This window comes from Sphingobium sp. 3R8 (genome assembly GCF_020166615.1).
In the GTDB taxonomy this organism is placed as follows: domain Bacteria; phylum Pseudomonadota; class Alphaproteobacteria; order Sphingomonadales; family Sphingomonadaceae; genus Sphingobium; species Sphingobium bisphenolicum.
The window spans coordinates 167,425-221,736 of the sequence record NZ_JAIQXR010000005.1; the positions used below are offsets into that span (position 1 = coordinate 167,425).

Below are 54,312 nucleotides of genomic sequence, written 5' to 3' on the forward strand. Positions count from 1 at the left end.
CAGATCGCCTGCAAAAGCCGTCAATGTCCGTTCCATGTCGAATCTCCTTCGACATAGCTATTATTACCCGGAATAAATTGAGTCAATATTACCCGGATAATTATTCCGGACGCAGCGCCACCCAGGTCGGCGCATGGTCGCTGGCCTTTTCCCGGCCGCGAAATGCCTTGTCGACCTGCGCATCGACCAGGCGGTCGGCGGCAGCCGGACTGAGCAGCAGATGATCGATGCGGAAACCGGCGTCGCGCGGCCAGCTGTTCGCCTGATAGTCCCAGAAGGTCCACACGCCGCCGGCGGGATGGCGGGCGAGAATCGCGTCGGTCCAGCCGTCGCCCAGCAGGCGGCGATAGGCCTCGCGGCTTTCGGGCTGCATCAGCGCATCGTCCTGCATCGCCTTGACCGAAAAAGTGTCTACATCGCGCGGGATGACATTATAGTCGCCAGCCAGGATGGCGGGGATTTCCTCCGCCCATATTTCGGTCGCGCGGTCGCGCAGGCGCTTCATCCAGCGCAGCTTGTAATCGAATTTCGGACCGGGCTGCGGATTGCCGTTAGGCAGGTAGATGGATGCGACGCGCACGCCCTTCACATCGGCCTCCAGATAGCGGCTATGCTCATCCTCCGGCTCGCCCGCGAGGCCGCGGCGCACCTCCACAGGGGTTTCGCCACGCGCGAGGATGGCGACGCCGTTGAACCCCTTTTGCCCGTGCCAGATCACGCCATAGCCAGCCGCCTCGATATCCTTGACCGGGAAGGTTTCGTCGCTGGTCTTGATTTCCTGCAGGCAGGCGATGTCGGGCTGGGTTTCGTCCAGCCATTCCAGCAGGCGCGGCAGCCGCGCCTTGATGCCATTGATGTTGAAGGTGGCGATGCGCATGGCTGGCAATCCGTTCAATCTATGTGTGCTCCTGCGCAGGCAGGAGCCCAGTTCCAAGGTTCGGTCTGGGTTCCTGCCTACGCAGGAGCACGCGGATTTTCAAACGGAAGGATTCAGACCGAGAAGCTGGTCCCGCAACCGCAGCCGGCGGTCGCGTTGGGATTGGTCACCTTGAAGGCGGCGCCGCCGAGGTCGGAGACGAAATCGACCGCCGAACCGCGCACCAGATCCAGACTGACATCATCGACCACCAGGGTCACGCCATCGCGCTCGACCGACAGATCGTCCGCTTCCACGCCATCGGCCAAGCCGAAGCGATATTGGAAGCCGGAACAGCCGCCACCCTCCACGGCCAGCCGCAGGATCGCAGGCTTGCCCTGCTTGGCGGCGATCGCAGCGACACGCGCGGCAGCGGAAGGAGTGAGATCAATGTCGGCCATGCTGCCTAGATAGGGTCAAGCAAAAGGCCCGACAAGCCATAGGGTGCCGGGCCTTTGGCGAATTTCCGGGAAACCGGCCTTAGTCGGCGGCTTTTTCTTCCGCCTTGGTCGGGCCGCCCATGGCGAGTGGCGGCTTGGTGTTCATCGCGACCAGATAGTCGGGGCCGGCGACGAAGGGCAGCGGGTTGATCGCGGCGCCATCGACACGGACTTCATAATGGAGGTGGCTGCCGGTGGAACGGCCGGTCGAACCCATCAGGCCGATGATCTGGCCGCGCTTCACATAGCTATTTTCGGCGACCAGCAGCTTCGACATATGGCCGTAGCGCGTTTCCATGCCGCTGCCGTGCGAGATCTGGACGAGGTTGCCATAGCCGCTGGCCCAGCCGGCGCGGCTGATGATGCCGTCGGCGGTCGCGTGGATCGGGGTGCCGATCGGGCCGGGAATGTCGATGCCCTTGTGCATCCGGGCAGCGCGGTTGAACGGATCTGAACGGACGCCGAAGTTCGAGGTCAGGGTCAGCTTTTCGACCGGGCGGCCCGAGGGGATATAGGCCGCGGTCTTGGCATTGCCGTCCAGGCGCTGCAGGCTGGAGAAGAGGTTGGAGAAGCCGACGTCGGATGGCCCAAGCGGACTGGTGTTGATTTCCGACGCATCGCCATAGGGATCGTCGCTTTCGGTGGCGTGGACCGGGGCGGTCGCGCAGAGCGCGCCGACAATCCCGATGCTGGCTAAAATCGTCTTAACCTTGCTCGTCTGGAACAAACGCGACCCGCGAGCATTTACCGTGTGAAGAACCGACATGCAGACCCCGACTATGTCACCGGAGGCTTGATGCCCCTCGGCGCTTCCCGTGTTTAACTTATTGGCGACCTGGATCGCCCCCGCCGGATGCAGACTGCAAATCGCGGCTCATGTTGCAAGCGCGACGTAGAATTCTTCCGTCAGACCGGCCTGCCGACGCGCCGAGTCGTTGAACGGAGGCTTAACGCTGCCCCTAAAGTGGCGTTTCACAAGCATTTGGTAATGATTGGCGGCGTCTACGCCCAATCGGTTCGTCGCCACGACGAACCATTTCGTCCCTGCCGCGACATGGCGAATTTCGTCGGCCATGATGCGTCGCAGCATACGGCCGGATGCTACGTCACCCACCGCCTCGAACCGTTCGATCGTGGCCGGCGTGATGTCCAGCGCCCGCGCCTCCAGCACCATCGGCACGATGGCGAGCCGGGCGAGCGCATCGCCCGCCGTTTCCTCCGCCGCCTGCCACAGGCCGTCATGGGCGGGGAGCGCGCCATAATGGCTGCCCATCTGGCGCAGCCGGCGTTCGAGCAAAGCGAAATGCATCGCCTCCTCCGCCCCGACCTGCATCCATTCGTCGGTGAAGGCGGCGGGGAATTGCCCACCGAACCGGCCGATCAGGTCGAAGGCGAGATCGATCGCGACGCGTTCGATATGGGCGATCGCATGGAGCATGGCGATCCGCGCCCGATCCGAGCCGATCCTGCCGCGTCGGGGCATCTGGCCGGGCGGCAGCAATATAGGCGTGGCGGGCCGCGCCGGACGATCCGGCAGGACGACGTCGAACCGATGCGCCAGCCGCCCCTTTCGCCAGGCCCGCGCGACCGCGCGCGCCGCCATCAGCTTGGCGCGCGGATCGGGGGTCAGCAGGACATGGGCGCAACCCGCGCCCACGCTGGTTACGGCTGCCGGCAGGGTCAAAGCGCCTGCACCGCCTCCAGCACCTCTGCGGCGTGGCCCTTGACCTTCACCTTGGGCCAGACCCGCAGGATCGCGCCTTCCGCACCGACCAGAAAGGTGGCGCGTTCGATCCCCATATATTTGCGACCATAGAGCGACTTTTCGACCCAGGTGCCGAACGCCTCGCACGCCGCACCCGATTCGTCGGAGGCGAGGATGACGCGCAGGCCATATTTGTCGGCGAATTTCTTGAGCTTGCCCGGCTTGTCCTTGGAAATGCCCACGATCGGCACGCCAGCAGCGGCGAAATCATCGGCCAGCGCGGTGAAATCCTTCGCCTCGTTGGTGCAGCCGGGCGTGTCCGCCTTGGGATAGAAATAGACGACCAGCGGTTTGCCCTGATAGGCGTCCAGCGTAAAATCCACGCCGTCGGCGTCGGTCAGCGTCACGGCGGGGACGGACATACCCTGTTCCAGCATCATGCTTTCTCCTGATAGGGCGCGGCAAGCGCGGCCCAGGCTTCGCCCACGCATTGCCGCGCCTTGGCGTAGCTTGCAAGCAGCCCGTCCCAATCGGCCGCGCCACAGGCCCGCGCGACCAGCGACCGGGTGGCCTCCGCCGGCTCGGTGGATTTGGGCGACACCAGCCGCGACACCACCAGATAGCGGGTGATGAGGTCATGCGCCGCGATCAACTCCTCGGGCAGGTGGCCGGCCGCGACCAGTTCGGCGAGCGCCTGGCCCAGATCGGGGTCGAAGGCCATGCCGTGGCGGAACTGGTTCACATGGATCAGGAATTCCAGGTCCACGAGGCCGCCTGGCACCAGCTTGACGTCCAGATCGCTGGCCGGCGGCTTATGCCGGGCGATGTCCGCGCGCATCTTCACCGCCTGGCGCGCGAGATCGTCGAAATCGCGCGGGCGCCGGAGCGTTTCTGCCAGGATCTCGTCAAGCGCGGCCCGCGCCTGCGGCGAACCGAACACCGGCCGGGCGCGGGTGAGCGCCAGATGCTCCCACGTCCAGGCTTCTTCCCGCTGATATTTGGCGAAACTGTCGAGGCTGACCGCCAACAATCCTTGCGCGCCGGACGGGCGCAGCCGCGTATCGACCTCGTAGAGCGGGCCGGACGCGGTATGGACCGACAGGGCGTTGGTGATGCGCTGGCCAAGGCGGTTGAAATATTGGGTCGCGCCCAGCGGTCGCGGCCCATCCGATTCGGTCGAGAAATCGCCGGTAAAAAGATAGACGAGGTCGAGGTCCGAGGCATGGGTCAACACCCCGCCGCCCATGCGGCCCAACGCCAGGATAAGCATGTCGCCGCCCGGCACCTTGCCATGGGCGGTTTCGAATTCGGCCACGGTGGCGGCGGCCAGCGCCTCGATCGCGGCTTCGGCGACGCGGCCATAGCCCCTTCCCGCCTCCAGCGGATCGCCGCCACGAATGATCTGCGCACCCAGCGCGAAGCGTCGGTCGCCCACACGCTGGCGCACCCGGTCGAGCAATGCCTGATAATCCTCGCCCGGTTCCAATGCGCCCAGTTGCCGGGCCAGTTGCGGCACGGACGGCGGCGGATCGAAGGCGGAGGCGTCGATGAGGCCGTCGATCAGTTCGGCGCGGCGCCCCAGCGCGTCAGCCAGGGTCGGGGCGTGGCTCAATATCTCGGCCAGCAGTTCGACCAGCGCGGGACGTGCGGCGAGCAGCTTGAAGAAGTTGATCGCGCTCGGCAGCCGGCCGATCATGTCGTCGAGGCGATTGAGCGCGCGACTGGGGTCGGGCGCCTTGGCCAATGTGCGCATCAGGCCGGGCAGCAGCGCTTCGAGCGCCTCGCGCGAGGGCGCGCTGCGCAGCGCCCGGATCGTGCCGCCACGCCAGCGCGTGATGCGGGCGAGCGGGGTTTCCGCGTCGGCAAAGCCGATCTCGACCAGTTGCGCCTTCAGCCGCTCCTCGTCCTGGGACAGCGCGGCATCATCCTTTTCGGGACTGAGCCGGTCATAGTTGCGGCCGACCCATTCGACATGCGGGCGCAACAGGTCGAGCAGCGCCGTCGCGTCGGGCAGGCCGTGCAGTTGCGCGACATTGTCGAGGCTGGCCGCCGCCTTGGGCAGTTCGTGGGTCTGGCGGTCCTCCACCATCTGGAGCCGATGCTCGATCGTGCGGAACAGAATATAGGCCTCGTCCAGCCGCGCGGCGACGTCGGTCTCGATCACATTCGCCGCGGCCAGCGCGGCCAGCGCCTCGCGGGTATTGCCCGATCGCAGCGACGGGTCGCGACCACCATGGATGAGTTGGTGGACCTGGGCGAAGAATTCGACTTCGCGAATGCCGCCGCGTCCGCGCTTGAGGTCATAGCCCGGCCCGAACGCCTGCCCCTGCGCATAATGGTCGCGAATGCGGCGGCTGATGTCGACGATCGCGTCGATCGCGCCGAAATCCAGACTGCGCCGCCAGACGAAGGGGCGAATCTGGCGCATGAAATAATCGCCGAGCGGGATATCGCCGGCGGCGGGGCGCGCGCGGATGAAGGCGGCCTGTTCCCAGCCCATCGCGGTCGATTCATAATAGCCGATCGCCGCCTCCACCGGCAGGGCGATCGGCGTCGCTTCGGGCGAAGGCCGCAGGCGCAGGTCGACACGGAAGACATAGCCGTCGCCGTCGCGGGCGGTGAGCAGTTCGCTCATCCGGCGGCCGATGCGGACAGCCGCGTCGGCGACATCCTCCCGCTCGCCATGCGGCAGGGTGGCGGGATCGTAGAGCAGGATCGGATCTATATCCGACGAATAGTTCAGCTCCCGGCTGCCATGCTTGCCCAGCGCGAGGACGACGAAGCCGCGATGGTCGGCGTCTGGATAGCGTTCCTGGATCGCGGCCGCGAGCGCTTCTTCCAGCGCCTGGTCGGCAAAGTCGGACAGGGTGCGGGTGACGCGATCCATGTCCCAGGCGCCCGCCAGGTCGGCGGCGGCCACCGCCAGCGCGATCGCCCCGCGACGGCGGCGAAGCGACCGGGCGACACTGTCTTCCGGGCTGCCCGCCGCCTGTGCCGCAGCGAGCGCGCCGTCATGGTCGCCGGCCGCCAGCCGCTCGGTCACGGCCGGGAAACGGTCCAGCGCGCGCGCCAGAAAGGGCGAATGGCCCCTGATGCGGGCTTCGGTTTGCAGCCAGTCGGTCACATTGCTCTCCCTTATCTTCGGGCGCTATCGCTTGGGCTTGCGACGAATGCCAGAAACTTTTGGGTTACAAAGCCGTTCAGTCCTTATGGACATCCAGCACAAATCTTCAGGCCGATCGGCAGCGGGGCGCGAAAGCGGCAGCGGTCGAATCGTGACCGTCGATGTGCCGGAACCATATGAAGGCGTCGGCAATGCCCTGCGCGCGACCTATGCGCCCGGCCGTGACGGGGTGCCCGACGACATGATGGCGCTGCTGGCGAAGCTGGACCGGCACTGACCGGCCACGCCTTCGCCAAATGATAGCAGGGCTTTATTTACCCATTTTGGATAGAAGTCGGGGCTTGTCATTCCAGAAAAGTCGCACGTCCATGCTCTATCGCAATTTCGCCATCGCTACGCTGCTGGCCGCCCCCCTGATCGTGATGGCCACCCAAGCCCTTTTGCCCAAGCACGAACCCGCGCCGCAGGGCCAGTCCGCCATCATAGCCGACGTGCCGCCGCCGCCCGTGCCCGTACCGGTTGCGCCGGTCGTGACGCCCGGCGCGCCGACGGTCGATGCCGCCTCGTCCTTCGGCCAGCCCATGGCCGGGGCGGACCAGCCCGCGCTGGCCCCCGGCGCCGGTCTGCCCGACACGTCCGCGCCGCCGATCAGCGGTGGCATGGCCCCCGGCTTTTCGCCGCAGGATGCCCCCGCCGGATCGCCAAACGCGGAATAAGGGTCAGATTGCACCCTGGAACGTGTCGCACTGGGCAGGATCGCCGGTCGACAGCCCCTTGCGCAGCCATTCCATGCGCTGCGCGCTGGTGCCATGGGTGAAACTTTCGGGCACCGGTCGCCGGCCGGCCGATTTCTGGAGCGTGTCGTCGCCGATCGCTTCGGCCGCACGCATCCCTTCCTCCAGGTCGCCCGCCTCCATCAAATTGGTGTCGCGCGCGGCCCATACGCCGGCATAGCAGTCGGCCTGCAATTCCATCTTCACCTGAAGCGCATTGCCTTCGGCTTCGGATGCCCCCTGCTGCGCCTTGCGGATCTTGTCCGCCTCACCAGTGATGGTCTGGATATGATGGCCGACCTCATGCGCGATGATATAGCCGATCGGGAAATCGCCGGGCGCGTTGAAGCGGGTTTCCATCTCGTTGAAGAAATCGGTGTCGAGATAGATGCGCTGGTCCGCCGGGCAATAGAAAGGCCCCATGGCCGATTGCGCCGCGCCGCAGCCCGACTGGCCGTTCTGGCTGTAGAAGACCAAAGTCGGCGGGGGATATTGCTGCCCTTCCGCCTTGAAGATGTCAGTCCAGCGGCGTTCGGTCGATCCCAGCACCTTGAGCGAGGTGCGCTGGACGTCGGTGAGCTGGCCGGCCGCGGGTCGCTCGGTCTGGACCTGCTGTCCTCCACCGCCGCCGCCGCCGCCGCCGCCGATCAGGCTGAGCGGGTTGATCCCCATCACCAACATGATGATCAGCACCACGACGATCCCGCCGCAGCCGAAACGGCTGCCGATCAGCGGCAGCAACATGCCCAGTCCGCCACCCAATCCACCGCCGCCCAGGCCGCCGCCGCTACGGCCGTCCTGCACCTCGTAATGACTGCTTTCCTGTTCGTCGTCGAGCCGCATGGCGCCCTCCCTTTCTCTTGATCGTTGCCTACGCGATTCAATGCGTTCGGGGAACAGTCCGCCGACGCGAAGGTTGCGGCGGGCCGTGATTTGTTACGAGACATTAAGTTGGAATAGCGGCGTCAAAGACTATATTGCACTGCGACATGGCTGATACCGAACCCTTTGGCACCGAGGCGAAACCGCTTCGTCGCGCCCGCACACCCCTCCCCCTCCCCCGCGAAGTCGCGTTGCTGCTGCAGGGCGGCGGGGCATTGGGATCCTTTCAGTCCGGCGTCTATGAACGGCTGGACGAACTGGGTGTCGACGTCAGTTGGGTCGCGGGCATATCGATCGGCGCGATCAACGCGGCGATCATCGCGGGCAATCTGCCGCATCGGCGGCTCAGCCGGCTCAAGAAATTCTGGTACACCGTGTCGGGCGGGATGCCCAACATGATCCTGCCGGAAATCGACCATATTCGCGAAGCGATGCATCTGGGCGCGGCGAGCGTGGTCGCCGGATTCGGCGTGCCGGGCATGTTCCGTCCGCGCCTCTGGCCCGCCACCCTGATGCCCGAAGGCACGCCGGGTGCGATCAGCTTCTACGACAGCGCGCCATTGAAGGACACGCTGGACGCCTGCGTCGACTGGGATTTGCTGAACGACGGCCCCGTCCGCCTGTCGGTGGGCGCTGTCGACGTGGAAACGGGCAATTTCGCCTATTGGGACACGCGCGGCCCCGGCGGCAATACCCGGATCGACGCGCGCCACATCATGGCGTCGGGCGCCCTGCCCCCCGGCCTGCCTCCGATCGAGATTGACGGGCGCTGGTATTGGGACGGCGGCATCGTGTCCAATACCCCGCTGGCCCATGTCCTCAATCACCAGACCGAGGATATGCTGGTATTCCAGGTCGACCTCTTCCCCGCCGAAGGGCCGATGCCGCGGCAGATGACCGACGTCTATTCGCGCATGAAGGACATCCAGTATAGCAGCCGCACCCGGCAGGTGACGGATCAGTATCTGCGCCTGCGCCGCGAGCATGGCGCGATCAAGGCGCTACTCGACAAGCTGCCGCCCGAATTGCAGGGCGAAACGGAAGCCCAGCGCCTGCGCGAGATGCTGGATGGCGGATCGGTCAACATCGTCCACCTCATCTACCGATCGCGCGCCTGGGAAAGCGGCGCAAAGGATTTCGAATTTTCCCGCGCGACCATGCTCGACCATTGGAGCCAGGGCCGCGACGCGGTGGAGGAAGTGATGCACAAGGGCGACCTGATCGCGCGCAATATCCTCGACGGCAAGAGCGCGACATTCGACCTCGACGAACCGGATCATCTCAAGGAGAAAAAGGCATGAGCAAGTCGGAGTCTGGAAAGTCCTTGGCGGGCAAGACCGCGCTGATCACCGGGTCCACATCCGGCATCGGCCTGGCCTATGCCAAGGCGCTGGCCGGCGAAGGCGCCAATGTCGTCATCAACGGGTTCGGCGACGCCGATGGAATCGAGAAGGAGCGCGTCGGGCTGGAGGCGCTGAGCGGCGCCAAGGCGCTCTATTCGGGCCACGACCTGACCAAGGTGGACCAGATCGAGGCGATGATGAAGGACGCCGCCGACACATTCGGCGGGGTCGACATCCTGATCAACAATGCCGGAATGCAGCATGTCGCACCGGTGGAGGATTTCCCGGTCGACAAGTGGAACCTCATCATCGCGCTGAACCTCAACAGCGCCTTCCACACCAGCCGGCTCGCCATCCCCTATATGAAATCGAAGAAATGGGGACGCATCATCCAGACCGCATCGGCCCATTCGCTGACCGCATCGCCGTTCAAAAGCGCCTATGTGACAGCGAAACACGGGCTGGCGGGCTTCACCAAGACGGTGGCGCTGGAAGTGGCGACCGACGGCATCACCGCCAATTGCATCTCGCCCGGCTATGTCTGGACGCCGCTGGTGGAAAACCAGATCCCCGATACGATGAAAGCGCGGAACATGACGCGCGAGCAAGTCATGAACGACGTGCTGCTGGCCGGCCAGCCGACCAAGCAGTTCGTGACGGTCGAGCAGGTCGCCGCCATGGCGCTGTTCCTGTGCAGCGATGCCGCGGCCAATATCACCGGTGCCAATATGAGCATCGATGGCGGCTGGACCGCACAATAGGATAGAAACGCCCATCGGCCGTTGACCGGCCGATGGGCGATTTTGTCATATCGAGGTCGGATTCAGCAGGCGCAGCACCGATTGCAGCCCGTCCTCGCTGGTTGTCGCCAGAGCGAGCGGGCGATCGGCCAGGCCGTCATGCTGGCTGTTGAGGAACAGGATCGCGTCGGATGCGCCCAGCGCATCGATCGCCATGCGGGTGATGCGGCCCTGCCGCTCGGCGGCGTCGGGGGCCAGGCGGACGGCGTTGCGCGGGGTGAAGCGCCGCCCGGACATGCTGCGGCCGCCATTGGGCGAAGGCTGGGCCGGATCTGCCGGCGTATCGATCGCCATGATCAGCTTTTCAACGTCACGATGCCAACCACGCCCGGCTTGGTCGAGGGGTTGGAAGCATTACCCTTGGGCGGCTTCTCCGCCTTCGGCTTGCGCACTTCGCGATTTGATTTCTTCTGGCTCTTGGCCATGGTCAGTCCTTCCTGAAGATCGGCAGATAAGAGCGATTTTTCATCCTATGGAATCATCTGCCGCCTCGGAGCCGCAGACCATGAGAGGCAAATCGCATAAATATTACAACGCGGCGCGCGCCGCCTCGTCTTCGGCGCGGAATTCGGCGACGATCGCCTCATCTTCGGACAGGACCGCGCGCGTGGCGCGGCGACGCTCGGCGCCCGCGGCCAGTTCCGCCTCGCGGCCCCAGGCATTGGCCGCCCGCTGCGCGATCTGGCGCGCATTGGGCAGGGTTTCGGACGATGCGCGCGCCTGGTGCAACGATTGCTGCGCAAGGCAGAATGCGGATGTCTGGGCCATGGGACAGGCTCCTTTTTTTCGAGCGAAAGAATGGAAACGGAGCAGCGGCAAGAGGCGCATGAAAATCAGCGCAGACGCGGCCGCGCCGCAACAGGTCGGACGATCATAAGGACGCATGACGCGCCGAATCGTTCCTTTCACTTGTGAAATGGTGTCGCGGCATGCCGATTTCAAGCACGCGCCCGACGACAGGAGAAACTCCCCCTTTAACAGTCGTAAAATCCCCTTATGCTCGCGTCCAGCAAGGGAGATTATCAACATGCGCCATGCGCTCACGGCCGTTCTGGCCGCAGCCAGCCTTTCGTCCATCGCCACCGCCCAGACCGTGCCGACCCCGCCGCCCGCTCCGCCCGCGCAGAGCGCCATCGGCGCGGCGGTGGCCAAGGACATGGACGGGCTGATGACGCTCTATCGCGACCTGCACGCCAATCCCGAACTGTCGTTGCAGGAAGTCAACACCGCGGCCAAGCTCGCCAAGCGCCTGAAGGCGCTCAAGTTCGACGTCACCGAAAAGGTCGGCGGCACCGGCGTCGTTGGGGTGATGAAAAACGGCTCCGGCCCGACGCTGCTGATCCGCGCCGACATGGACGGGCTGCCCGTGGTCGAGCAGACGGGGCTTGAGTTCGCGTCCAAGGTCCGCACCAAGACGCCCGAAGGGGTCGAGACCGGCGTCATGCACGCCTGCGGCCACGATACCCATATGACCGCCTTCATCGAGACGGCCAAGCTGCTCGCCGCCCGCAAGGACGCGTGGAAAGGCACACTGGTCATGATCCTGCAACCGGCCGAGGAAGTGGGCAAGGGCGCGCGGATGATGCTGGAGGACGGGCTCTACACCCGCTTCCCCAAGCCGACCCATGCCATCGCCTTTCACGACGCGGCCAATATGGCGGCGGGCCAGATCGGCTATACGCCCGGCTATGCGCTGGCCAATGTCGACAGCGTCGATATCTTGGTGAAGGGATTGGGCGGTCATGGCGCCTATCCGCAGACGACCCGCGACCCGATCGTGCTGGCGTCGCGCATCGTCACTTCGCTCCAGACTCTGGTCAGCCGCGAACAAGACCCGCAAGACCCCGCCGTCGTGACCGTCGGCAGCTTCCAGGCCGGGGCCAAGCATAATATCATCCCCGACGAAGCGAAGCTGCTGCTGACCATCCGCAGCTATTCGGACGAGACGCGCGCCAAGCTGATCGAAGGGATCAAGCGGATCAGTCGCGGCGAGGCGATCGCGGCGGGCGTGCCGGAGGACCGGATGCCGGTGGTGAGCGTGAAGGACGAGTTCACCCCCTCCACCTTCAACCCGCCGGAATTCGCTGAACAGATGGCCGGCCTGCTCAAAGGCCATTTCCCCGACGGCCGTGTAGTCAAGACGAGCGCGGTGATGGGCGGCGAGGATTTCAGCCGCTTCTACCGCGCCGACAAGAGCATCAACAGCTTCATATTCTGGGTCGGCGGCGTCCCGGCCGACAAGCTGGCGGCGGCGCAGGCAGGGCAGACCAGCCTGCCCTCGCTGCACAGCCCCTTCTGGGCGCCGGAATCCGACAAGGTGATCGCGACCGCCAGTGAAGCCATGACCGTGCTGGCGCTCGACATATTGAAGAAACAGTGAATTATGGAAAAACGATCGCGGAATGCATTTTCCGCGATCGTTTCGTTAAAGTCGTTTGCTAACGAAACTTACCAAGCACTATATTCGCGAGATGATTGCTTGCGAACTGGACGATCCGGACGGAATCATCTTCGTGCACGCGACGGGCGTGTGGACGATCGCAGATGTCGATCGCCATTATGGCCATCTCGGGCTCATCATCGCAGACCGGCGGCGCAACGGATTGCCGATCCGCATCCTGTCCGACGTGACCGAAGCGGAGCGACAGGCGCCCGATATCGAGGCACGCATCCTGTGGCATATGGATCGTACCTACCTGCCCACCGACCGGGTTGCGATCCTGGTCGCCAATGTCGCGGACAAGCTTTACGTCCGCGCTCGTCTGGGCGAGGCGATCGTCGCCGCCTTTTCGTCGCAACTGCCGGCGGAGATGTGGCTGATGTCCGACGACCTGCAGCCGCCGGGCATCGTCGCCGCCTGACGCGCGATGTTCAGGCGCCGAAGCCGCCGTCGATCGTATGCATCGCGCCGGTGATGATGCCGGCTTCCGGTCCCGCCAGATAGGCCGCCAGGCCGGCAATCTCTTCCCCCGTGGCATGACGCTTGATCGCCATGAAGCCATGCATCAGGCTGGCCATCGGGCCATCGGCCGGATTCATGTCGGTATTGGTCGGGCCGGGCTGGATGACGTTGACGGTGATGCCGCGTGCGCCGAAATCGCGGGCGAGTCCACGGGCCATGCCCTGCAGCGCCGATTTGGTCAGCGCATAGGCCGCCCCGCCCTCGAACGGCATCCGGTCGCCATTGACCGATCCGATCACGATGATGCGCCCGCCGTCGGGCATGCGCCGCGCCGCTTCGACCGCGGCGTGGTAAGGCGCGCGGACGTTGAGGTCGATCATCCGGTCGATCGCGTCGGCATCCTGTTCCAGCGGATCGCCCAGGATGGCGGCGCCGGCATTGACCACCAATATGTCGAGCGGCCCCTGCGCTGCGACGACATCGATCACCGCCGTGCGATCTGCCGCGTCGGAGCGGATCGCGCTGGCCCCGGATTCTGCGGCCAGCGCCTGCGCGGCGTCATGCGACCCGGCATAGGTGAAGGCTACCTGCGCACCGTCGGCCGCGAAACGCCGTACGATGGCGGCGCCGATGCCGCGGCTGCCGCCGAGAACGAGGGTCTTCTTCGAGGTGAAATCAGTCATGTCGGTCTTCCTTGTATTTTTATAATGATCGCTATATAAATTGAAGATCGATCGGGTCAAGGAATTTTGTAGTGACTGTTAAAGAAAAATCGAAAGGCCGCGGCCGCCCCCGCGCCTTCGACCGGGAAGCCGCGCTGGATCAGGCGCAGGCGCTGTTCCACGCGCAGGGCTATGACGGGGTCGGCGTGGCCGCGCTGGCGCAGGCGATGGGCGTCAATCCGCCCAGCCTCTATGCCGCCTTCGGCAGCAAGGCCGCCTTGTTCGACGAGGTGCTGGGCCGTTACGCCCGCAACGGCCTGCCGATCGACATGTTGCTGGCGCCCGGCGCGCCACCCACCGCCGCACTCGGCGCACTGCTGCACGAAGCCGCACGCATCTATGCCGCCGACCCGCAAACGGCCGGCTGCATGGTGCTGGAGGGCGCGCGCGGCGCGGATGCCGAAGCGGCCTGCTGCGCCCGCAACTGGAAGGTGGCGAGCGCGCAGCGAATGCGTGACTTCCTCACCCCGACCCATGCCGACAAGGCGGAAGTCGTGGCGGATTACATGGTGACGGTCATGTCCGGCCTGTCTGCAGATGCGCGCGCGGGAACGCCCGTTGATCGGCTGGTCGCGGTCGCCCACATGGCGGGACTGGCGATCGCCGCCGTGCTGGCCGAACGTTAGTCGCCGGCGATATCGCTGGCGACCAGCGCGGTGTCCTTGCGATCGACCGACCAGAGGCGGCCGCGAACGACCGGATCCCAGTCGATCGCCTGCCCCGGCGACGCGATGCCGATGGTGCGCCGCCATTCCAGCACCGATCCGGCATCGGGCAGCGCCAGTTCGTACATTTCGGGCCGGTCGTGGCCGGTGACGTAGAAACGTCCGTCCGCGCTCCAGCTCGCGCCCGAGCAACTGAAAGGGGCGAAGCGGGCCAGCACCTGTTGAGGGAAGGTCCAGGCCGCCTCCTGCCGGAAGGCGTCGTCCATCTGCACCAGCAGCGTGTAGCGATAGTCGCGGTTCGGCTCTCCGCCCTTGCCGGCATAGTTGGCGTAGACCGCCCACCATTTGCCGGCATGACGATCGAGCACGGTCAGCGATCCGGGACCGAAGCCCAGGCTGACCGTGCGCAGATGGCGCAGCGTGCGGGTGTCGAAAATCTCGACCGCGCTGGTCTGCGGCACGGCGGGATAGTTGGATGCGGCGCAGACCAGTTCGCGCCCCGCCACGGTGCAACTGTTCATATGGGGGAAGAGGCGGCGCTCCCCTTGCCAAGAGGCGACCCGCTGGCCGGTGGATATGCGATATTTGCCGATCCGGTCATTGTCGATCGCGTAGACATGCACCCCGTCCGACGCCACCCCCTGCCGTGCTTCGGGGGCAGGCAGACGATGCACGACGGGCGCGGGCGACGGGGACGGCGCATCGGCGTCCTGCGCCCTGCCCGCGCTTGCGGCCAGCAGCCCCGTCATCGCCAGCATGATCGTCGCGTAGCGCATCGTTCATCTCGGAAATGCGTGCGGATAGGCGGGGAATGCTACAGAAAAATGGCGGCGCTACAAACGCAGCGCCGCAGTGAACATCAGTGCGCGCGCCTGATCGGCGGCCCGCACCGGCCCGGATTGCGGCTGGTCGGCGAGGCGCGTGACCGCCAGCCGGTCGGGATCGGCCAGATGCAGGCCCAGCCGCACGCCGAACAGATCGTCCGGCATATAGTCAATGCCGCCCTCGATCCGCAGTCGATGGCCCGGCTCCGCCCAGAAGGGCGCGCTGGTCCGAGCCGCAGACAGCGCGCCGCGCCACGGCCCGCGCCGCCATTCGCCCCGCACCGCCAGGCGCGTTTCGGTGCGGCGCTCCCCATGCTCCACATCCATCCGCGCAAGGTCGTAGCGCAGGCGCCATTGCAGCGTCGGGGACAGGCTGTGCACGGCCTCGATCGCCACGCCATGCGCCTGCGCCGACCCCATGGTCCGCGGCAGATAGCCATGGTCGACGAAGGACAGCCGGTTGCGCACCTGCCCGTCATAAGCGTCGATCGCGAGACGCAGGGCGGGGACTGCCGCCCAACGCAGCCCGATCCGACTGAGGCTGTCGCGTTCGGGCCGCAATGCCGCCCGCAACGCCCGAAAGCCGGGCTGGTCCAGTCCCAGCGCGCCGATCGTGCCGCTGTCGGCATAGGCGCGGATGGTTTCGCGATAGTCGGCGCGCAGATCCAGTCTCGACGTCGCCGCCAGCGCCAGTCGGGCCGAGGGCAGGAAGCCGTCGCGCGCGCGCAGATCGTCGCGGGTGTAGGGCGACGTCGCATTGACCGCCCGGTTGCTGATCTTCACCGCTTGCCACCCCAGGGTCGCGGACAGACGATCGCCCCATGGCAGCATCTCCGACGGCAGGTCGACCCGCGCATCCGCCAGCATCACGCTGCTGCGCGGCTGCATATCCGCGCCGGGCGACTGGGCGGCGCGCACCAGGGGCAGTCCGCCAAAACGCTGGCGCCGCCGTTGCAGGGCCAGCCGCAGGTCGGCCGGATCGGCAGGTGATGGGGCCAGTTCGATGGCGTAGATGCGGGCCTGCCGCTGCGGCGGCGCAGGCGGCGCGGGCTGGACCCGCAGGATGAGGCGGGGCTTGAGCGCGAAACGGGCATGGTCGGGCCAAAAGGGCTCTGCCAAGGAATCGGCCGCTGCCGGAGTCGCAAGAGAGGCCAGCAGCAGCGCCAGCGACGGCGTACGGGCGCGCATCAGCGGCCTCCTGCGTCGGCGAAGCGCACGGCCTGCCCGGCGGCCGGCGCATAGCTGATCGCATAGCCGACATGATCGGACAGCCGCGCCTGCGCTTCCCCGCCGAAGGGGACATGCGCGCGGGCGACCCGCATCGGCGCGCCGTCGCCATCGCGGGCGAACAACCAATCCTTGCCCCGCGCCACCGCTTCGGACAGGTCGCGCCGCTGGGCGGGATCAACGACCGACGCACCGGCCAGCGCCCGTCGCCCGCCGCCCATCGCGGCCGCGACGAAGCCCAGACCGGCGCTGCGCCAGCGGGCGAAGAAAGCCTCGACCCGCCGGGGATCGCGCCCGATATTGAGATCGCCGCCCAGGATCATCATCCGGTCCCGCGGCACATGGGCGGCCACGAAGCCGCTCAACAATTGCGCCTGCCGGTCGAACGCGGCGAGCGACCGGGCGACCGGCACGCCCGCCGCCTTGCGCGCGTTGAGATGGGTGTTGACCACCGCGACCGGCGCGGCGACGCCCGGCACGCGCAGATGGGCGATCAAGGCACCCTTGTTGGCGAGGCAGTCGAAGCCCGCGCAGGCGAAGGCCGGATAGGCCAGCCGGTCGATCCCGATGATCGGATAGTCGGACAGGATCAGCAGACCGCTGCCCAGTTGCTTCGACAGGGTTTCGCCCCGGTCCCAGCGCGCACCGCGCAGAAAATCGGCGTCGGCGGCGGTGCGGGCGATCGGCGTACGGACCAGCGCATCCGGCCCGGCCGCGACATGGGCATAGCCGGCGCGACGGGCGAACTGCGCCGGATCGGCGATGAAGGCTTCCTGCAACAGGACGACATGCGGCTGCCGCGCCTCCCCGCGCAGCACGGCCAGCCGGTCGGCGATGCGGCCCAGCGCCTCGTCCCGACCGAAGGCGACCGGCCAGGGCAGGCCCATCACATTATAGGTCATGATCGACAGAGGCAGTGTTGCGCCCTGCGGTCGGGCGGATGCAGCATCGGGCGCGGCCGACGAACTGACGCTGGACGAACTGGCGGCAAGTAATGCCGTCAGGCTCGCAAAGAACAAGGCGCGCGCTGGCTTTGACATGATGAAGACCCCCGCCCCGCTCTAGCCGGGCCGTGGGTCATGGCCATGTCCGGACCATGGCGGTACGGTTAAAGTTGCAAGTCAGCGTTCGTCATCACCTTGACCCGCTTCTGTCATTATTGCGAAGGTCTATTGCGCCCCTATTGGGGGCGGTGCCCCTTGCGCCATTTGGTGAACAGGTGCCGCGCCAGCATCAGCGGCGGCATCCGCAGCCAGTGCGATCGCACGAAGAAGGCGAAGACCAGCAGCTTGCGGCTTTCGCGGCCCCAGCCGTCGCGCGCCAGCAAGCGCGCGCGCACCAGCCGGTCCCACAGGGTGAGGCGCGCGCCCGCCCCATAGATCGCCCCCGCCAGTCGCCGCGCCTGCCGGACATGGAGGGCAAGACCGTGGCGCGTCGCGCGCGCCTCCAGCGTTGCACGATCGGCATCGGGCAGAAGGCAATATATGTCCCACAGGTTGCGCAGGCCGCCCTGCATGTCCCCATCGGCCAGCATATGGGCCACCGAATGGACGATGCGGTCCTCGACCGAGAGAATATATAATCCATCGGTTATATGAACCGCATCGGCAATCATCGCCGCCGCATCCGGCGTCTGGCGCGCAGTCAGCGGCAATATGGTGTGGTGCACGTCGATCATCCGGTCGCGCTCGACATGGATCATCGGCGGCAGTTCGTGCATCCACTGGCGATAATAGGCGTCGTCATACGGGTCTTCCTTGACCCATTCCCATCCCGCCGCAATCAGCGCGCGCTCCACGGCGGGCATGGCGTCGCGCGGCACCAATATGTCGAGATCGCCGATGAAACGCCCCTGCCCCGCGCGCAGGCCCGCCGCCACATAGGCCGCGCCCTTGAGCAGCACGAGCCTGACATCCAGGCCGCGCAACGCCTGCACCGCCCGGTCCGCCTCCCACAGCGCCTGCTGCGCCTCCCGCCCGCTGTCGCGCCGGGCGTCATCCAGGATCGGCCATACCGCGTCCGGCAGGGCGGCACCCTCCAGCCGATAGGCGAGCGTACCGATCAGCCGCTCCGCCCGCGCTGCGGCGAGCAGGCGGTTCCAGCCATCCGCGTCGAGCGCCCCGGCCGACGCCGGATCGCGCAGCGTGCGCACCAGCAGCGCCGCGCTCATGCCAGTTGCTCCCATAGCTGATCGACCATGGCGATGGCATCGTCGCCGGAGGGGAAATCGATCGCCCGCGCCGGGACATGGGCGACGAAGCGGGTGAGCGCGGTGAAGGCCGGCTCGCCCAGCGCGACATAATTGGTCGATGCCTGGGTCAGGCGCATGAAGATTTCGCCCTGCCCCAGCGGTCGCACCGCCGCATCATGGCCGAAACGGGGAAAGAGCAGCAAAGCGGGCATTCCCCCCTCGCCCATGCGCGCCACGGCATCGGTGCGCGGCACCATGTGGCGGATGTCGCCCTTCGCCGTTGCGGCCAGCAGCGGCCCCATGCGCGCTACGCCGACCGCCTGCGTCACGACGTCTATCGCCCGGTTCTTGAGGCTGACGAGTCGCGGGAAAGGCAGGATCGCGCCGCTATCCATGTCGAGCAGCGCGAACTCGTCGCCCATGAAGCGCCAGCCGCGCTCGCCCAGCAAGGCCGCCAGCGTCGATTTGCCGGACCCAGATTCGCCGGTCATCACCAGCGCGCGCCCGTCCTTCTCCACGCTCGACGCATGAAGCAGCAGGTGACGCCGCCAGCCCAACGCCATTTGCAGGTTCATCCCCATTTCGGCGGCGAGAAGCCCATGCGCCAGGCTCATCGGCGCGGCGTCGGCCAGGCCATGATCGCCGGTGATGAAGATGGACGGCCGCACCCAGCGCCGCGCCAGGCTGATGGGCTGGAGCCGGACGGTGAAGTCGGCGATCGCGCCGCGGACGTCGGGATAGGCGGTATAGAGCCGGGCCAGTTCCGCGATCGGCTGCGGCCAGGCGGAGCCGATGCGGAAGGTCGCCGGGCCGATGCGCAGGGTGATGGCGTGCCTCATGCCGGGCGCACTAGGCCTAGCGCGACCAGCGCGTCGAGATGCGCGCCGATCTCCGCCACGGCGTCGGCTACCGGACCCAGATCATAGTCGCGCGCCAGCCGGTCGTGCATCGCCTGCGCGCTCACCGGCGCGCCGTCGGCCATGCGCGCCAATATCTCCGGCACCGGGCTGATGACCATATGGGTCTGGCCCGACCGATGATGGTAGAGCAGGACGAGATCGTCGAGGACGCAGGTCGCCACCGCGTCCGCCTCGTCCCGGCGATAGGCTGTCGCTCCGTCCAAATTCGGCATCCCATACTACTGTCCATGTCGCTGTAGCGCGAAAGACGTAGCCAAGTGCCTAACGCATCAGGACATCGCTGGCGACCGGACGGATTGCGGCGCAGGCGCCCCGGCCAGACCCTCGAACGCGCGCAGATAGCGGTCGAGCGCGCGCTGGACGCCATGGTCGCGCGTCGCCGCCGCCAGCAGCGCGGGCGACGCCGAATGCGCCAAAGCGCGTTCGATGGCCTGTGCAAAAGCGGCCGCATCGCCTACGCGCACCGCCGGATGCTGGCCGGCCTCCACCAGAAGCGAGCGGATATTGGGCGTGCTGTCAGTCGCCACCACGCCCGCGCCGCAGGCCAGCGCCTCGATCAGCGTGGCGCACAGCCCCTCCCAGCGCGACGGCTGGAGCAGCAGGTCAGTGCGGGCCATCAACGCCGCAAGGGCGCCGGCATCACCGATATAGCCCGCGAAATCCACCCGATCGGCAATGCCCAACGCCGCGCATTGCTGCTCCAGACTCGCACGAAGCGGCCCCTGTCCGGCGATGGTCAGTCGCCAGTCGATATGGCGCAGGCGCGCCAGCGCGGCTAGCGCCGTCGCCTGATCCTTTTGCCGAGTCAGTCGCCCGACCATCAGCAATCGCCAGGGATCGCCGGACCCGCGCGGCGCCCGGGCAGCGCGGGCCTGTTCCATCGCGCGCGTCACCGTCGGGCGGGGCAGCAGGCGAACGTCGCCGCTTTGCGCCAGCAGGGTGCGGTCATGCTCGCCCATGACGATGGTGAGGTCGCTCAGGCGCGCGATACCGCGGAAACGCATCAGCCGGGCCCAGGCGCCGGGACCGCGCTGGCCGGGTCGCACGATGGGGTTGGAGATGCGGCCGACTGCCTTGGTGTCGGTCCCCAGCGCCGCCAGCGCGACCAGCATATTGCTCTGGTTGCCGGCCGAATAAAGAATGTCGGGCCGATAACGCCGCACCATCCCGGCCAGCGCCGGGAATTGCGCGATCATCGAGAGGCGGCGGATGCCACCGGGCGCGGGAACGCGGCGCACGGTCAGCGCGGGGTCGATCAGATGGGCCGCCGGACCATCGGTTCGCGCCATCCACAGTTCCACCGGGACGCCGCGCTGCAGCAGATGATTGGCGAGCAATATGGCGACGCGATCAAGGCCACCGTCGCCGGGCTGGTAGAGATAGACCGCCACTGAAAATGCACGCCCTGTAGGGCGGCGGGTGTGAAACATGAAACGCCTCGCCGAACGTCGAACCATATCAGGTTCGACGCCGTCAACGCGGATAACCCGTATCCGTTCAAATCGTTACGGTTGCGACGATCGGTTCAGCGCGGCATCTGCAGTGAGGCGTAGCAGGTGAAACCGCTCGTCCCGCGCTGCAAGCGGCGGATATAGTTGAGATAGGCCTGGTTCTGTTCATAGCCGGTGCCGGGCAGCGGCCGGCCGCGCAACGCCTGCTTGACCTGCTCACCGGTGAAGCTGCGACCGGTGCCGGGATAGGCGCCTGGCGTGCCGGCCGGGACCAGTTGGCCGTTGGGGGCGATGAAATTGCCCGCCCGGCCTTGGTCCGGCACCGGGATGGTGCAGTTGAGCACCGACGCGGCGGTGTTGGCCAGCGCAGGGCGGATCGACACGATCGCCGATGCCGCCGCAGCGCCGCCCATCAACAACTGCCGACGCGACGGGACGGCCAGCGAAGGCGCGTCATCGCCGGTTTCGGGGCTATCCTGTCCGGGCTTCGGGTCGCTCATATCGTCCTGATCCGCTCGTCACGCTTGCCAAAGCGTAAAGATTGCACGCTATTGGGATAAGCCATCGCAGCAATTGCGCGACAAATCCAGCGCGGTAACCATGAATCGACTGACAATTTCGCAGATTACCGCCTCCCTCGCCATGCTGTTGCTTGGCACCGGGGGCGCTTTATTGCTGGGCGCATCGCCCATCGCCATCGCCCTGCCGATATTGGGCGGCCTGCTCGTCCTGCTGATCTGCGCCGAGGGCGTATCGACGCGGCAGCCTGCGCCCGCTCCGCTGGATGCGCCCGACCTGTTAGGCCATCCCGATTTCGCCAGCCTGCTGGAAGGGATTTCCGATCCGCTGATGCTGGTCGAGCGCAGCCGCATCGTCCGCGCCAACCGGGCCGCGCAACGCCTGCTGGGCACGCATATCGAGGGCGAGGATGCACGCATTGCAATCCGCCACCCCGCCGCCGCCGAACGGCTGGCGAGCACTGCCCCGCTCGCCGAACCTGTGATGGTCGAACTGGTCGGCCTGGGTAGCCGCGACCAGCGCTGGCAGATGCGGATCGCGCCGGTGGGGCAGGTCGCCGACATGCGGCGGCTGGTCCATCTGGTCGATCATAGCGGCACTCATGCCGCCGAGCGGATGCGCGTCGATTTCGTCGCCAATGCCAGCCATGAATTGCGCACGCCGCTGGCCGGCATATTGGGCTTCATCGAGACGCTGGCCGATCCCGAACTGGGCAAGGATACAGAAACCCGCCAGCGCTTCCTGAAAATCATGGACGGCGAAGCGCGGCGGATGCAGCGGTTGATCGACGATCTCATCTCCTTGAGCCGGATCGAGGCGGAGAAATATCGCGCACCCGACACGCTGGTCGATCTGTCGGAACTGGCCGCCGAGGTTGTCGGCGTCTTCCGCTCCAGCCATGGCGACCGCGGTCGCGAAGTGGAAATGGAGATCGCACCGCAATTGCCCAGCGTTCAGGGCGACCGGGCGCAGCTCTCGCAGTTGCTCCACAATTTGATCGGCAATTCGATCAAATATGGCCGCCCCGGCACGCCGATTCGCGTCACGCTGAACGAAGGGCCGAGCAGCATGACACGGCTGACGGTCGCCGATGAAGGGGAAGGGATCGGCCCCGATCACCTGCCCCGCCTGACCGAGCGATTCTACCGCGTCGATTCGGGGCGCAGCCGGGCGATGGGCGGCACGGGCCTGGGCCTCGCCATCGTCAAGCATATCGTCGAGCGGCATCGCGGGCGCTTCGACATCGCCAGCACATTGGGCAAAGGCACCACCATCACCGTGCTGCTGCCCCCGCCGATGGAAGAGGCGCCAAATAAAAGCGACGAGAAAAGGCGCCCGTCGGCGCTTTCCGGAACGATGTCATGAAAATGAAACCTGACTGTCACAAAGGCGCGATGGTCCGCGACTAGGGCGCTTCCCGAGGGGGCGGCGACAAGCGAATCGCGGCTCTATTGTTTGGAGGTTCCCGTGAAGACATTCGCCTTGCTCGCCGCGACGACCGTGAGCGTTCTCAGCCTTGCCGCCTGCGGCGACCAGTCCGGCGGCGGCGCAGGCCAGACGCGCGACCAGATCCGTGCGGTCGGGTCTTCCACCGTCTATCCGTTCGCAACGGCGGTCGCCGAACTGTTCGTGCAGGGCAATGCCGGCATGAAGTCGCCGATCATCGAATCGACCGGCACCGGCGGCGGCATGAAGCTGTTCTGCGCGGGCGTGGGCGCCCAGCATCCCGACATCGCCGACGCATCGCGCCGCATGAAGAAGGCGGAGTTCGAGCAGTGCGCCGCCAATGGCGTGAAGGACATCGTCGAGATCCAGGTCGGCGTCGATGGCCTCGCCTTCGCCGAATCGAACAAGGGTCCGGGCCTGAAGCTCACCCCCAAGATCGTCTATGAAGCGCTCGCCGCCAATCCGTACGGCAAGGGTCCGAACAAGGCCCAGACCTGGAAAGATGTGGACCCCAGCCTGCCCGCGATCGCCATTTCCGTCTTCGGCCCGCCGTCCACCAGCGGCACACGCGATTCGCTGGCCGAACTGATCCTGGAAAAGGGCTGCCAGTCGGACGAAGCAATGAAGGCGCTCAAGGAAAAGAACGAAGACGAATATAAGGCGACCTGCACCCGCATTCGCGAAGACGGCAAATATGTCGATTCGGGCGAGAACGATAATCTGATCGTGCAGAAGCTGGGCGCCAATCCCAATGCGGTCGGCGTGTTCGGCTACAGCTTCCTTGAGGAAAACAAGGACACGCTGAAGGACGTGCCGATCAACGGCGTCGAAGCCACATACGAAACCGTGTCGACCGGCCAGTATCCCGGCGCGCGTCCGCTCTACATCTATGTGAAGAAGGCGCACATGACGGCCATCCCCGGCCTTCAGGGCTTCCTGAACACCTTCGCCGCCAACTGGAACCCCGACGGTGCGCTGACCAAGCGCGGCATGGTCGCGGCGCCCGAAGACGTGCGCAAGAAGAGCGCCGAAACCGTCAAGGCGCTGACCGTCCTCGACGGTTCGCAGCTGAAGTAAGGGCGACATGACCGGTCCTGCAATCCTCCTGCTGCTGGCGGGCCTGGGCGCGATCGCCTGGGTCAGCGCCCGCGCCCGCGCGCTGCGGCTCCAGACCGCGGCGCGGGCGACGGGGCGGCGCGACGCCGTCCACTCGCTACCCGGCTATCATGGCTGGTATGTCGCGCTGTGGACGCTGATCCCGGCCGCCATCTTCCTGGCGGTCTGGGCCAATGTCGCGCCGGGCCTGGTCACGCAAAGCGTGCTGGCCGACCCGGCGGCGCAGAGCCTGCCGCTCGACGGCTTCTCCCGCTCCGCCATCCTCGGCGAAGCGCGGGCGATCGCCAACGGCGATCAGGCGGGGGCGTTCAATCCGCTGTCCCAGGGACTGGTCGAACCCTACGCACACGCGCTCAACAAATATGGCGTGGCCGGCGCGGTATTGGCGCTGGTGCTGGCCTTCGCCGGGGGGGCCTATGCCTTCACCCGCGTGCGCCCCGATTTCCGGGCGCGCACGCGGGTCGAGCGGCTGGTCATGGCGTCGCTGCTGATCGCATCCCTGATCGCGATCGTCACGACGGTCGGTATCGTGGCGTCGCTGCTGTGGGAAAGCTTCCGCTTCTTCTCGATGGTCAATCCCATCGATTTCCTGTTCGGCACCAAATGGTCGCCGCAGTCGGCCGCCATGGGCTACGGCAATGACGATGCGTTCGGCGCGGTGCCGCTGTTCTGGGGCACCATCTTCATCGGCGCGATCATCGCCATGATCGTCGCCATCCCGCTGGGCCTGATGAGCGCCATCTACCTGACCCAATATGCCAGCCCGACCGTCCGCAAATGGATGAAGCCGACGCTGGAGATGCTCGCAGGCGTGCCGACGGTGGTCTATGGCTATTTCGCCGCGCTCACCATCGCCCCGGCGCTCCGCGACTTCGCGGTCGCGATCGGCATCCATGGCGCATCCTCCGAAAGCGCGCTGGCCGCCGGCCTTGTCATGGGGGTCATGATCATCCCCTTCGTGTCCTCCATGGCCGACGACAGCATTGCCGCCGTGCCGCAATCGATGCGCGACGGCAGCCTGGCGATGGGCGCGACCACCAGCGAGACGATTCGCAAGGTGCTGATCCCCGCCGCGCTACCCGGCGTCGTCGGCGGCGTGCTGCTGGCCGTCAGCCGCGCCATCGGTGAAACGATGATCGTGGTCATGGCCGCGGGCCTCGCCGCGAACCTGACCGTCAATCCCTTCGCCAGCGTGACCACAGTGACGACACAGATCGTCCAGTTGCTGACCGGCGACCAGGAATTCGACAGCGCCAAGACGCTCGCCGCCTTCGCGCTGGGCCTGGTGCTGTTCATCGTCACCCTGCTGCTCAACATCGTGGCCCTGCGGGTCGTGAAGAAATATCGCGAGGCTTACGAATGACTGCTGCTCGCAACCCCACCGACTGGAAGTCGGAGGCCATGCGCAAGCGGATTGCGGGGCGCTATGCCGCCGAACGCCGCTTCAAATTCGCCGGCCTGTTCGCCGTACTGCTGTCCGCGTCCTTCCTGGCTTTCCTGCTCGTCACCATGATGGGCAACGGCCTGCGTGGCTTCACCCGGACCGAGATTGCGCTCAAGATCGATTTCCCGGCCTCCCCGCTGCTGCTCGATCCCGCCGCCATCACCGACGAATCGCTGAGCCAGGCCAATCTGCCGATGGTGACCGACGCGGTCGCGAAGAAGTTGTTGGGCGCAGATGCCGACGCGCTGCTATCGCCGACCGCCTGGATCAGCATCCGGGACGCGATCAAGGCGGACCCCAAGATATTGAGCCGGAGCGAGACGATCAGCGTGCCGGCCTCGACCGGGCTTGACCTGGCCGCCAAGAGCAAGGGATCGCCGGAAATGGAGGCCGCGGTCACGCGGCTGAAACAGCAGGGCCTGTTGTCGACCGGCTTCAACCTGAGCTTCCTGACCGCCAGCGACGGCACCGATCCGACCCAGGTCGGCATTTGGGGGGCGTTCAAGGGATCGTTGCTGACGATGCTGGTGACGCTGATCCTCAGCTTCCCGATCGGCGTCGCCACGGCGCTCTATCTGGAGGAATATGCCCGCAAGAGCTGGTGGACCGATATCATCGAAGTGTCGATCAACAATCTGGCGGCGGTGCCTTCCATCATATTCGGCCTGCTGGGCCTGTCTATCTTCCTGAACCTCGCGCATCTGCCGCGATCCGCGGCGCTGGTGGGCGGCATGACACTGGCGCTGATGACGATGCCGGTCATCGTCATCGCCGGCCGCAACGCGATCAAGTCCGTCCCGCCCAGCATCCGCGACGCCGCGCTCGGCATCGGCGCAAGCCCGGTACAGGTGGTGTTCCAGCATGTGCTGCCGCTGGCCCTGCCCGGCATCCTGACCGGCACGATCATCGGCATGGCCCGCGCGCTGGGCGAAACCGCGCCGCTGCTGATGATCGGCATGCGCGCCTTCATCGCCACCCCGCCGGGCGGGATCACCGATCCGGCGACCGTCCTGCCGGTGCAGATATTCCTGTGGTCCGACGAAGTCTCCAAGGGCTTCGTCGAAAAGACATCCGCCGCGATCATCGTCCTGCTGGCCTTCCTGCTCGCGATGAACGGCCTCGCCATCTACCTGCGCAACAAGTTTGAAACACGGTGGTAATGACACCCATGACAGAAGACCAAATCAACCTGACCATCGACAATCCCAAGATGTCGGCCCGCGACGTCAAGGTTTTCTATGGCGAGAAGCAGGCCATCAAGGGCGTGTCGATCGACGTCGGCATGGACCATGTCACCGCCTTCATCGGCCCGTCGGGCTGCGGCAAGTCGACCTTCCTGCGGACGCTCAATCGCATGAACGACACCGTCGCGTCGGCGCGGGTCGAGGGCGAGATCACGCTGGACGGCGAGAATATCTACGCGGCGTCGATGGACGTGGTGCAGCTGCGCGCACGGGTGGGCATGGTGTTCCAGAAGCCCAACCCCTTCCCCAAGTCGATCTACGAAAATATCGCCTATGGCCCGCGCATCCACGGCCTGGCCGCGGGCAAGGCGGACATAGACGTGATCGTCGAAAAGTCGCTGCGCCGCGCTGGCCTGTGGGACGAGGTGAAGGACCGGTTGCATGACAGCGGCACGGCGCTGTCGGGCGGGCAGCAGCAGCGGCTGTGCATCGGCCGGGCGATCGCGGTCGAACCAGAAGTCATCCTGATGGACGAACCTTGCTCGGCGCTCGATCCGATCGCGACCGCCAAGATCGAGGAGCTGATCCACGAACTGCGCGGCCGCTATGCGATCGTCATCGTGACGCATAACATGCAGCAGGCCGCGCGCGTGTCGCAGCGGACCGCCTTCTTCCACCTGGGCGACCTGGTCGAATATGGCGTGACGTCCGATATCTTCACCAATCCCCGCCAGGAGCGGACCAAGGATTATATCACCGGTCGCTACGGCTGATCCGGGGGAGAGAGATCATGGCAGAACATACGATCAAGGCATTTGACGAGGAAATCGACCGGCTGCGCGGACTGATCGCCGAAATGGGCGGGCGCGCGGAAGCGGCGATCGAAAATGCGATGCTGGCGTTGCAGCGGCAGGACAAAGTGTTGGCCGCCGATGTCGTCGAGGGCGACAAGCGCATCGACGCGATCGAGGCGGAGGTCGAGAAGCTGGTGATCCAGGTGATTGCGCTCCGCGCGCCGATGGCGAACGACCTGCGCGACGTGATCGCCGCGCTCAAAATCGTGAGCGTGGTGGAACGCATCGGCGACTATGCCAAGAATATCGCCAAGCGCGTGCCGCTGATCGCCACCAACACCCGCATCCTCGAACCCATTTCCCTGCTGCCCTCCATGGGGCAGGTCGCGGGCGAGATGGTGCATGATGCGCTCAACGCCTTCGCTGCGCGCGACGCCGACCTGGCGCTGGCGGTGGTCGAGCGCGACACGGTAGTCGACGATTTCTACAATAGCGTGTTCCGCACACTCGTCACCTTCATGGTCGAGAACCCCAAGACGATCAGCGAGTGCGCGCACCTGCTGTTCATCGCCAAGAATATCGAGCGGATCGGCGACCATGCGACCAATGTCGCGGAGATGGTCTATTATGCCGCGACCGGCCAGACATTGCCAGAGCGCGAGCGCGGCGCCGACATGCAGCCGGAGGACTAGACCATGGCAAGAGCGAAAATGCTGCTGGTCGAGGATGACGCAGCACTGGCCGAACTGCTGATCTGGCATTTCAAGCGCGAGGATTTCGAGGTCGCCCATACGGTCGACGGCGAAGAGGCGTTGCTGATGGCGCAGGAAAATGTGCCTGACATCGTGCTGCTCGACTGGATGGTCGAAAGCCTGTCGGGGATCGAGGTGTGCCGCCGGCTGCGCCGCATGAACGGCACCGCCAATATCCCCATCATCATGCTGACCGCGCGCGGTGAGGAAGAGGATCGGGTCCGCGGGCTGGAAACCGGCGCGGACGATTATGTGACCAAGCCGTTCAGCCCCCGCGAGCTGGTAGCGCGCGTCGGCGCGGTGCTGCGCCGCGTGCGCCCGGCGCTGGCCGGCGAGACGCTGACCTTCTCCGACGTGGAGATGGACACGGTCGGCCACAAGGTGCGCCGCAGCGGGCAAGTGATCCCGCTCGGCCCCACCGAGTTCCGCCTGCTCAAGCATTTCCTGGAGCATCCGGGCTGGGTCTTTTCGCGCGAGCGGTTGCTCGACAGTGTCTGGGGCCAGGACAGCGACATCGAACTGCGCACGGTGGACGTCCATATCCGCCGCCTGCGCAAAGCGATCAACGGCGATGGCCAATATCAGGACATCATCCGCACGGTGCGGTCGGCGGGTTACGCGCTGGATACCGAGGGCGTGGGCTGAGGCGCGCAACCCGGCAATTGTGGTTCAAGCAAAAGCCTCTCCAAAGAGATTTGGGGAGGCTTTTTGCGATTGCGGGCCGATCCGTTCAAACGCCGGCGGTCAGAGCACGGTAGACATTCGCGACGCTTTCCGACGCCCTGTCCCAGGAATAGAGCCGGCTGGTGCGGTGCGCCGCCAAGCCCATCGCATGTCGCAAATCCGGACTTTCGATAAGCTTGGCCAGGACCGATGCATAATGTCCGCAACCCGTCGGCCGGCAAAGAAACCCGTCCTGACCGTCGGTCAGGATGCTGCGGGCATTTTGGGCGTCGGCGCTCACGACAGGCAAGCCGCAGGCCATGGCTTCGACGATGACATTGCCGAATGTTTCGGTGGTGCTGGGACTGAGCAACACATCCGCGCTCGCAACCGCCCGAGCCAGATCATCCCCCGCCAGATGTCCTGCGCATATCGTTCGGGGCAGCGTTTTGAACAGGTCGACCGCGGGGCCATGCCCGACGACGAGCGCCCGGACCCGCGGCGATTGCGCCTGGAGTTGCTGCACCACCTGGATGAACCGGTCCACGCCCTTTTCGAGCACTACGCGTCCGAAGAACAATATGGCGATGTCGCCATCGTCCAGCCCCTGTATGCGGCGCCAGTGCATGTCCCGTCGGCCGGGATGGAAGAGCGCGGCGTCTATCCCCCTGCTCCAGACGCTCGCCCGATCGTCGCCACGCGACAGGCGCAATTCCTCGACCAGCGCGCCGGTCGGTGCGAGCACATAATCGCTGCGTCGATAGAAGCGCCGCAGATGTGCATCGAGTGCGGGTCGCGCCCAGTCGATCCCATAATAACGCAGATAGGTTTCGAACCGCGTGTGCATACTCGCAACGATCGGGACACCCAGCCGCTTGGCGAAGGTCTGCGCACGCGTTCCCAATATATCCGGCGTAGACACATGCACCAGGTCGGGCGCAAAATCGCGGATGTCGTTTCGGATATTGCGCGGAAGGCCAAGCGCCAGGCGGAACTCGCTGCGCACCGGCAGAGCGATCGACGGAACCGGCACCAACGTCCCCGCCGGCGCGAATGCCGGCGTGTCCGTGACCGGGGAATAGACGCGCACCGTGAAGCCGCACGCCGTTTCCAGATAGCGCACGAGCATATTCAGCGCCTGGTTCGCGCCTTCGCGCAGATAATTGTAATTACCGGAAAACAGCGCGATCCGCATCGATCAGACCTGCCTGAAGTTCAGGAGCGCATTCAGCAGAAACACGACCAGGCCCGCGAACAGCGAAACGACGGCGCGGGTCACAAGATAATTCACCGACGTCAGATGCAGGAACAGCGCATAGAGGCCCATGGTGATGAGGAGGCCGACAGCGGAATTCGCCAGGAACAGCACATAGCCGGCGCCGACGCCTCTGTCCGTTCCGCGGAAAATCCAGCTCCGCCCGAGGATATAATGCAGGCTGTTGGCGATGATGAAACCGATGCCCGCAGCCATAACCTTGCCGACGCCGAGGTTCACCAGACCCCACAATATACCCAGGCCGATCACGAAAACCGAACAACTGACAACCGTGTTGCGAAACAACATCGCCCCGGCGCGCAGGGAAAATACCCGACTCATGATGCCCGCACTGAACGATTGTACCGGCAACAGGCTGTTACCATCCGCTTCGGCGTCCAAACTCATTCTGCGGCCGATGCCCCATACAGGCCTTCATCCGCTTCGTCGGGCCAATCGTCGCGGGCCCTGGCCCAGGGGTTGAGAAACAGAAAGGGCAGCTTCAGGAAGAGAAGTTCGGCATGTACGACGCCATCTACAATATGTTCCCACCATGTCGGATTGCGTTGCGCATGGGCATCGAGCCAATCCTCATAGGGTGCCCAATGGCTGGGTTCGTCCTTGCGAATGATGCTGAAGATGCGCGTCAGAATCGGGTCCGACAGGATGATCCGGTTGGTGAGTAGGGTTTCCACCTGCACATATCCCCGCCGTTCGGTAAGCGCGATGACCCGGCACAGGCGCGCGAACAGCCTGTCGCTTTCGACGACATCCTGTGTCTTGAGCCGGGCGATAGACGTGCCGAACATGATTTCGACGAAGCGGTCGATGTGGCCAAATGTCGATCCCACGGCAAAGGGCATGATGCCGCGCCGTTCGAACCAGCGGCGGAACATGAGATAATGTTTCCGCTCATCCGCCCGATGCGCCTTGAGCCGCGCGATGAGGACGGCATCGTCGGGAGAGCGCTTCACGACCGATTCGATCACCCGATCGATCGCGGTATAGCCGCGATGTTCGTTATAGATATAGATGCTGCCCAGCACATCGAGATAACGTCGTTCGAACCAAGCGCGCATAGATTTCTCCGGCCCTGACCGAGTCAGGACGCCCCTGGCTACAACAATAATATGCGCTGCGATATTCGGTTCTACATCGCGATGCAAAATGCCTCAGGCCGCGCGGCGGGCCTTGTTCAGTTTCTTGAGCAGCATGTCTCGTTTCAGGCGCGACAGATGATCGATGAACAGCACCCCTTCCAGATGGTCCAGCTCATGCTGCAGGCAGGTGGCCAGCAGGCCTTCGAGCTGCTCCTCATGAATGCGACCGTCGCGGTCCATCCAACTGGCGCGGATCACCGCGGGGCGCTCCACCTCGGCATATTGATCGGGGACCGACAGGCAGCCCTCCTGATAAACGGACAATTCTTCCGAACCCTTGAGAATCTCCGGGTTGATGAAGACCATCGGCTTCTTGACCGGCTTGGCGTCTTCTTCGTCGGATTCGGGTTCCTGCAGATCGATCACCAGCACCCGCTTGGGGACGCCGACCTGGATCGCGGCCAGACCGATGCCCGGCGCGTCGTACATCGTTTCGAACATGTCGTCGATCAGCCGTTGCAGATCGTCGTCGATCGCATCGACGGGGGTCGAAATCGTGCGCAGGCGCGGGTCGGGCGCCTCAAGGATCGGTAGGATTGCCATATGTCGAACATAGATGGAACGGCGCGATATTTCAAGCCAGCGGGCGGATAGAGACGCGCCTTCGACCGCGACGCAGGGTAAGCGCCCGGATGGGACTTAACTTCGCACATTTCCCGCCCATCTTGAAATATCCGATCAAGAATAGGACATTAAACCATAAATCACGTCGTGGCCGCGCTTGCCTGCATAAAGCAAAATGCACATGTAGGACATAAAGTCCTTGCTCACCCTAGCCCACCGGCCGTCGCGCCCGCAGCGCCTGGGCCAGCGTGCCTTCGTCCAGATAATCCAGCTCGCCGCCGACCGGCACGCCATGGGCGAGCTGGGTCAGGCGGATGGGGAAGCGCTCCAGCCGTTCGGCCAGATAATGGGCGGTGGTCTGTCCCTCCAGCGTCGCGTTCATCGCCAGCACCACCTCGTCCACGCCGCCCGGCTCCAGCCGTGCGACCAGCGCATCGATGGTCAGGTCTTCGGGTCGCACCCCCTCCAGCGCGGACAACCGCCCGCCCAGCACATGGAAGCGCCCGGGGAAGAGGCGCGACTTGTCGAGCGCCCACAGGTCCGCGACATCCTCCACCACGCACAGTGCGCGAGCGTCGCGCCGCGGATCGGCGCAGATGCCGCAGGGATCGACCGTATCGACATTGCCGCAGATGTGGCAGTTGACCAGCCGTTCGTTCACCGCCTCCAGCGCGCGCAGCAGCGGCTCCATCGCGCCCTCCCGCTTTTTCAGCAGGTGCAGCACGGCCCGCCGGGCCGAACGGGGGCCAAGGCCAGGCAGGCGGGACAGCGCCTGGGTCAGCGTCTCGATTTCAGGTGAAGCCATATCATGAGATAAGGGGTTGCAACCGGGAGAGACAAGGGGTTTGAGCATCCGCTATGCGTATCATCTATATGGGCACCCCCGATTTCGCCGTTCCGGCGCTCGACGCGCTGGCGAAGGCGGGTCATGCCATCGTCGCGGTCTACAGCCAGCCGCCCCGCCCCGCCGGCCGCGGCAAGGCGTTGCGCCCCTCCCCCGTCCACGCCCGCGCCGAGGAGATGGGGATAGAGGTCCGCACGCCCGCGTCGCTGAAGGACGGCGCCGTGCAGGCCGCCTTCGCCGCCCTGAACGCCGATGTCGCGGTGGTCGCGGCCTATGGCCTTATTCTTCCGCGCGCCGTGCTGGACGCGCCGCGCCATGGCTGCATGAACATCCACGCCTCGCTGCTGCCGCGCTGGCGCGGCGCGGCGCCGATCCAGCGGGCGATCCTGTCGGGCGACAATGTCACCGGCGTGACGATCATGGACATGGAGGCGGGCCTGGACACCGGACCGATGCGCGCCAAACATGTGACGCCGGTCGAGGACAAGACCGCAGGCCTGCTGACCGCCGAACTGGCGCAGGCGGGCGCGGAACTGATGGTCGAGGTGCTGGACGACATTGCGCAGCATCCCCCCATGCCCCAGCCGGAAGAGGGCGTCACCTATGCGTCGAAGATCGACAAGGCGGAGGCGCGGATCGATTTCAGCCGCGCCGCGCACCAGGTCGAACGACAGGTGCGCGCCTTCAACCCCTTCCCCGGCGCCTTTTTCGAATATCGCGGCGAACGCTTCCGCATTCTCGCCACCCATGTCGAGCATCATGCCGGAATGCCGGGAGATTTGCTGGACGACAGCCTGCTGATCGGCTGCGGCCATGACTCGATCCGCCCGACGCTGATCCAGCGCGCGGGCAAGGCGGCGATGTCGCCCGGCGAATTGTTGCGCGGATACGATATGCCGGCGGGGAGCCGGGTGGATGGATAAGGGGAACGCCGTTCGGTTCGGGCGTGTCGGGAACCGTTTCTCGACTTCGCTCGAAACGAACGGAGGCGGGATATGACCCGGTTCGCCTTCACCGTCGAATTTGACGGCCGCCCCTTCATGGGCTGGCAGCGCCAGGCCCATGGCCCCAGCGTGCAGCAGACCATCGAGGACGCGATCTTCGCCGTGACGGGCGAGCGCGCCGTGATCCATGCCGCCGGTCGCACCGATGCGGGCGTCCACGGCCTGGCCATGCGCGCCCATGCGGAGATCGACAAGGTCATCGCGCCCTTTCGGCTGATGGAGGCGATCAACGCCAGGGTGCGGCCCCATCCGGTCGCCATCCTGGCGTGCCAGCCGGTCGCCGACGACTGGCATGCGCGCTTTTCCTGTATCGGTCGGTCCTATGTCTATCGGATCGCCAACCGCCGTGCGCCGCTGACCTTCGAGCAAGGACTGGCGTGGCGGGTGATCCAGCCGCTCGATGTGCCGGCGATGCAGGATGCAGCGCAGATACTGGTGGGGCGGCACGACTTCACCACATTCCGGTCGGCCCATTGCCAGGCGCAAAGCCCGGTCAAGTCGCTCGACCGGCTGGATGTCGAACGCGACGGCGACCGGATCGCGATCCACGCGGCGGCGCGCTCCTTCCTTCATCACCAGGTGCGATCGATGGTCGGGTGCCTGGCGATGGTCGGCATGGGGCGATGGAGTGCAGGGGATCTGCGCGCCGCACTGGAGGCCAGGGATCGGGCGGCGCTGGGCCTCAACGCCCCGCCGGACGGACTATATTTCGTGCAGGCGACCTATCCCGCCGCGGCCGTCAGATGAAGGCGGCGGTGCAGACCTGATTCTTGCCGGCGCGCTTGGCCGCACGCATCGCGTCGTCGGCGCAGGCAATCAGCCGGTCGAGATCGGCCGGATCGGGTGTGTCGACGGTGACGAGGCCGAAGCTGCCGCTGACGCCCATGCCATAGGATGCAAGCGCCTGCCGTGCGTCCTCGCCAAAGGCCTCTACCGCCTGCGCGTCCCGATCCGCCAGCAGGACCAGAAATTCGTCGCCACCGATCCGCGCGACGACATCGCCCGCGTCGGCCTGCGCCTTCAGCAACTGGGCGATATCGGTCAGGCAGCCGTCGCCCGCGGCATGGCCCTGACCGTCGTTCAACTGCTTGAACCCGTCGAGGTCCAGGAACAGCAAGCTGGTGCTCAGCCGGGCGTGCGCCGCATGGGCCAGCACATCCTTGGCCCGGCACGCGAACCCCCGGCGATTGAGGAGGCCGGTCAGCGGATCATGCATCGCCTCGAAACTGGCCTGCCGCAGGTCCGACATATCCTCTATCACCGCCACATAGAGTTCGGGGCGATCATCATCGTCACGCACCATCGCGACCGTCAGGTTGATCCAGATGATCGTTCCATCGGCACGGATATAGCGTTTTTCCATCGCGTAACGCGGCAATTCGCCGGCGTTGAGCCGCGCCAGCAGCGCCTCGTCCGCATGGAGATCGTCCGGATGGGTGATCTGCTGGAATCCGGTGCGGATCAGCGTTTCCGCGTCATAGCCGCTGATTTCGCAGAAACGCGGATTGACGAGCAGGAAAGCGCCGTCCAGCCCCACATGGGCGATGCCGACCGGCGCATGGAGAAAGGTCGCCTCGAACCGGCGCTGCTCCAGTGCGAGAGCAGCGGCGATCTGCCCGTCCACCCCCACGACCTGAGCCGGCGCCGAAGGAGCCGGCACCGACGTGGAAAAAGATTTGCCTGAAAATGTTCCCGTGAACTGTCGGTGCGACTGCCTGCTCATCGTCCGCTCTTGCACGGAAAATGGTAAACAGGTGATTACGCCGCCGCGCAGTCGTAAAATTCAGAGGCGGGTGCGGAAGGGCGTGAAGTCGGTGCCGCTGTCATAGACGTCCAGCCCCTCGCGCCGCTTGAGGCCGTTGACCACCATATAGGTGACGGGCGTGAGTACCGCTTCCCAGCCGACCTTCATCGCCCAGTTGGTGACCATCACCGTCAGCACCTGCGCATTGCTCCAGTCGCCCCAGAAAGCCAGCGGGTAGAAGAGCAGGCTGTCCACACCTTGCCCGATGACGGTGGAGCCGATGGTCCGCATCCACAAATGCCGACCCTGCGTCAGCAGCTTCATCCGGGCAAGGACGAAGCTGTTGGCCAGTTCACCCGCCCAGAAGGCCACGAGCGAAGCGAAGACGATGCGCCACGTACTGCCAAACACCGCCTCATAGGCTTTCTGGTCGGGCCAGCCATCCGCGGGCGGCAGCGCGACGACCACCCAGCTCATCAACGCCATGAACAGCATCGCGCCGAACCCCGCCCAGACGCAGCGGCGGGCGCGGGCATAGCCATAGACCTCCGTCAGCACGTCGCCGATAACATAACCCAGCGGGAAAAAGAGGATGCCGGCGCCGAAGGTGAAGCCGCCCAGCGTCGAGAGCTTGGCCGCGCCGATCAGATTGGAAAGAAGCAGGATGGCAACGAACGCCGCCATGAAAAAGTCGTAATAGCGCAGCGGCCGCGCGCCCAGCGCCGCTGCATCGACCTTGTGAACCGCCCCATTGTCCATGCGATACTGCATATCGCGTGGTTGGATGATTGCAAGTCGGCCGGGCAAGCCCTCCTGTTGCAAGCCGCCCTGTTGCAAGCTGCATTCCCGCCCGCTATCGCGGCATCCGCATGGCCCCGTAGCTCAGTTGGATAGAGCATTCGCCTTCTAAGCGAATGGTCGCTGGTTCGAATCCAGCCGGGGTCGCCATATTCAGCGGTAGAACATCATGAATAGCAGGCCGAATATGGTGAGCAGCAGGGCAAACCAAAAGAAACCAAAATCGGGCTTGTCTGGATCGCGCATCGGCTAGTCTACCTGTTCGGCGTCGACGCGGCGCACCAGCCGGTCGTCAACGACTGTCATCGTGAAAATCGGATCGGCGTCCGCAGGCACCTCGGCGATGGCATCGACGAAGGCGGCCCGCGTCGCGGGATCGTCGTAGATCATCTTCTGCTCGAATGCCGTCCGCCAGGTCGTCTCGTCAGGCCATTCGGCATAGCCGACGAAACGACCGTCGGCGTCGCGATGCAGCCGGGAACCATAGCTGCCATATTTTTCCCGGATCAGGTCGGTGCCGCGCCGCCAGGCTGCGCAGAACTGATCCTCCTTGCCGGGATGGACCCGCCACCAATAGACCGCGACGAACATCGCCCATCTCCTTTACCCAAGGAGAATGAATGGGCCGGGCGCAGGTTCCTGCCCCCGGCCGGACAAGTCAGAGGATGGTCTGCCCGGTCTTGGCCCAGTCGGCGGCGAAGCCTTCGAGACCCTTGTCGGTCAGCACATGCTTGGACAGCATCTTGATGACGGCGGGCGGCGCGGTCATCACGTCCGCGCCGATACGGGCGGCTTCCAGCACATGGATGGGGTGGCGAACCGACGCGACCAGAATTTCGGTGTCGAAGCCGTAATTGTCGTAGATCAGGCGGATATCCTGGATCAGCGCCATGCCGTCGAAACCATTATCGTCATGGCGGCCGACGAAGGGCGAGATGAAGCTTGCGCCGGCCTTTGCCGCCAGCAGTGCCTGGTTGGCCGAGAAGCAGAGCGTGACATTGACCAGCACGCCATCGTCGGTCAGCGCCTTGCAGGTCTTGAGGCCATCTATCGTCAGCGGCACCTTGATGCAGACATTGTCGGCGATCTTCCGCAACACGGCGGCTTCCTTCATCATCGTCTCATGGTCGAGCGCGACGACTTCGGCCGACACCGGGCCGTCGACGATACCGCAGATTTCCTCGACCACTTCCAGGAACTTGCGGCCCGATTTATGGATCAGCGACGGGTTGGTGGTGACGCCATCCAGCAGGCCGGTGGCGGCCAGTTCACGGATTTCGGCGGTGTCGGCAGTGTCGACGAAGAATTTCATGGGGGGACTCCGGGGATAGGGCGAATCGCGCTCCTTTAGCGGCTGGCGACCGGATTCACCATGCCGGCGGCATGAATTGCATCGCCTGCCGGGCGCGACTAAGGCCGACGCACCTTTCCAAAGGACCAAGCATGAAACGCGCCGCCCGTTTGCTGACGATTCCCCTGGGCGTGCTGGGCGCTTCGCCTGCGGGAGCGGCGACGGAAGAAACACAGGCATGGAGCACCGAACAGGCGATCCTTCATGCGGGCGAGTCGAACATCATCACCATCGATTCGAGCCAGCGCCTGCGGTCTGACGGCAAGAGCGGCGGCGAACAGTTTCTCGCCCGTGTCGTCATCGACCACAGGATCACCCCCGCGCTCCAACTGGGCGGCGGCATCGCCTATCTGCGCAGCGAGGTGGACCAGGAAATGCGCCTGTTCCAGCAGGCGACGCTGGCCAGCGGCATCTGGACGAGCCGAACCCGGATCGAGCAGCGTTTCTTCGACAATGCCGACCATGCGAGCTGGCGACTGCGCCAGAGGGTGCAGATGGCGGCGCCGATCGACCGGGCGAAGCGATGGACGGTGATCGCAGCGACCGAAATCTTCTTCCACCTCAACCGCGCACGGCCGAACGACCAGATCGGACTGGCGACGATGCGCAACCAGGTCGGCCTGCGCCATCCGATCGCCAGGACCGTGGACGCGCAACTGCTCTATATGCGCCAGCAGAATTTTCGCGACGGACGGCCCGATACGGTCGCCCATATTCCCTGGCTGACGCTGAGCTGGCGGCTCTGACGATTTGCCTGGCGCGCCCGGCGCGCTAAGGACGGTCCATGTCTTCGCGCGCCCGTGTCCTCATTCTCAACGCCGCCCTGGGGCCGCTCGACTATCGCGTGCCGCACGGCATGACGGTGCAGCCCGGCAGCATCGTCGTCGCGCCGCTGGGGCCGCGCCAACTGGTCGGCGTAGTGTGGGAAGAGGAAAGCTTCCCCGATGTCGAGACCGTAGGCGACAATCGACTGCGCAACCTGGTCGAGGTGGTGGACGCCCCGCCCTTGCCCGAACCGCTACGCCGGCTGATCGAATGGACGGCGGACTATTATCTCGCCCCGCCTGCCGCGGTGCTGCGCATGGCGCTCTCCTCCATGGCTGCGCTGGAAGGGGCGCGGACGTTGATCGAGTATCGCGCCACCGGGGCTGCGCCCGACCGGATGACCGAACAGCGCGCGCAGGCTCTGGAACGGATCGGCGAGCGGCAGGGGCTGATCCGCGAACTGGCGATGATCGGCGGGGTGAGCGACGCGGTGATCCGCGGCCTCATCAAGCAGGACATATTCGAAGCGGTGGAGGTGAGCGTCGACACGCCCTTCCCCATGCCCGATCCCGGCCATGCGCAACCCATATTGTCGGAGGCGCAGACCAGCGCCGCGACGACCATGGCGGACGCGGTACGGGCGCATGACTTCGCGCCCTTCCTGCTCGACGGCGTCACCGGATCGGGCAAGACGGAGGTCTATTTCGAGGCGATAGCCGCCGCGATCCGGGCCGACCGGCAGGTGCTGGTGCTGCTGCCCGAGATCGCGCTGACCGAACCCTTTCTGGAACGGTTCGAGAAGCGGTTCGGCACGGTGCCGGTCAACTGGCATAGCGGCCTGCGCCAGAGCGAGCGGCGGCGGGCGTGGCGCGCCATCGCGACGGGCCAAGCGCAGGTGGTGGTAGGCGCACGGTCCGCGCTGTTCCTGCCCTATCCCAATCTCGGCCTGATCGTCGTGGACGAAGCGCATGAGGCCAGCTTCAAGCAGGAAGACGGCGTCCATTATCATGCCCGCGACGTCGCGGTGATGCGCGGATTGATCGAGAAATTTCCGGTCGTCCTGGCATCGGCCACCCCGGCGATCGAGACGCGGCATCAGGTCGAACTGGGCCGTTATGCGGAGATCAAGCTGCCATCGCGCTATGGCGGGGCGGAGATGCCCACGATCGAGGGGATCAACCTGCTGACAGACCCGCCCGAGCGCGGCCGCTGGATCGCGCCGCCTCTGGTCAAGGCGATCGACGAGGTGATGGCGAAGGGCGAGCAGAGCCTGCTCTTCCTCAACCGGCGCGGCTATGCGCCGCTGACCTTGTGCCGCCACTGCGGCTATCGGTTCCAGTGCCCCAATTGCACCGCCTGGATGGTCGAGCATCGGCTGACGCACCGGCTCGCCTGCCATCATTGCGGCCACGTCGTCCCCGCCCCGCGACGCTGCCCGGAATGCAAGGAGGAGGACAGCCTGGTCGCCTGCGGCCCCGGCGTCGAGCGCATCGCCGACGAGGTGAAGGCGCTGTGGCCGCAGGCGCGCACCGCCATCGCAACGTCCGATACGCTGAGTTCCCCTGCCCGCGCCGCAGATTTCGTGAAGTCGGTGGAGGCAGGCGACATCGACATCATCGTCGGCACGCAATTGGTCACCAAGGGCTATCATTTCCCCAACCTGACGCTGGTCGGTGTCATCGACGCGGATTTGGGGCTGGAAGGCGGCGACCTGCGGGCGGCCGAGCGCACCTTCCAGCAGATCGTGCAGGTGGCCGGCCGCGCCGGACGCGGCGAGAAGCCGGGGAAGGTGTTCATCCAGACGCGGATGCCGACCAGCGAGGTCATCGAATCGCTGATCGAGGGGGATACCGAGCGCTTCTACGCGGTCGAGACGGAGAACAGGCGGCGCGCCAACGCCCCGCCCTTCGGCCGCTTCGCCGCGATCATCATTTCCAGCGAGAATGCCGACGAGGCGGCGCAGACCGCACGGCTGATCGGCAAGTCGGCGCCGGTGATCGAAGGGATGCGCGTCTATGGTCCTGCGCCAGCGCCACTGTCTGTGCTACGCGGCCGCCATCGTCATCGCCTGCTGATCCACGCGACGCGCGCAGTGGACATTCAGGCGGCGATCCGCGAATGGCTGGGCAATCTGGCCTGGAAATCGGGCACCAGAGTAGCGGTGGACGTCGATCCCTACAGCTTCATGTAACGCTCAGCCCGCATCGGCGGGCGAAACGATGATGACCACGCGGCGATTCTCCCGCCGCCCGCTGGCCGACCGATTGCTTTGCACAGATATGCGCGCGCCCATGCCGGCAACCCGCATCGCCGGCCGCGCCATGCCGCCGCCGACCAGCGCATCGGCCACCGCCTGCGCCCGCCGCAGCGACAGCGCATCATTATAGCTGGCCGATCCCGTCGAATCGGTATGCCCCTCCACCCGCGCCCCGCGAATGCCGACCCCGGCCAGTACAGCCGACAGGCGCCCGATCGCCACCTTCTGGTCCGGGATCAGCGTGCTTTCCTCCGTAGCGAAGAGCAGCCGGTCGGCCATGCCGAACTGCCAGTCGTCGCCCGACGGTTCGAAGCCCTGCTGCTGGAGCGCGGCCACCTGTTGCGGGGTGAAAGCGGCCGTTCGCGGCGGCTGCACCGTCTGGCAGGCGGCCAGCAGAAGCAGCGAGAGGAAAAGCAGATGGTGGCGCATTCTGGTCCCTATGATGTCAGCGATCGCGATGGATGGCGCGACCCGCCTTGGCCGCATACATGGCTGCATCCGCATGGCGCAGCAGGTCGCGCGCGTCGGCGCTGTCCTCCGGATAGCAGGCGCTGCCGATGCTGAGCGACGCATCGACGCGTTCGCCATTGGGCAGCATGATCGGCTGGGCCATGCCATCGGCGATGCGCGCCTTGATCGCGGCCAGTTGATCCGCCGACAGGCCCGGCGCCAGGATCAGCGCGAATTCGTCGCCGCCCAGGCGAAAGGCTTCGTCTTCGGGACGCAGCACGGCGCGCAGCCGGGCGGCGATGACGATCAGCAGCGCGTCACCGGCGTCATGGCCATGGGTGTCGTTGACCTGCTTGAAGCGGTTGACGTCGATATAGAGGATGGCGAAGGATCGCGCCTGCGCATCGGACTGCGCCACCGCGGCAGGCAGCAGCTGTTCGAACATCGCACGGTTGCCAAGCCCCGTCAGCACATCGCGGGTCGCTTGCCGCTCCAGCATCCGGTTGTGCGTGACGACACCCTTGTGCCAGTCATGAAGCTCGTCCAGCAACGCATTGAAATCGCGGCCGAGCTGATCGACTTCCTGAATGTCGGATGTCGGCACGCGACGGTCGAACTGGCGGTCGGCGCGAACGGCATGGGCGACGTCCGCGATCCGGCCCAGCGGCTCGGTCACGTCGCGCTGCAACCGGCGCGACAAGGTCCAGGTCGCTATCAATGTGAGAACGAGGCAGGCGAGCGCGGTCGCCAGCCCCGACAGGATGAACCGACCCAGGCCGTCCGCGCCGCCATAAATCTGCACCTGCGCGATCACGGCCGGGCCGCGCCGGATATCGGCCAGCGCCGGCGAAGGCGCAATCAGATCGGCGATGCCGCGCTCGACCGTCGCCATCGCCCCTTCCGCAGGCCGGCGCCATTCCACCAGCGTGCGGCCGCGCGTATCGCGCACGGCGACATGATGGACGCTTTCCGACGCCGCCACCGCCACGATGCCGCGTTGTGCCGCATCCCTATCCTCGAACACCAGCGCAGGTTCGACCGTATAGGCCACGGTGCGGGCGATGAGGGCGAGGTTGCGGTCGGCATAGCCGCGGATGACCAGCACGCCCGTGACCATCAGGGTGATGGCGGCCGTCAGCACCGCGACGAAGATCAGGCGCATATGCCCGCGCGCCAGCACCTGACGCAAAGTCGGCATGGCGGATCGGTTCGAGGCTCTCATGGTTCAGTAGCCTCCTTTCGACAGGCGCAGGACACGCGGGTCGATGCGCACGGCAGATCGCGACACGGCGTCGATGCTGAGCTGGAAGGACAGGGATTGCGGCGTGTAGAGCAGGCAGAACATCGCGCCGCTGCGGCAGGTCGGGTCATCCTCCGCGATCGTCACCACCGGCTGGCCGCCCGCGCCCGCGATCAGTCGACGCATCGCCGCCCCGTTCATCGGGCCTATATAGAGGGCATCGCAGCGATCGGACGCTCCTTCCTGCGCCTCGTCCAGGCTGGACGCTGCGACGCGTGCGCCATTCGACAGAATGATGTCGCCCATCCGCCCGGCGTGACGCGGCGCCCCTGTCAGGCAGAGCCGCACCATCGTCCGGGGAGCGGGCCAGCGCGTATAGTCGAGGATCGCCCCGACCATGCGTGCAGTGCTATCCGCCACGGCATCGGGACCGGGGCCGAGGGGCATCATGACGGGCTGAATCGCGGGTGCCGACAAAAGGGCAGTCGGTGTCAGCAGCAGCAACAAGAACAACAAACACCGCAAGCCCGACTACACCCCCATGCCCGAAGGCTTGCCGCCATTTATAGTTAATCAGATGTAAAAAGCAGCAAAAATCGTTTTACCTGCGATCATGAGACGCCTTGTTACTGCGACCTTGCTGGCCGAAACCCGGATTGCAGGATAGATCGCCATGATGGACAGTCCGTGCCGCAACCTCTGCGCACTCGATCGCAACCGCGCAGCCTGCACGGGTTGCGGCCGAACAATCGATGAAATCGTCCACTGGCGCAGCATGACCGACGCCGCGCGCGCCGCCGTCATGAAGCGGGTGAAGGACTTTCAGCCGCCGGACCGGCCTTCTCCCTTTCCGCCGCCTGGGCGTCAAATTCGGCCTTGAGCCTGAGTGCGGAGTCACGCATTTCCGATCCATGCGGCGAATAGGCGATCGGATCGAGCAGGATCGACGCGCTCTTGTAATCGCCTCGCGCGGCAACCGCATGGACCAACGCGAAGCGATAATCCGAGCTTTGCGGGAGCAGGGTGAACGCCTTGTAAAGGCCGTCATAGCCCAGGTCCGGCATCTTGCCGCCCCGCATCGCATGATAACGGTAGAAGAGCGACAGCGGCACCGGGTCTTCGGTGTCGGCCCGATTGGCACGCACGATCGAGGTCAGTGCGGCCTTCCAGTCTTCCGCCCTGTCACTGTCATGCGCGCGCTCCAACAACACCCGCGCACGCGCGGCATAGCCGCGTGCCGACTGGGGGTCGAGGGCAATCGCCCGGTCGGCGTCGGCCAGCGCCGCGTCCGCCTGCCCGGCTGTCCATTCCGCCTCGGCCAGCAACGCAGCAGCATAGGGGCTGGCGGGATATTTGGCGGCAATGGCGCGGATCGAGGCGGCCAGCTTGGGCGCGTCCTCCTTGCCCGGATCGCCCATGAGTTCCAATTCCTCCCCGATCAGCGCCGCTTGCGCCGGATCGACCGGGCTGACCAGGATTTCGCCGATGGTCAGTTCCTTCGGGGTCAGGCGCGAAGCCGACAGGCTGTGGCGCATATAGGCCTTCAAGTCCTTTTCCAGCCCCGCCAGCCCGCCGGCGAAATAGCTGTCCGGCTGCATGTCCTTCACCCCCTCGGCCAAGTCGTGGAGATAGCGCGTGATCTCTTCGCGCCGATCCGCCTTGTAGCGATAATAATGGGTCAGCAGCCAGGCCGTCCCATAATAACGATCGCCGTCGCGCAGGCTGAGTCCATTGGCGTCGCGGGCAAAGAGGTTCTTCACCGGATAGGGCGACCCCAGCACCAGGCCGGGCGCCCGCGCCAGGGGTACATGGCCGAACTCGATCGACCCGTCCTTCGGGAATTTCACGACCGAGAAGAATTCGGCGAAACCTTCCACATACCAGGCCGGATAGGCGGCCGGGAAATGATGCAGCATGAAATGATGGGTATATTCGTGGAACAGGATTTCCTCCGCCCCGAAATCGAACTGGCTGGTCTTGGCGCCGCGCGACAGCACGGCATAGGCGGTGCGATCGGAAGTGGTATAGAAGCCGCCGATATTGGGATTGCCCGCCAGCGCTCGCACCTTGTCCTCGCTGGACAGGAGATAGACCTTGACCGGGCTGCCGCGTTCCGGGTCGGTGACCTGCGTGATCGCCCGCAGGAGAAAATCGAACTTCTCCAGTCGTTCGGCAAAATCCCGCAGCTTGTCGTCGCTGCCTTCGCGATACACCGTAAAATGCCGGGTCTGCGCCTGCCACCAGGCCGCCTGCGCCGTCTCCATGCTGCCCAACGCCAGCGCCAACCCGGCCAGCGCCTTCATCCAGATTCGCATCATTCCCATCCGTCCCCCAAGGCCTCATCCCAAGGTGGCGGAGCCCGCTGCGAATGAAAAGATGCATTATCTCCGGACTTTGACCTTCACTTGCGCCTTTCATGCGCCAGCAGCGCCTGCTTCCGGTCTGCGCCCCAGGCATAGCCGCCCAGCCCGCCATCGCCGCGCACGACGCGGTGGCAGGGGATGAGGACAGCCAGATTGTTGCCGCCGCACGCCGTCCCCGCCGCTCGCACCGCGCCGGGGCGACCGATCGCGGCGGCAATCTCGGCATAGCTGCGCGTCTCGCCCGGCGGGATCGCGCGCAACGCCGCCCAGACCGCCTGCTGGAACGCGGTGCCGCGCACGTCGACCGGCAGGTCGGCGCCCGCTGCGGGATCGTCGACCAGAGCCGCCACCCGCTCCGCCATCGCGTCGAGCGCCGCGTCCGCAGGCAGCAGAGCGGCGTGCGGGAAGCGGGTGCGCAACGCGGCTTCACCTTCGCCGAAGCTGATTCGGCACAGGCCCTTGTCCGTCGCCGCCACCAGCATCGATCCCAGGCTGCTGTCCACCACGCGCCAGCGAATCGCTGCTCCGCGCCCGCCATCCTTCCAGACGCTGGGCGTCATGCCCAGATGCTGCTCGGCGTCCGCATAGGCGCGGCTTGGCGCGCTATAGCCCGCCTCGTAAATGGCGGTGGTCACGTTGCCCGGCTGCGCCAGTGCCGCCTTCAGCCGCTCCGTTCGCAATCCTCGTGCATACGCCGCGGGGGTCAGCCCCGTCTCGCGCTTGAACAGGCGGTGGAAATGATGCGGCGCATAGCCGGCATGAGCGGCGATCGCGTCCAGCCGGGGGGCCTCCTCTGCCGCTTCAATGAAGGCGATCGCCGCCGCCACCGCCAGCCGGTCACGCCCGACCGCGTCGGGATGGCAGCGCAGGCAGGCGCGATAGCCCGCCGCCCGCGCCGCCGCCGGATCGGGCAGGAAGGCCATATTCTCCCGCTTCGGGTGGCGCGCGGCGCAACTGGGCTTGCAATAGATGCCGGTCGTCGCGACGCAGCCGACGAAGCGACCATCCATCGCCCGGTCGCGCGCCAGGAAGGCGTCCCAGCAGGCGTCATCGTCCGGCATCGCGGCGTCAACGCGGTTTGGGGCGGGTTTAAAGCGAGTCATCTGGTTCATGCATATGGGATAGCCCGGCGCGCTTGACCATGCTTCCCGCGCCTTGCTGTCAAAGGCGCCGCGGCATTTCCCGATTGCGCCGCGCCCGGCATCGCATATGAATGCGCCACGATGATCGCCCTATCCCGCCGCTTCGCCCCTGCCCTAGGCTGCCTGATCGCCTTGCTTGCGCCTGCGTCGCTCCATGCCGAACAGCAGGACATCGCTGCGGCCGCCCGCGGGGTCGTGCGCGTCGCGCTGGTCGCGACAGATGGATCGGACGCCTATTTCGTCGGCCATGGCAGCGGCTTTGCCGTCGCACCGGACAAGGTGCTGACCAACGCCCATGTCGTCGAACTGGCGCGCGAGGAGAAAAATCTCGTCATCGGCGTCATCCCGTCGGAAGGGCGCAAGACCTATGGCGGGCGAATCATCGCCTATTCGCCGGGCAACGACCTGGCCCTGATCCAGCTGGAGGAAGGCCGCCTGCCGGTGTCGACCTTCTACGCCGGGGCCGCGACCGACGGGCAGCATGTGACAGCGATCGGCTATCCCGGCACGGTCGACCGGGCGCAGGGCCTGGGTCTCAAGCAGATGGTCGAGCCGCTCGCGACGGTGAAGACCAGCGGCAACATCTCGTCCGGCCGCGCCAGCCAGAGTTTCGACACGCTGCTGCACACCGCCCCGCTCGCGGCCGGCAACAGCGGCGGGCCGCTGACCGACGATTGCGGCCGGGTGCTGGGCGTCAACAGCTTCGGGTCGGTATCGGACGGCAATGATGCGGAATTCGGCTTCGCCGTATCGTGGCGCGAAATCGCCTCCTTCCTGCGCCAGGCCGGCGTGTCGTCGCTCCATACCGTCGTGCCCTGCCGCTCCATGGCGGAGGCCGATGCGGCGGAGGCCAGCATCACCCAGCGCGAATCGCAGGCGACCGAGCAGAAGAGCCGGGCCAGCGCCGATGCGCGCGAACAGGCCATGACCCGTGCCCGCGATGCGGCGGAACGCGACGTCATCACCGCGCGCGAGAATGCGATGGCGGGCGCCGCCGTCCTGCTGGCGCTCGCGGTTCTGGGCCTGGGTGCGGGCGGGCTGTTCTACACGCAGGGCAAGGAAAAACAGTCGACCTGGTTCCTGGCGGGCGGCGGCGTGCTGCTGTTCGCGGCGCTGGGCCTCTTCTTCTTCAAGCCCAGCTTTGCCAGCATCGACGAGCGAGTGAAGCTGCCTGCGGACAAGTCTATCGTGGGCAACAGCGCCTTCGCCTGGAGCGGCGAGAATGTCTGCAAGGTCGATCTGGCGCGCAGCCGGCTGACCATATCGCAGCCCAACGATATCGGCCTCAACTGGGCGGAAGGCGGCTGCGTCAACGGCGACACCCAATATGTCGCATCCGGCACGCTGTGGGAGCGCGCGAGCGTGCCCGACGAGGCCAATTATGTGTCCACCAGCCAGTTCGACCCGGCGACCGGCACGCTGCGGGTGCAGCGCTGGCTGCCCGATCTGGATACGATGGACAAAGCGCGCGCGCTTTTGAAGGACGAGACGGGTAAGGGGACGATCAAGGGCTGCGGCGCCGACTCCGCCCTGCTCGCCCGGATCGCCACGCTCCAGACCGACCTTGGCGCATTGTTGCCCGCCCAGCCCAACGAGCGGATTGTCTATCATTGCCAAAAGGGACGGCTTGCCCCGGCCGATCCTGCCGAATAACCGATTCGTCGCGGCTGAAATACTCAGTCAAATAGACGTGATTTCGCACTATCGATGGAATCGCGTCACATGACTTGCATAGTCATAATCCCGCTGCTAACCGGCCGGGCAACAGGGGCTCGGGACGGGATCAGACCGCGCCCTCTTTTTGCATGACCCGCAATTACGGAGGACGGCAAGCGCGTGGAGATTAACAGCGGCATTCAGGCTAGCCTCAGCGGCCGCTACGCGGTGGCGCTGTTCGATCTGGCCCGCGACGCGAACGCACTCGACACGGTGGCGGACAGCCTGGCCGGGTTGAAGGCGGCCGTCGCCCAATCCCCCGATTTCAAGGGCCTGATCAACAGCCCCGTACTCAGCCGGGATGTAAGTGGCAAGACGATCGCTGCCGTCGCATCCTCCATGGGGACCGACCTGCTGACGACGAAATTTCTCGGCGTGCTCGCCCAGAATCGCCGCTTGGGCCAACTGCCCGCGGTCATCCGCGCCTATGAAACGCTGCTGTCGAATCACAAGGGCGAGGTCCGCGCCGAAGTAACGAGCGCCCACCCCCTCACCAAGACCCAGATGGGCGCTCTGACCAAGAGCCTGAAGGCGCGCGTCGGCCGCGACGTCATGCTCGACGCGAAGGTCGACCCCGCGATCTTGGGCGGGCTGGTCGTCAAGATCGGCAGCCAGATGATCGACAGCTCCATCCGCACACGTTTGAATACGCTCGCCCAGGCGATGAAAGGCTAAGTCATGGATATCAACGCCGCAGAAATTTCGAAGGTCATCAAGGACCAGATCGCCAATTTCGGCACCGAAGCGCAGGTCAGCGAAGTCGGTTCCGTGCTGACCGTGGGTGACGGCATCGCCCGCGTCCATGGCCTCGACAACGTCCAGGCGGGCGAAATGGTCGAGTTCGCCAACGGCGTGCAGGGCATGGCGCTCAACCTCGAAGCCGACAATGTCGGCGTCGTGATCTTCGGCTCCGACGCCGAGATCAAGGAAGGCGACACCGTCAAGCGCACCGGCACCATCGTCGACGTCCCCGTCGGCAAGGGCCTGCTGGGTCGCGTCGTAGACGGCCTGGGCAACCCGATCGACGGCAAGGGCCCGATCGTGTCCGACCAGCGTATGCGCGTCGAGCGCAAGGCGCCCGGCATTATCCCGCGCACTTCGGTCCATGAACCCGTGCAGACCGGCCTCAAGGCGATCGACACGCTCGTCCCCGTCGGCCGCGGCCAGCGCGAACTGATCATCGGCGATCGCCAGACCGGCAAGACCGCCGTCGCGATCGACACCTTCATCAACCAGAAGGCCGCCAATGCGGGCGATGACGAGAGCAAGAAGCTCTACTGCATCTACGTCGCGATCGGCCAGAAGCGTTCGACCGTCGCCCAGATCGTCAAGCAGCTCGAAGAGAATGGCGCGATGGAATATTCCATCGTCGTCGCCGCGACCGCTTCGGAACCCGCGCCGCTCCAGTATCTCGCGCCTTACACCGGCGTGACCATGGGCGAATATTTCCGCGACAACGGCATGCACGCCGTCATCGTCTATGACGATCTTTCGAAGCAGGCCGTGGCCTATCGCCAGATGTCGCTGCTGCTGCGTCGCCCTCCGGGCCGTGAAGCCTATCCCGGCGACGTCTTCTATCTGCACAGCCGCCTGCTGGAACGCGCGGCCAAGATGAACAAGGAAAACGGCTCGGGCTCGCTGACCGCGCTGCCGATCATCGAGACGCAGGCGGGCGACGTGTCCGCCTACATTCCGACCAACGTGATCTCGATCACCGACGGCCAGATCTTCCTGGAAACCAACCTCTTCTATCAGGGCATCCGTCCGGCCATCAACGTCGGCCTCTCGGTGTCGCGCGTCGGTTCTGCAGCGCAGACCAAGGCGATGAAGAAGGTGTCCGGCTCGATCAAGCTGGAGCTGGCCCAGTATCGCGAAATGGCGGCCTTCGCCCAGTTCGGTTCGGACCTCGACGCCTCGACCCAGAAGCTGCTGAACCGCGGCGCGCGCCTGACCGAGCTGCTCAAGCAGGGCCAGTTCTCGCCGCTGCCGTTCGAAGAGCAGACCGCGTCGATCTTCGCGGGCACCAACGGCTATCTCGATAGCGTCGCCGTCAAGGACGTGACCCGCTATGAAGAGCTGATGCTCGCCTATCTGCGTCACGACCACCCCGAAGTGCTGACCGCGATCCGCGACAGCAAGGATCTGGGCGACGACGCCAAAGGCAAGCTGAAGGCGGCGCTCGACGCATTCGGCAAGACCTTCGCGTAAGGCACGATGCTCACCGCCCATAGCCTTCTTGCCTGGACCGTGATGTCGATCGGTCTGGTGTTGCTGCCGGGACCGGACACCATGTTGGTGGCCGGCCATGCGGCGCGCCGCGGGTTGAAGGCGGGGATGGCGGCGATCGGCGGCATCCAGCTCGGCGGCCTGTTCTACATGCTGCTGTGCGGCTTCGGCTTCCTCAGCGTGCTGAACGCGGTGCCGGGGCTGTTCATGGCGGTGAAGATCGCCGGCGCGCTCTACCTCGCCTGGATGGGTCTTGGCCTGCTGCGCGGCGCGATCAAGCCGGTGGAGGCGACGGCGGAAAAGCTGCGGATCGGCGGATCGCCCTTCATGCAGGGTTTCGTCAGCACCGTGCTGAACCCGAAGGTCGCGATCTTCTTCCTGGCCGCGCTGCCGCAGTTCGTCGGCACCGGCCCGGCCGCGCCTTTTCAGGGCATGGCGCTGATCGCGATCGTGTATGCGCTGGGCTTCGTCTGGTGCGCCCTGCTCGCGCTGCTGGCCACGAAGGCTGGTCGCTCGGTCGGGCAGAGCAGCGCGATGCGCTGGTTCGAAGGCGCCATGGGCGTCGGTTTCTTTGGTCTCGCGGGCCGTCTGGCCCTTGCTCGGAACGTGTGATTTATGGCTAGCCTCAAGGAACTGAAGATCCGGATCGGGTCGGTGAAATCGACCCAGAAGATCACCAAGGCGAAGCAGATGGTCGCCGCCGCCAAGCTGCGCAAGGCGCAGGCCGCGGCCGAGGCCGCACGCCCCTATAGCAGCCGCCTCGAAGCGGTCGTCGCCAGCCTCGCGACGAAGATCGCGGGCGGCACGGGCGAAGGGGCTTCCCCGCTGCTCGCCGGCACCGGCAAGGACGAAGTCCATCTGCTGGTCGTCGCCAACTCCGACCGTGGCCTGGCCGGCGCGTTCAACGCCAATATCGTGAAGGCCGCGCTCGCCAAGGCACGCGCGCTGGAGCTGGACGGCAAGAAGGTGCAATTCTACCTGATCGGCCGCAAGGGTCGTCCGGTCATCAATCGCGCCTATCCCGGCAAGATCGTTGCCCAGTTCGACACCACCGGCGCCAAGCAGCCGGGCTACGACCAGGCGCAGGCAATCGGGCAGGAACTCAGCAAGATGTTCCTCGACGGCAAGTTTGATATCGCGCACCTCTTCTATTCGCGCTTCAAGTCGGCACTGGCGCAGATTCCTACCGAACAGCAGATCATCCCGGTCAAGATTCCGGCCGACGCCGACCGCAACGCCATCCCCGCCACGGTAGAATATGAGCCGAGCGAGGAGGCGATCCTGGACGACCTGTTGCCGCGCAACATCTCGATCCAGCTCTTCAAGGCGCTGCTGGAAAACAACGCATCCGAACAGGGCGCGTCGATGACCGCGATGGACAACGCCACGCGTAACGCAGGCGACCTGATCAGCAAACTGACGATCCAGTATAACCGCAGCCGCCAGGCCGCGATCACCACCGAACTCGTCGAAATCATCTCGGGCGCTGAAGCCCTCTAAGACCCCGCACGCAAGGAAGCAGTCATGGCAACCACCAACAATGTAGGCCGCATCTCGCAGGTCATCGGCGCCGTCGTCGACGTGACCTTCCCCGATGCGCTCCCGTCGATCCTGTCGGCGCTGGAAACCAGCAACAACGGCCAGCGCCTGGTGCTGGAAGTCGCCCAGCATCTGGGTGAAAACACCGTTCGCACCATCGCGATGGATTCGACCGAAGGCCTTACCCGCGGCCAGGAAGTGACCGACACCGGCGCGCAGATCAGCGTTCCCGTCGGCCCCGCGACGCTCGGCCGCATCCTCAACGTCGTCGGCGAGCCGATCGACGAGCGCGGCCCGGTCGCCACCGACATGCGTTCGCCGATCCATGCCAAGGCCCCCGAGTTCGTCGACCAGTCGACCGAAAGCGCGATCCTGGTCACCGGCATCAAGGTCATCGACCTGCTCGCTCCTTACGCCAAGGGCGGCAAGATCGGCCTGTTCGGCGGCGCGGGCGTCGGCAAGACGGTTCTCATTCAGGAACTGATCAACAATATCGCCAAGGGCCATGGCGGCACCTCGGTCTTCGCAGGCGTCGGCGAGCGTACCCGCGAGGGTAACGATCTCTACCACGAATTCCTCGACGCCGGCGTCATCGCCAAGGATGCCGACGGCAATGCGATCAGCGAAGGCTCGAAGGTTGCGTTGGTTTATGGCCAGATGAACGAGCCCCCGGGCGCGCGCGCGCGCGTCGCCCTGTCGGGCCTGACCATCGCCGAATATTTCCGCGACGTCGAAAATCAGGACGTGCTGTTCTTCGTCGACAACATCTTCCGCTTCACCCAGGCGGGCGCGGAAGTGTCCGCTCTGCTCGGCCGTATTCCGTCGGCGGTGGGCTATCAGCCGACCCTGTCGACCGACATGGGCCAGTTGCAGGAGCGCATCACCTCCACCAACAAGGGGTCGATCACCTCGGTGCAGGCCGTGTATGTTCCCGCGGACGATCTCACCGATCCGGCGCCGGCGACTTCGTTCGCGCACTTGGATGCGACGACCGTTCTCAACCGCGCCATTTCGGAGCTGGGCATCTACCCGGCGGTTGATCCGCTCGACTCCACCAGCCGCGTGCTGGAGCCGCGCACCGTGGGCCAGGAACATTATGACACCGCGCGTGCGGTCCAGTCGATCCTGCAGAAGTATAAGTCGTTGCAGGACATCATCGCGATCCTGGGCATGGACGAGCTGTCGGAAGAGGACAAGCTGACCGTCGCCCGCGCGCGCAAGATCCAGAAGTTCCTGTCGCAGCCGTTCCACGTCGCCGAAGTCTTCACCGGCATCAGCGGCAAGTTCGTCCAGATCGAAGACACGGTGAAGTCGTTCAAGGCCGTGGTCGATGGCGAGTATGACCATCTGCCCGAAAACGCCTTCTACATGGTCGGCGGCATCGACGAAGCGGTCGAAAAAGCCAAGAAGCTGGCGGCCGAAGCGGCGTAAGCCAGATAAATATTGCCCCTCCCTTCCAAGGGAGGGGTTGGGGGTGGGTCGCGAGCGAAGCGAGCATCAATCCATCCCGACGGATTGCAGGCGATTGCTGCGCAATCTCACCCACCCCCGGCCCTCTTAGGAGGGTCACGCGCCCCTCCTAAGACTTGAACGGGAGGGTGGAGAGTTACAGATGGCATTGCATTTCGAACTCGTAACCCCGGAAAAGCTGGTCCGCTCGGCCGAAGTCTGGCAGGTCGTGGTGCCCGGCACCGATGGCGACTTCGGCGTGCTGGAGGGTCATGCGCCCTTCATGTCGACCGTGCGCGACGGCAGCATTCAGATCTTCGCGACGGCCGGCGCCGCGCCGGAAATCATCCCGGTCGAAGGCGGCTTTGCCGAAGTGAATGAAAAGGGCCTGACGGTACTGGCCGAAAAGGCCGGCTGACCCCCTTCCCGCGGACAAGCAGGATATATCGAGAGCGGCGTCGCATGGCGCCGCTCTTTTTGTTGGATCATCAACGCATCGCCCGGAAGGTCGCACCGCCTCCGGCAGTCGAACCAATGCCATAATGGCGGCTCCTCGCAACGCAGGTGCGCACGACGCAATCACTTGTTTACCATATTATCCTAGGTCGCGCAGTGCAGAGCGACGTCGAGAGAATATCGGATGACAAAGCGTTCCACTATTCTGAATGGCGATCCACGCTTCTGGCCGGCAAAGCGCCGTTAAGATGTCCGATCCCTTTCTTGGCGATCTGGTCGCGCTCCTCGTCGCTATTGCAGGCGGCCTGATCTGGATAATGTTGCCGGGCGCAGGCCTTTTGCACCTTTTTGACGTGGGCGCTGATCGCTGGGGACGTGGCTGGCAAAGGCTGGGCTGGGCCTTGCTTCTGGCCTTCACCATCCTGCCGGCGGTTGATGCACTCGTCGCGCGGGCGGGCGGCCTGAATGCAGTGGCGGGTTGTCATGCCGTGCTTGCGTTACTCGCGTTGCGACGCGCGACATGGTTGAAGCCCCGTGCCGAAGGCTGGCGAATAGCGGCGCCGCTGCTTTTGATATGGCTGTTCATCGTCATTTTCGCCTTCGTCGACATAAGGGTCGGCGGGACGCTGAACAAGTCGATGCTCGAATATGACCTGGTCAAACATGCCGCAATAACCAGCGCCATCGCTCATCAGAACCTGCCTTTCACGGACCCTTTCTTCGCTCGCCCCGCAGCCGTGGGCTATTATTATTATTTCTATCTCTGGCCCGCCGCGATCCAGCATTTCGGCCCGTCCTTCCTGGATGGTCGCATGGCTTTCGGCGCAGCGACCTTTTGGGCCGGCCTTGCCTTTCCCGCGCTGCTGTGGCGCATCGGGGCCGATAGCGGACTGATCCGCCAAGGCCATATGCGCCGCTTCACGGCCCTCATCCTGCTCTTCTGCTTCCTGTCGGGCGCGGACCTGATCGCGATGGGATTCCGCTTCCTCTGGACCGGCACCGTCACCGGCCAAAGCGACTGGTGGAACTGCGAAATCGGCTTTGCCGTCCATTCGATGCTGTGGGTGCCGCATCATATGACAGCCGTCATCGCGGCGTGGACGGCGATGCTGCTTCTGGTGCGGGCTGGCGAGCGGGACGCCACGGCGCGATGGCCGCTGGCTGTCGCCGCCGGGCTTGGCATAGC

The 54,312-nt window shown here is 65.5% G+C and carries 61 protein-coding genes and 1 tRNA gene (2 of these 62 cut by a window edge); 28 read left to right on the forward strand and 34 right to left on the reverse strand.

Translation table 11 applies throughout. The features are described 5' to 3' along the window. The 7 genes from K9B33_RS06890 to K9B33_RS06920 all read right to left on the reverse strand — a co-directional run. On the reverse strand, positions 1-36 hold the beginning of the coding sequence (locus tag K9B33_RS06890; RefSeq protein WP_224547659.1) for a DUF2239 family protein. It extends 486 nt beyond the left edge of the window; only the first 36 of its 522 coding nucleotides appear in the window; it begins with the start codon at positions 34-36; the stop codon falls past the left edge of the window. 64 nt (positions 37-100) lie between these two features. Beyond that, positions 101-877 carry an exodeoxyribonuclease III gene (gene xth, locus K9B33_RS06895; protein WP_224547661.1) on the reverse strand — a complete coding sequence of 259 codons (777 nt, stop codon included), beginning with the start codon at positions 875-877 and terminating at the stop codon, positions 101-103. 113 nt (positions 878-990) lie between these two features. Beyond that, positions 991-1,317, reverse strand: coding sequence for an iron-sulfur cluster insertion protein ErpA (erpA, locus tag K9B33_RS06900; RefSeq protein WP_224547663.1), 327 nt, complete (start codon positions 1,315-1,317; stop codon positions 991-993). Between the two features lie 79 nt (positions 1,318-1,396). Further along, positions 1,397-2,122 carry a M23 family metallopeptidase gene (locus tag K9B33_RS06905; RefSeq protein ID WP_224547664.1) on the reverse strand — a complete coding sequence of 242 codons (726 nt, stop codon included), beginning with the start codon at positions 2,120-2,122 and terminating at the stop codon, positions 1,397-1,399. A gap of 108 nt (positions 2,123-2,230) precedes the next feature. Beyond that, positions 2,231-3,040 carry a ferritin-like domain-containing protein gene (locus K9B33_RS06910; protein WP_224547666.1) on the reverse strand — a complete coding sequence of 270 codons (810 nt, stop codon included), beginning with the start codon at positions 3,038-3,040 and terminating at the stop codon, positions 2,231-2,233. Further along, a complete protein-coding gene (gene bcp / locus K9B33_RS06915) occupies positions 3,037-3,498 on the reverse strand; it encodes a thioredoxin-dependent thiol peroxidase (RefSeq protein ID WP_224547776.1) in 462 nt (153 codons plus the stop codon). Before bcp ends, K9B33_RS06910 begins: the two co-directional genes overlap by 4 nt. After that, the gene (locus K9B33_RS06920; protein ID WP_224547667.1) at positions 3,498-6,185 is read right to left on the reverse strand and encodes a bifunctional [glutamine synthetase] adenylyltransferase/[glutamine synthetase]-adenylyl-L-tyrosine phosphorylase; all 2,688 of its coding nucleotides are present in this window, start codon (positions 6,183-6,185) and stop codon (positions 3,498-3,500) included. The genes bcp and K9B33_RS06920 overlap by 1 nt, the downstream gene beginning before the upstream one ends. Positions 6,186-6,336: 151 nt before the next feature. On the opposite strand from K9B33_RS06920, the gene K9B33_RS23030 reads away from it, so the two are divergent. Both K9B33_RS23030 and K9B33_RS06925 read left to right on the forward strand, forming a co-directional pair. Further along, a complete protein-coding gene (locus tag K9B33_RS23030; protein WP_261936505.1) occupies positions 6,337-6,462 on the forward strand; it encodes a hypothetical protein in 126 nt (41 codons plus the stop codon). Positions 6,463-6,526: 64 nt separating this feature from the next. After that, entirely contained in the window at positions 6,527-6,901 is a 375-nt protein-coding gene (locus K9B33_RS06925) for a hypothetical protein (protein ID WP_224547668.1), read from the forward strand. A 3-nt stretch (positions 6,902-6,904) separates the two neighbouring features. On the opposite strand, the gene K9B33_RS06930 is transcribed toward K9B33_RS06925, so the two are convergent. Beyond that, complete coding sequence (locus K9B33_RS06930; protein WP_224547670.1) at positions 6,905-7,801, reverse strand: neutral zinc metallopeptidase; 897 nt, start codon at positions 7,799-7,801, stop codon at positions 6,905-6,907. A gap of 146 nt (positions 7,802-7,947) precedes the next feature. Between K9B33_RS06930 and K9B33_RS06935 the strand changes: the two genes are divergently transcribed. Then, positions 7,948-9,141 carry a DUF3734 domain-containing protein gene (locus K9B33_RS06935; protein WP_224547671.1) on the forward strand — a complete coding sequence of 398 codons (1,194 nt, stop codon included), beginning with the start codon at positions 7,948-7,950 and terminating at the stop codon, positions 9,139-9,141. Next, positions 9,138-9,944, forward strand: a complete 807-nt coding sequence (locus K9B33_RS06940; protein ID WP_224547672.1) for a 3-hydroxybutyrate dehydrogenase — start codon at positions 9,138-9,140, stop codon at positions 9,942-9,944. Before K9B33_RS06935 ends, K9B33_RS06940 begins: the two co-directional genes overlap by 4 nt. Before the next feature lie 45 nt (positions 9,945-9,989). Here K9B33_RS06940 and K9B33_RS06945 read toward each other — a convergent pair whose 3' ends face one another. The 3 genes from K9B33_RS06945 to K9B33_RS06950 form a co-directional block, all read right to left on the reverse strand. Next, positions 9,990-10,277 (reverse strand): hypothetical protein, encoded by a 288-nt coding sequence (locus K9B33_RS06945; RefSeq protein ID WP_224547673.1) that lies wholly within the window; start codon positions 10,275-10,277, stop codon positions 9,990-9,992. Between the two features lie 2 nt (positions 10,278-10,279). Continuing rightward, complete coding sequence (locus K9B33_RS23035) at positions 10,280-10,408, reverse strand: hypothetical protein (RefSeq protein WP_261936501.1); 129 nt, start codon at positions 10,406-10,408, stop codon at positions 10,280-10,282. Positions 10,409-10,511: 103 nt separating this feature from the next. Then, positions 10,512-10,751 (reverse strand): hypothetical protein, encoded by a 240-nt coding sequence (locus K9B33_RS06950; protein WP_224547674.1) that lies wholly within the window; start codon positions 10,749-10,751, stop codon positions 10,512-10,514. Between the two features lie 259 nt (positions 10,752-11,010). Here K9B33_RS06950 and K9B33_RS06955 point away from each other — a divergent pair, with 259 nt between their 5' ends. Next, on the forward strand, positions 11,011-12,363 hold the full coding sequence (locus tag K9B33_RS06955; RefSeq protein WP_224547675.1) for an amidohydrolase: 1,353 nt from the start codon (positions 11,011-11,013) through the stop codon (positions 12,361-12,363). Positions 12,364-12,454: 91 nt separating this feature from the next. Continuing rightward, positions 12,455-12,844 carry a hypothetical protein gene (locus tag K9B33_RS06960; RefSeq protein WP_224547676.1) on the forward strand — a complete coding sequence of 130 codons (390 nt, stop codon included), beginning with the start codon at positions 12,455-12,457 and terminating at the stop codon, positions 12,842-12,844. Between the two features lie 10 nt (positions 12,845-12,854). On the opposite strand, the gene bdcA is transcribed toward K9B33_RS06960, so the two are convergent. Next, entirely contained in the window at positions 12,855-13,568 is a 714-nt protein-coding gene (bdcA, locus tag K9B33_RS06965) for an SDR family oxidoreductase (RefSeq protein WP_224547677.1), read from the reverse strand. 71 nt (positions 13,569-13,639) lie between these two features. On the opposite strand from bdcA, the gene K9B33_RS06970 reads away from it, so the two are divergent. Further along, a complete protein-coding gene (locus K9B33_RS06970) occupies positions 13,640-14,233 on the forward strand; it encodes a TetR/AcrR family transcriptional regulator (RefSeq protein WP_224547678.1) in 594 nt (197 codons plus the stop codon). Here the strand turns inward: K9B33_RS06970 and K9B33_RS06975 are convergent. From K9B33_RS06975 to K9B33_RS07010, 8 genes are all read right to left on the reverse strand, one after another. Further along, positions 14,230-15,048, reverse strand: coding sequence for a YncE family protein (locus K9B33_RS06975; RefSeq protein ID WP_224547679.1), 819 nt, complete (start codon positions 15,046-15,048; stop codon positions 14,230-14,232). The two genes, K9B33_RS06970 and K9B33_RS06975, sit on opposite strands and share 4 nt — an antisense overlap. Before the next feature lie 57 nt (positions 15,049-15,105). Then, positions 15,106-16,284: a TonB-dependent receptor gene (locus tag K9B33_RS06980; protein WP_224547680.1), complete on the reverse strand. Its 1,179-nt coding sequence runs from the start codon at positions 16,282-16,284 to the stop codon at positions 15,106-15,108. Further along, positions 16,284-17,363 (reverse strand): endonuclease/exonuclease/phosphatase family protein, encoded by a 1,080-nt coding sequence (locus K9B33_RS06985; RefSeq protein ID WP_224547682.1) that lies wholly within the window; start codon positions 17,361-17,363, stop codon positions 16,284-16,286. Before K9B33_RS06985 ends, K9B33_RS06980 begins: the two co-directional genes overlap by 1 nt. Before the next feature lie 140 nt (positions 17,364-17,503). After that, the gene (locus tag K9B33_RS06990; protein ID WP_224547684.1) at positions 17,504-18,493 is read right to left on the reverse strand and encodes a nucleotidyltransferase family protein; all 990 of its coding nucleotides are present in this window, start codon (positions 18,491-18,493) and stop codon (positions 17,504-17,506) included. Then, positions 18,490-19,353, reverse strand: coding sequence for an HprK-related kinase A (locus K9B33_RS06995; RefSeq protein WP_224547685.1), 864 nt, complete (start codon positions 19,351-19,353; stop codon positions 18,490-18,492). The genes K9B33_RS06990 and K9B33_RS06995 overlap by 4 nt, the downstream gene beginning before the upstream one ends. Beyond that, entirely contained in the window at positions 19,350-19,637 is a 288-nt protein-coding gene (locus K9B33_RS07000) for an HPr-rel-A system PqqD family peptide chaperone (protein ID WP_224547686.1), read from the reverse strand. The genes K9B33_RS06995 and K9B33_RS07000 overlap by 4 nt, the downstream gene beginning before the upstream one ends. Before the next feature lie 66 nt (positions 19,638-19,703). Next, positions 19,704-20,864, reverse strand: a complete 1,161-nt coding sequence (locus K9B33_RS07005; RefSeq protein ID WP_224547687.1) for a glycosyltransferase — start codon at positions 20,862-20,864, stop codon at positions 19,704-19,706. A 95-nt stretch (positions 20,865-20,959) separates the two neighbouring features. After that, positions 20,960-21,385 (reverse strand): hypothetical protein, encoded by a 426-nt coding sequence (locus tag K9B33_RS07010; RefSeq protein WP_224547688.1) that lies wholly within the window; start codon positions 21,383-21,385, stop codon positions 20,960-20,962. A 100-nt stretch (positions 21,386-21,485) separates the two neighbouring features. Here K9B33_RS07010 and K9B33_RS07015 point away from each other — a divergent pair, with 100 nt between their 5' ends. The 7 genes from K9B33_RS07015 to phoB all read left to right on the forward strand — a co-directional run bounded on the left by K9B33_RS07015 (position 21,486) and on the right by phoB (position 28,785). Then, positions 21,486-22,769, forward strand: a complete 1,284-nt coding sequence (locus K9B33_RS07015) for an ATP-binding protein (RefSeq protein WP_224547689.1) — start codon at positions 21,486-21,488, stop codon at positions 22,767-22,769. Positions 22,770-22,871: 102 nt separating this feature from the next. Beyond that, entirely contained in the window at positions 22,872-23,927 is a 1,056-nt protein-coding gene (locus K9B33_RS07020; protein WP_224547690.1) for a substrate-binding domain-containing protein, read from the forward strand. A gap of 7 nt (positions 23,928-23,934) precedes the next feature. After that, positions 23,935-25,329 carry a phosphate ABC transporter permease subunit PstC gene (gene pstC / locus K9B33_RS07025; RefSeq protein ID WP_224547691.1) on the forward strand — a complete coding sequence of 465 codons (1,395 nt, stop codon included), beginning with the start codon at positions 23,935-23,937 and terminating at the stop codon, positions 25,327-25,329. Beyond that, positions 25,326-26,570 (forward strand): phosphate ABC transporter permease PstA, encoded by a 1,245-nt coding sequence (pstA, locus tag K9B33_RS07030; RefSeq protein WP_224547692.1) that lies wholly within the window; start codon positions 25,326-25,328, stop codon positions 26,568-26,570. Before pstC ends, pstA begins: the two co-directional genes overlap by 4 nt. After that, entirely contained in the window at positions 26,570-27,367 is a 798-nt protein-coding gene (gene pstB, locus K9B33_RS07035) for a phosphate ABC transporter ATP-binding protein PstB (protein WP_411973991.1), read from the forward strand. Before pstA ends, pstB begins: the two co-directional genes overlap by 1 nt. A gap of 17 nt (positions 27,368-27,384) precedes the next feature. Next, on the forward strand, positions 27,385-28,080 hold the full coding sequence (gene phoU / locus K9B33_RS07040) for a phosphate signaling complex protein PhoU (RefSeq protein ID WP_066600774.1): 696 nt from the start codon (positions 27,385-27,387) through the stop codon (positions 28,078-28,080). A 3-nt stretch (positions 28,081-28,083) separates the two neighbouring features. After that, positions 28,084-28,785 carry a phosphate regulon transcriptional regulator PhoB gene (gene phoB, locus K9B33_RS07045; RefSeq protein WP_224547695.1) on the forward strand — a complete coding sequence of 234 codons (702 nt, stop codon included), beginning with the start codon at positions 28,084-28,086 and terminating at the stop codon, positions 28,783-28,785. An 85-nt stretch (positions 28,786-28,870) separates the two neighbouring features. Here phoB and K9B33_RS07050 read toward each other — a convergent pair whose 3' ends face one another. The 5 genes from K9B33_RS07050 to recR form a co-directional block, all read right to left on the reverse strand. Next, the gene (locus tag K9B33_RS07050; protein WP_224547697.1) at positions 28,871-29,998 is read right to left on the reverse strand and encodes a glycosyltransferase family 4 protein; all 1,128 of its coding nucleotides are present in this window, start codon (positions 29,996-29,998) and stop codon (positions 28,871-28,873) included. Positions 29,999-30,001: 3 nt separating this feature from the next. Then, on the reverse strand, positions 30,002-30,460 hold the full coding sequence (locus K9B33_RS07055) for a GtrA family protein (protein ID WP_224547699.1): 459 nt from the start codon (positions 30,458-30,460) through the stop codon (positions 30,002-30,004). A 2-nt stretch (positions 30,461-30,462) separates the two neighbouring features. Continuing rightward, positions 30,463-31,137, reverse strand: coding sequence for a ferritin-like domain-containing protein (locus K9B33_RS07060; protein WP_224547700.1), 675 nt, complete (start codon positions 31,135-31,137; stop codon positions 30,463-30,465). 93 nt (positions 31,138-31,230) lie between these two features. Continuing rightward, the gene (def, locus tag K9B33_RS07065) at positions 31,231-31,761 is read right to left on the reverse strand and encodes a peptide deformylase (protein WP_224547701.1); all 531 of its coding nucleotides are present in this window, start codon (positions 31,759-31,761) and stop codon (positions 31,231-31,233) included. 229 nt (positions 31,762-31,990) lie between these two features. Then, on the reverse strand, positions 31,991-32,587 hold the full coding sequence (recR, locus tag K9B33_RS07070) for a recombination mediator RecR (RefSeq protein WP_224547702.1): 597 nt from the start codon (positions 32,585-32,587) through the stop codon (positions 31,991-31,993). 53 nt (positions 32,588-32,640) lie between these two features. On the opposite strand from recR, the gene fmt reads away from it, so the two are divergent. Together fmt and truA are read left to right on the forward strand one after the other, a co-directional pair. Beyond that, positions 32,641-33,549 carry a methionyl-tRNA formyltransferase gene (gene fmt, locus K9B33_RS07075; RefSeq protein WP_224547703.1) on the forward strand — a complete coding sequence of 303 codons (909 nt, stop codon included), beginning with the start codon at positions 32,641-32,643 and terminating at the stop codon, positions 33,547-33,549. Positions 33,550-33,621: 72 nt separating this feature from the next. Beyond that, positions 33,622-34,377, forward strand: a complete 756-nt coding sequence (truA, locus tag K9B33_RS07080; protein ID WP_224547704.1) for a tRNA pseudouridine(38-40) synthase TruA — start codon at positions 33,622-33,624, stop codon at positions 34,375-34,377. Here truA and K9B33_RS07085 read toward each other — a convergent pair. Further along, entirely contained in the window at positions 34,370-35,353 is a 984-nt protein-coding gene (locus tag K9B33_RS07085) for a GGDEF domain-containing protein (protein WP_224547705.1), read from the reverse strand. The genes truA and K9B33_RS07085 overlap by 8 nt on opposite strands. Before the next feature lie 60 nt (positions 35,354-35,413). Continuing rightward, a complete protein-coding gene (locus K9B33_RS07090; protein WP_224547706.1) occupies positions 35,414-36,133 on the reverse strand; it encodes a queuosine precursor transporter in 720 nt (239 codons plus the stop codon). A gap of 112 nt (positions 36,134-36,245) precedes the next feature. On the opposite strand from K9B33_RS07090, the gene K9B33_RS07095 reads away from it, so the two are divergent. After that, a tRNA-Arg gene (locus K9B33_RS07095) sits at positions 36,246-36,322 on the forward strand. Between the two features lie 99 nt (positions 36,323-36,421). Here K9B33_RS07095 and K9B33_RS07100 read toward each other — a convergent pair. After that, positions 36,422-36,763, reverse strand: a complete 342-nt coding sequence (locus K9B33_RS07100) for an antibiotic biosynthesis monooxygenase family protein (RefSeq protein WP_224547707.1) — start codon at positions 36,761-36,763, stop codon at positions 36,422-36,424. A gap of 67 nt (positions 36,764-36,830) precedes the next feature. After that, the gene (gene fsa / locus K9B33_RS07105; protein WP_224547708.1) at positions 36,831-37,484 is read right to left on the reverse strand and encodes a fructose-6-phosphate aldolase; all 654 of its coding nucleotides are present in this window, start codon (positions 37,482-37,484) and stop codon (positions 36,831-36,833) included. A 131-nt stretch (positions 37,485-37,615) separates the two neighbouring features. On the opposite strand from fsa, the gene K9B33_RS07110 reads away from it, so the two are divergent. Both K9B33_RS07110 and K9B33_RS07115 read left to right on the forward strand, forming a co-directional pair. Beyond that, complete coding sequence (locus tag K9B33_RS07110) at positions 37,616-38,269, forward strand: DUF2490 domain-containing protein (protein WP_224547710.1); 654 nt, start codon at positions 37,616-37,618, stop codon at positions 38,267-38,269. A gap of 38 nt (positions 38,270-38,307) precedes the next feature. Then, positions 38,308-40,479 (forward strand): primosomal protein N', encoded by a 2,172-nt coding sequence (locus K9B33_RS07115; RefSeq protein WP_224547712.1) that lies wholly within the window; start codon positions 38,308-38,310, stop codon positions 40,477-40,479. 3 nt (positions 40,480-40,482) lie between these two features. Here K9B33_RS07115 and K9B33_RS07120 read toward each other — a convergent pair whose 3' ends face one another. From K9B33_RS07120 to K9B33_RS07130, 3 genes are read right to left on the reverse strand one after another with little or no spacing between them, the layout of a single operon-like run. After that, on the reverse strand, positions 40,483-40,974 hold the full coding sequence (locus K9B33_RS07120; RefSeq protein ID WP_318011090.1) for an OmpA family protein: 492 nt from the start codon (positions 40,972-40,974) through the stop codon (positions 40,483-40,485). A gap of 16 nt (positions 40,975-40,990) precedes the next feature. Next, positions 40,991-42,217, reverse strand: a complete 1,227-nt coding sequence (locus tag K9B33_RS07125) for a diguanylate cyclase domain-containing protein (RefSeq protein ID WP_224547714.1) — start codon at positions 42,215-42,217, stop codon at positions 40,991-40,993. 3 nt (positions 42,218-42,220) lie between these two features. Next, entirely contained in the window at positions 42,221-42,685 is a 465-nt protein-coding gene (locus K9B33_RS07130; RefSeq protein ID WP_224547717.1) for a YfiR family protein, read from the reverse strand. A 226-nt stretch (positions 42,686-42,911) separates the two neighbouring features. Here K9B33_RS07130 and K9B33_RS07135 point away from each other — a divergent pair, with 226 nt between their 5' ends. Continuing rightward, the gene (locus K9B33_RS07135; protein WP_224547779.1) at positions 42,912-43,115 is read left to right on the forward strand and encodes a DUF1289 domain-containing protein; all 204 of its coding nucleotides are present in this window, start codon (positions 42,912-42,914) and stop codon (positions 43,113-43,115) included. Here the strand turns inward: K9B33_RS07135 and K9B33_RS07140 are convergent. Together K9B33_RS07140 and ada are read right to left on the reverse strand one after the other, a co-directional pair. Next, positions 43,036-44,553 (reverse strand): hypothetical protein, encoded by a 1,518-nt coding sequence (locus K9B33_RS07140; protein WP_224547719.1) that lies wholly within the window; start codon positions 44,551-44,553, stop codon positions 43,036-43,038. The two genes, K9B33_RS07135 and K9B33_RS07140, sit on opposite strands and share 80 nt — an antisense overlap. Positions 44,554-44,636: 83 nt before the next feature. Next, the gene (ada, locus tag K9B33_RS07145) at positions 44,637-45,710 is read right to left on the reverse strand and encodes a bifunctional DNA-binding transcriptional regulator/O6-methylguanine-DNA methyltransferase Ada (RefSeq protein ID WP_224547721.1); all 1,074 of its coding nucleotides are present in this window, start codon (positions 45,708-45,710) and stop codon (positions 44,637-44,639) included. 111 nt (positions 45,711-45,821) lie between these two features. On the opposite strand from ada, the gene K9B33_RS07150 reads away from it, so the two are divergent. The 8 genes from K9B33_RS07150 to K9B33_RS07185 all read left to right on the forward strand — a co-directional run. Next, complete coding sequence (locus tag K9B33_RS07150) at positions 45,822-47,393, forward strand: S1C family serine protease (RefSeq protein ID WP_224547723.1); 1,572 nt, start codon at positions 45,822-45,824, stop codon at positions 47,391-47,393. 183 nt (positions 47,394-47,576) lie between these two features. Next, a complete protein-coding gene (locus K9B33_RS07155) occupies positions 47,577-48,131 on the forward strand; it encodes a F0F1 ATP synthase subunit delta (RefSeq protein WP_224547724.1) in 555 nt (184 codons plus the stop codon). Positions 48,132-48,134: 3 nt separating this feature from the next. Continuing rightward, complete coding sequence (atpA, locus tag K9B33_RS07160; protein ID WP_224547725.1) at positions 48,135-49,664, forward strand: F0F1 ATP synthase subunit alpha; 1,530 nt, start codon at positions 48,135-48,137, stop codon at positions 49,662-49,664. Between the two features lie 6 nt (positions 49,665-49,670). Beyond that, on the forward strand, positions 49,671-50,294 hold the full coding sequence (locus tag K9B33_RS07165) for a LysE family translocator (RefSeq protein ID WP_224547726.1): 624 nt from the start codon (positions 49,671-49,673) through the stop codon (positions 50,292-50,294). Positions 50,295-50,297: 3 nt separating this feature from the next. Next, positions 50,298-51,182, forward strand: a complete 885-nt coding sequence (locus tag K9B33_RS07170) for a F0F1 ATP synthase subunit gamma (protein WP_224547727.1) — start codon at positions 50,298-50,300, stop codon at positions 51,180-51,182. Between the two features lie 24 nt (positions 51,183-51,206). Next, the gene (gene atpD / locus K9B33_RS07175) at positions 51,207-52,652 is read left to right on the forward strand and encodes a F0F1 ATP synthase subunit beta (RefSeq protein ID WP_224547728.1); all 1,446 of its coding nucleotides are present in this window, start codon (positions 51,207-51,209) and stop codon (positions 52,650-52,652) included. Positions 52,653-52,833: 181 nt separating this feature from the next. Continuing rightward, positions 52,834-53,088, forward strand: coding sequence for an ATP synthase F1 subunit epsilon (locus K9B33_RS07180; RefSeq protein ID WP_224547729.1), 255 nt, complete (start codon positions 52,834-52,836; stop codon positions 53,086-53,088). A 286-nt stretch (positions 53,089-53,374) separates the two neighbouring features. Beyond that, positions 53,375-54,312, forward strand: the 5' end (the start) of a protein-coding gene (locus K9B33_RS07185) for a hypothetical protein (RefSeq protein ID WP_224547730.1). Its footprint extends 1,042 nt past the window's final position; the window shows 938 of its 1,980 coding nt (coding positions 1-938); it begins with the start codon at positions 53,375-53,377; its stop codon lies beyond the right edge, outside the window.

What these genes read in the sequence shown, in the direction of transcription:
- K9B33_RS07110 (WP_224547710.1), top strand. Translation starts at nt 37,616, where the DNA reads ATGAAACGCGCCGCCCGTTTGCTGACGATTCCCCTGGGCGTGCTGGGC.
- K9B33_RS07130 (WP_224547717.1), bottom strand. Translation starts at nt 42,685, where the DNA reads ATGATGCCCCTCGGCCCCGGTCCCGATGCCGTGGCGGATAGCACTGCA.
- fsa (WP_224547708.1), bottom strand. Translation starts at nt 37,484, where the DNA reads ATGAAATTCTTCGTCGACACTGCCGACACCGCCGAAATCCGTGAACTG.
- K9B33_RS06945 (WP_224547673.1), bottom strand. Translation starts at nt 10,277, where the DNA reads ATGGCGATCGATACGCCGGCAGATCCGGCCCAGCCTTCGCCCAATGGC.
- ada (WP_224547721.1), bottom strand. Translation starts at nt 45,710, where the DNA reads ATGAACCAGATGACTCGCTTTAAACCCGCCCCAAACCGCGTTGACGCC.
- truA (WP_224547704.1), top strand. Translation starts at nt 33,622, where the DNA reads ATGACCCGGTTCGCCTTCACCGTCGAATTTGACGGCCGCCCCTTCATG.
- K9B33_RS07015 (WP_224547689.1), top strand. Translation starts at nt 21,486, where the DNA reads ATGAATCGACTGACAATTTCGCAGATTACCGCCTCCCTCGCCATGCTG.
- K9B33_RS06935 (WP_224547671.1), top strand. Translation starts at nt 7,948, where the DNA reads ATGGCTGATACCGAACCCTTTGGCACCGAGGCGAAACCGCTTCGTCGC.
- recR (WP_224547702.1), bottom strand. Translation starts at nt 32,587, where the DNA reads ATGGCTTCACCTGAAATCGAGACGCTGACCCAGGCGCTGTCCCGCCTG.
- K9B33_RS06975 (WP_224547679.1), bottom strand. Translation starts at nt 15,048, where the DNA reads ATGCGCTACGCGACGATCATGCTGGCGATGACGGGGCTGCTGGCCGCA.
- K9B33_RS06930 (WP_224547670.1), bottom strand. Translation starts at nt 7,801, where the DNA reads ATGCGGCTCGACGACGAACAGGAAAGCAGTCATTACGAGGTGCAGGAC.
- pstA (WP_224547692.1), top strand. Translation starts at nt 25,326, where the DNA reads ATGACTGCTGCTCGCAACCCCACCGACTGGAAGTCGGAGGCCATGCGC.
- K9B33_RS06940 (WP_224547672.1), top strand. Translation starts at nt 9,138, where the DNA reads ATGAGCAAGTCGGAGTCTGGAAAGTCCTTGGCGGGCAAGACCGCGCTG.
- K9B33_RS07140 (WP_224547719.1), bottom strand. Translation starts at nt 44,553, where the DNA reads ATGATGCGAATCTGGATGAAGGCGCTGGCCGGGTTGGCGCTGGCGTTG.
- K9B33_RS07090 (WP_224547706.1), bottom strand. Translation starts at nt 36,133, where the DNA reads ATGGACAATGGGGCGGTTCACAAGGTCGATGCAGCGGCGCTGGGCGCG.
- K9B33_RS06985 (WP_224547682.1), bottom strand. Translation starts at nt 17,363, where the DNA reads ATGTCAAAGCCAGCGCGCGCCTTGTTCTTTGCGAGCCTGACGGCATTA.
- K9B33_RS06980 (WP_224547680.1), bottom strand. Translation starts at nt 16,284, where the DNA reads ATGCGCGCCCGTACGCCGTCGCTGGCGCTGCTGCTGGCCTCTCTTGCG.
- K9B33_RS07150 (WP_224547723.1), top strand. Translation starts at nt 45,822, where the DNA reads ATGATCGCCCTATCCCGCCGCTTCGCCCCTGCCCTAGGCTGCCTGATC.
- K9B33_RS06955 (WP_224547675.1), top strand. Translation starts at nt 11,011, where the DNA reads ATGCGCCATGCGCTCACGGCCGTTCTGGCCGCAGCCAGCCTTTCGTCC.
- K9B33_RS07135 (WP_224547779.1), top strand. Translation starts at nt 42,912, where the DNA reads ATGGACAGTCCGTGCCGCAACCTCTGCGCACTCGATCGCAACCGCGCA.
- K9B33_RS06905 (WP_224547664.1), bottom strand. Translation starts at nt 2,122, where the DNA reads ATGTCGGTTCTTCACACGGTAAATGCTCGCGGGTCGCGTTTGTTCCAG.
- K9B33_RS07010 (WP_224547688.1), bottom strand. Translation starts at nt 21,385, where the DNA reads ATGAGCGACCCGAAGCCCGGACAGGATAGCCCCGAAACCGGCGATGAC.
- fmt (WP_224547703.1), top strand. Translation starts at nt 32,641, where the DNA reads ATGCGTATCATCTATATGGGCACCCCCGATTTCGCCGTTCCGGCGCTC.
- phoB (WP_224547695.1), top strand. Translation starts at nt 28,084, where the DNA reads ATGGCAAGAGCGAAAATGCTGCTGGTCGAGGATGACGCAGCACTGGCC.
- bcp (WP_224547776.1), bottom strand. Translation starts at nt 3,498, where the DNA reads ATGCTGGAACAGGGTATGTCCGTCCCCGCCGTGACGCTGACCGACGCC.
- K9B33_RS07005 (WP_224547687.1), bottom strand. Translation starts at nt 20,864, where the DNA reads ATGTTTCACACCCGCCGCCCTACAGGGCGTGCATTTTCAGTGGCGGTC.
- K9B33_RS06960 (WP_224547676.1), top strand. Translation starts at nt 12,455, where the DNA reads ATGATTGCTTGCGAACTGGACGATCCGGACGGAATCATCTTCGTGCAC.
- K9B33_RS07060 (WP_224547700.1), bottom strand. Translation starts at nt 31,137, where the DNA reads ATGCGCGCTTGGTTCGAACGACGTTATCTCGATGTGCTGGGCAGCATC.
- pstB (WP_411973991.1), top strand. Translation starts at nt 26,570, where the DNA reads ATGACACCCATGACAGAAGACCAAATCAACCTGACCATCGACAATCCC.
- xth (WP_224547661.1), bottom strand. Translation starts at nt 877, where the DNA reads ATGCGCATCGCCACCTTCAACATCAATGGCATCAAGGCGCGGCTGCCG.
- K9B33_RS07180 (WP_224547729.1), top strand. Translation starts at nt 52,834, where the DNA reads ATGGCATTGCATTTCGAACTCGTAACCCCGGAAAAGCTGGTCCGCTCG.
- K9B33_RS07085 (WP_224547705.1), bottom strand. Translation starts at nt 35,353, where the DNA reads ATGAGCAGGCAGTCGCACCGACAGTTCACGGGAACATTTTCAGGCAAA.
- def (WP_224547701.1), bottom strand. Translation starts at nt 31,761, where the DNA reads ATGGCAATCCTACCGATCCTTGAGGCGCCCGACCCGCGCCTGCGCACG.
- K9B33_RS23035 (WP_261936501.1), bottom strand. Translation starts at nt 10,408, where the DNA reads ATGGCCAAGAGCCAGAAGAAATCAAATCGCGAAGTGCGCAAGCCGAAG.
- K9B33_RS07100 (WP_224547707.1), bottom strand. Translation starts at nt 36,763, where the DNA reads ATGTTCGTCGCGGTCTATTGGTGGCGGGTCCATCCCGGCAAGGAGGAT.
- atpA (WP_224547725.1), top strand. Translation starts at nt 48,135, where the DNA reads ATGGATATCAACGCCGCAGAAATTTCGAAGGTCATCAAGGACCAGATC.
- K9B33_RS07120 (WP_318011090.1), bottom strand. Translation starts at nt 40,974, where the DNA reads ATGCGCCACCATCTGCTTTTCCTCTCGCTGCTTCTGCTGGCCGCCTGC.
- bdcA (WP_224547677.1), bottom strand. Translation starts at nt 13,568, where the DNA reads ATGACTGATTTCACCTCGAAGAAGACCCTCGTTCTCGGCGGCAGCCGC.
- K9B33_RS06995 (WP_224547685.1), bottom strand. Translation starts at nt 19,353, where the DNA reads ATGAGGCACGCCATCACCCTGCGCATCGGCCCGGCGACCTTCCGCATC.
- K9B33_RS07125 (WP_224547714.1), bottom strand. Translation starts at nt 42,217, where the DNA reads ATGAGAGCCTCGAACCGATCCGCCATGCCGACTTTGCGTCAGGTGCTG.
- atpD (WP_224547728.1), top strand. Translation starts at nt 51,207, where the DNA reads ATGGCAACCACCAACAATGTAGGCCGCATCTCGCAGGTCATCGGCGCC.
- K9B33_RS07115 (WP_224547712.1), top strand. Translation starts at nt 38,308, where the DNA reads ATGTCTTCGCGCGCCCGTGTCCTCATTCTCAACGCCGCCCTGGGGCCG.
- erpA (WP_224547663.1), bottom strand. Translation starts at nt 1,317, where the DNA reads ATGGCCGACATTGATCTCACTCCTTCCGCTGCCGCGCGTGTCGCTGCG.
- pstC (WP_224547691.1), top strand. Translation starts at nt 23,935, where the DNA reads ATGACCGGTCCTGCAATCCTCCTGCTGCTGGCGGGCCTGGGCGCGATC.
- K9B33_RS06990 (WP_224547684.1), bottom strand. Translation starts at nt 18,493, where the DNA reads ATGAGCGCGGCGCTGCTGGTGCGCACGCTGCGCGATCCGGCGTCGGCC.
- K9B33_RS07165 (WP_224547726.1), top strand. Translation starts at nt 49,671, where the DNA reads ATGCTCACCGCCCATAGCCTTCTTGCCTGGACCGTGATGTCGATCGGT.
- K9B33_RS07170 (WP_224547727.1), top strand. Translation starts at nt 50,298, where the DNA reads ATGGCTAGCCTCAAGGAACTGAAGATCCGGATCGGGTCGGTGAAATCG.
- phoU (WP_066600774.1), top strand. Translation starts at nt 27,385, where the DNA reads ATGGCAGAACATACGATCAAGGCATTTGACGAGGAAATCGACCGGCTG.
- K9B33_RS06950 (WP_224547674.1), bottom strand. Translation starts at nt 10,751, where the DNA reads ATGGCCCAGACATCCGCATTCTGCCTTGCGCAGCAATCGTTGCACCAG.
- K9B33_RS07050 (WP_224547697.1), bottom strand. Translation starts at nt 29,998, where the DNA reads ATGCGGATCGCGCTGTTTTCCGGTAATTACAATTATCTGCGCGAAGGC.